We start from the raw sequence: 57671 nt of genomic DNA, 5'->3' as shown, positions 1-57671 counted from the left end.
AATCCTACGACACAATCAGCGGGATTAGTTTTTAAATGCGCTTGTACCCAATGGTAATAAGCTTGATTACGACTATGGTTAGTTAACCCTTTTTTAGGAACAATAATAATATCAAACCCTGCTGGTTTATCACCTTGCCAGTCTAATACATAAACACGAACTTGATGTCCACGAGCTTGGCAAGCAGTAGCAACTTGCAAAAAATCACGTTGTAAACCACCAAAAGGGAAAAATTTATAAATACAAAAAGCCAGTTGCATGCAGATTGTCTCAAATGATAAAACGTCATTATATACTTGTTGTTAACAAAGGTACAAAAATACGCTGATTCAATTAATATTTTTCACTAAATTCGTATAAATAGTGTATAAAAATCTAAAAATGCCTTAAGTTATCGCGATGTTATTTTCTATAAAACCGATAATCGATAAAGATAATTAAATTTACTTAAAAAATGAATGTGATACTATGTTCATCTTATTAGTGAAATATGAATGTTTATTACGATAAATTACAAATTATTAATATGTTGAAATGGGGTGGATAGTAATTGGTTGTTTATAAATTTAAGCAATCCCTGTTATTCCCTTGGATGAAGTTTAATTATGCAGCGTTCAGGGAATCACTATCACATTTGCGCGCCTTTTTTTGAACAAAAGACGTTGAACAAAATGAATGATGAATTAAATTATTGCTTAATTCAAGATATTAATAAAACAGATTTGAATAAATTTTTTGATGAAAAAATCAAAGTAATTTTGAATAAAACAATTCATTATTGTAATAAATTAAATTTTACAGTTGGACTTGTTTTATAAGTCGGTCTTGCTGATAGTGGATTATTTCTTTACTTTAGAAAATTATATTTTTTGATGTTTGATTTTTTTCTGAAATAGAAATGTCCAATATCAGCATTTTTTTTAATGCTCATGCCATCAGCTAATTAAGTCGGGCTGAACTAAAAGATAAGCATTTTTGTTTTTGTTACCATGTAATTGACATGTTAATTAAGGGCAGAAGATAATTTTTTTATTTTGCTTTTTAAATAAAGCAAACATTTCAAATTCACTAACTCTATTATCTGTCTTTATTACTTTCATAAATTGGTGTATATAAACTTGATTTCATAATTCAGCAATTGCATCAATATTAACACCCAATTCTTTGACAGTTTACGCGAAGTAAACCTATATGTTCTATCAATTCACTGTATCCTAATGGTTTACATCGACATTTTGTGGATAATTAATGTCAAAATATTCATTAATAAATTAATTAGTATCTGTTTAACTATATCAATGTTATTTTTTTATCGTTTAAATTGATAAGTATCACCAATCGCACTACCTTGAACACCAAATTGGCGTAAGTTGTTATCGACAGCATTCATGGATTGCCAATGATTCTCGCACCAATCAGGGGCGAGTAAAGTTGGTTTTCTGGCATTGGCTGAAATTCGATGATATAAAATATTAGCGGGAGTTTGTCGAATAATATCACCAGCAATATCCACATACTCCTCTAATGACAATACTGTTAAGCGTCCCGCTCGCCATGCTTTTGCCATAATACTGCCTTCAACAATATGCAAAGGATGCAGTTTTAGCCCATCAACACCACTTGTTAACACGCGATCAAGCGTAATTAAATTATCTTGCTTGTTCTCATTTGGTAAACCAATAATTAAATGGGTACATACCTTTATACCAAGTTTACGGGCTTTTTGTACCGTTTGGTGATAATCGTCAAATGTATGCCCACGATTAATATGATGTAATGTTTTATCATTAGCGGTTTGCAAACCAAGTTCTAGCCAAACTTCGTAACCTTGATCTTGATAATGAGCAAGTAAATCTAATGCTTCTTTAGGTACACAATCTGGGCGAGTACCAACACATAAGCCAACAATATCGGCACTGTTAAGCGCTTCTTGATACATCTTTTTAAGAATTTCAACTTCGGCATAAGTGCTGGTATAAGCTTGAAAATAGGCAAGATAACGCTTTGATTTTTTCATTTGATGCGCTTGAGTTGCAAGCTGGTCAGAAATAGATTTAACTTGGATAGATTCATCGATAATTGACGCAACATTACAAAAAGTGCAACCGCCAACACCAAGAGTACCATCACGATTTGGACAACTAAATCCACCATGTAACGTTAATTTATAGATCTTTTCTCCATAACGACGCTGCAAATCGGATCCAAACGTATTAACCACTAAATGTAATTGCATAACAAACCAAAATAAAAATTTTTTTTATTGTACGAAGATAACTAATGAACATCAAGAACTAACAAAGACTTACTTTAACCGTTCACTTTGTTGCGGTATGGATTTAATACATTAGTTATTATGTCTCTTGATAACGTATTACTGTGCATCGGATAATTGATCAGTTAACTAGATTAATTTTATATATTTTTATACTGAAACGTAGGCATAACCTGAAACTTTTTAACAAAAATTAGCAAAATCTTGCATAAAAGAAAAATCCCTGTGTGTACAGGGAACACTGGATCTGTGTCCACGTTTTCCGAGCCGTTACCGGTTTATCCCTGTGTATACAGGGAACATGTCTATGCTATTCAATAGGTCATTTATTAATTTCGGTTTATCCCTGTGTATACAGGGAACATGTAATAAATTCTTAAATGAAGTGGCAATTGCTCGGTTTATCCCTGTGTATACAGGGAACATGTCACGAAAAACTACAGCACCAGCACGCACCGCGGTTTATCCCTGTGTATACAGGGAACATTTATCACAGTAATTTTCACAGGTTATGCATGACGGTTTATCCCTGTGTATACAGGGAACATACCAATTATAACATATTGTTTTATAATTAAAATATTGACCGTCAAATTTCTACCGATTTTTTGGGATATTTTTCATCAAAATCATAATATATAACAATATGTTTTTATTAAATTAATTAAAATTAATGGAAGTTAAAATTAGATTCTACGGGATTCTACCGATAAATTTATATTTTTCATGTAGTTAAAAAATGGTCAGCAATAAAATATAGAATTGCGATTTTTGAATAGCAAAAAATGCTATGTAATATTAACACATCGACGGTTTATCCCTGTATATACAGGGAACACGATCTGGATCAATCAAATTCACATCTAACCAAACGGTTTATCCCTGTATATACAGGGAACACTCTAATTATAAATTTTTGTTTTATAATTAAAATAGGAGAATTAAAATTTTACCAACTTTTTGATTGTTTTTAAGCAAATTGTTTTGATTTAACAGGTATTTTTATTACTGGCTAATTAATGCTATAAAGTTGATGTTAGTGCATTACTCGCTAACGATAACCGTATTGATTATTATAATAATTTTAATTTAGCTTAAAAATGATAATTATTATTATTTGATATTGATAATTGTGATCATTAGCAATAAGATATCACCACATTATTACCAAAAGGTTAGAGGTATGCTATGCCTTGGGGTTTACGGAAGACCGTTGCTGTTCTATTTTTATCATTGTTTTCTTTATCATTTTGTTATGCCGATATTACCTTACCGACACCGCAAACGAAAGATGGAATGAGTCTGTTTGAAAGTCTAAAAAAACGCGCATCAACGCCAGGTGGTGGTTTCCCTGCAGGACAAGTAACGGATGATGAATTATCAACAGTACTTTGGGCTGCAAGTGGATTAAACCGTGGTAAGACAGGTTGGACAGTTCCAATGGCGAAAGGCAAAGCTCCTTATGTGCGTATTTACGTTGCAAGTGAAAAGGGGACTTTTTTATATGAGTGGGATGGTCATTACCTGCGTGAAATCAATAATCAAGATATCCGAGGTGATATTGGTCAGCAAAGCTTTACCAAACGTGCCACTTATTCATTAATCTTTGTGTCAGATGCAAATGCATTAACAGATATTAAACCAGACGAAGTCACAAACTTCAGTTATACCGCAGTTGGTGCTATGAGCCAAAACGTATATTTAGCAGCGGCCGCATTAAAATTAAGTGCTCGTTATATCCATTCCATTAAATCAGAAACAATAAGTCAAGAATTACAATTACCAAAAGACGATGTACCGTTAGGTATGATTTTGTTAGGAAAGTAAAAGGTAAAGGACATTATGAAAAAGTTTTTTACGCTAGCTTTACTACTCATTGCTAGCTTGGTTGCTTTCGCACCCTCATCTTATGCCAATGAAAAACAATACAAAAGCTGGAACGAAATTATTGATGAAATGGATGTTATCTTAAATGATGCCTATGATATCTATTTCATGAAAGACGCCGAACGAGCCAAAGCACGAGTCAATAATGCCTATTTTGGATTTTATGAAAAGCATGGCGTTGAACGTGCAGTAATGTCTTATATTTCAGGAAAACGCGGAACGGATACCGAGTATCAATTTGCTAAAATTAAGCGATTAATGACCAATGGCGCACCAAATAAAACCGTTCGTGCTGAAATTGATGTGATTTTAAAAATGTTACATGAAGATGCAAACGAATTGGATGGTAAAAAAGAGAGTGGTTTAAGTGTCTTTTTTGCATCATTTATTATTATTTTCCGTGAAGGTTTAGAAGCTATATTAGTGATTGCCGCCATTTCTGCCTATTTAGTGCGTACCAATAACAAACCAATGTTAAAAGTAGTATATATCAGCTCAATGGTAGCCATTTTAGCAAGCATTCTTGCAGCCATTGCCTTGCATACTGTTGTAGGTTTAAGTGGTGCTAATCAAGAAATTATGGAAGGTAGCGCGATGTTATTGGCGACTGTTGTCCTGTTGTTTGTCAGTAACTGGATGGTTTCAAAAGCTGAAGCCGAAGCTTGGAAAAACTATGTGGAAGATAAAGTTCAAACCGCAGTTACAACAGGCAGCAGTTTTGCTTTAGGATTTGCTGCATTTTTAGCTGTATTTAGAGAAGGGGCTGAAACCATTATCTTTTATCAAGCAATGTTAGCTGATGCCAAAGAACATATGGATATGGTGTGGTATGGTCTGGGTGTTGGAACGATCATTTTAACATTTATCTTTCTTGTCATTCGTTTTGGTGCAGTTAGATTACCACTTAAACCATTCTTTATTTGCACAAGTATGCTCATGTATTTAATGGCGATAGCTTTTGCTGGCGGTGGGGTAAAAGAGTTACAAGAAGCGGATATTATCCCTGTCACACCAGTTGATTTTATACACTCGGTTGAAATTTTAGGCATTTACCCAACCGTCGAAACATTGATACCGCAAGTAATTATGGTTCTTGTTGTAGTACTGTCTGTGATGTACTACAAAAAAGGTAAAAATAATAAAAAAGAGCAATAAATCAAAATCCACCTTGTTAAGGTCTTATGATTGAATGGTAAAGGTGGAAAAGTAACAGGCTATTTTTAGTTGCCCACATTTTGACTACGCAAAAGATGTACTAAAAAGCAATAGAGCTGTTACCAACAGGTAATAACAGGTAGTTAATCAAAAGTAGTTTAAAAGAGATCAATAAGATCGTTAAACCACTATTTAAATTGTAAAGGAGTTTTCAATGAAAAAATTAGTTATAGCTGTCGGTGTTTCATCAATACTTGCATTATCTTCATTTGCTCATGCAGCAGCACCAGCCCCAGGCGAACAAAAAGGTTTTGAAGAGTTTCCGATTGGTGACGAAGTGACAGTTGGTCCATTACATATTGGTGCAGTATATTTCCAACCTGTTGATATGGAGCCAGCTGGTATTGGTGGTTTACCAGCATCAAAATCGGATATGCATATTGAAGCGGATATTTCAGCTGCGGAAGGTAATAAATTAGGTTATGGAGTGGGCAGTTTTGTTCCTTATCTAACGGTAAAATATAAAATCCAAAAAGAGGGCAGCAATAAAGCTATCGAAGGTAACTTTATGCCTATGAGTGCCTCTGATGGTCCACATTATGGTAATAACATCAAACTTGAAGGTGCTGGTAAATATAAAGTAACCTTTATTATTGAAAACCCAGAGAAACAAGGTTATCTATTACATGTAGATAAAGAGACGGGTGTTGAAGGTCGTTTCTGGAGTAAACCTATTGAAGTTTCTTGGGACTTTGATTATATCCCTCGTGCATGGTAATTTTTTGCAAAAAAAGCAGTATAATGCTTTTTATAATTAGGATGATTTATGGCGAGTATTAGGCTCGCCAATTTATGTTGTAATAACCAGGCAAAGATTATGCTTCAATATCTTATCAAAATTACCGACAATACTTTTATTCCTGTAATCATGATTGCACTACTCAGTGCAGTAATTGCCAAATCAAATAGCTTTCATCATAAAAAAATTGTTTCCGTTGGTTTTCTATTAGGATTTATTGCAGCTTTAATTTATGCCATTTTAAAACGTAACACTGGATTTGCGGTGCGTGAATTTTATGATCTTGGTGTAATTATACCTTGGGTCATTATTGCGTTACCTTTATTAGTTTGCATTTGGATGCAAAAATCTTGGCATAAAACCTTGATTAAGGTTTTATCTATAATGTTATTTGTGCTGGCTAGTGGTTTAATTACGGCACAATGTTTACCGAATTTAATGCTCTATCCGTTCGAATTTGCTGTCGGAATGGAGTCGATTTTTAATAATGAATATTTGTTCAAATGGGTTGGGTATGGATTTGCTCTACTGGTTTGTGTCTTAATTGGTTTATTTACATATCGACTTTGTGGCAGGTTATCCAATAGGCTAGTTACAATAGTCACAACGCTTTCAATCATTATTTTTACCATTCAAAATGGTATTAATATCATGCAAATTTTAATCGTTAGACGGTTCATTGCTTCACAGAAATGGATGATGGAATTGGTGATTTTTATTTTAGGTCATGTCAATTTTTTCACATTTATTTTTATGGCAATCCTACTGCTGTTGACGATAGTGCTCTATATCAAATCAAAAACAACCTCGTTAGTGGGTAGCAATCCAGCTCAAATCCGTAAACTTAAATCGCAATTACTTCGAGACAGAAGAACTTCACTATTTTTGATGGCTGGCGTTGCTATTACGGCTTATACAGTGACACGCGCACGTTATATTTTTGAAAAAGGGGTAGAACTTACGCCAGCCGAACCGATTACAGCCAACGCAGACAATCTAATTGTTATCCCTCTTGATAATATCAATGATGGTAATTTGCATCGTTACGGCTACCAAGCAACCGATAGTACTTTAGTTCGTTTTATTGTGATTAAAAAAAGCGAAAATGCCTATGGTGTAGGCTTTGATGCTTGTGATATTTGTGGTGCAAGTGGGTATTACCAACGTGGTAATCAAGTCGTCTGTATTTTGTGTGATGTAGTAATGAACATTGCCACCATTGGTTTTGCTGGGGGTTGTAATCCAGTACCACTTAAATATGAAATTATTGACGGCAATATGGTGATTCTCCCTGCGCATCTTGAAGCCGAAAAAGGTCGTTTTAAATAAAGAGTATCCAAGGAATAGAGTATGTTTCGTAGAATGTTACTAAGCGTGTTAGTACGCCAAAAAAAGAAGCTCTTTTTAATCGCGCTCACTGTTGCCTTAGGTGTCTCATTAGCCACTGCCATGTTAAATGTCATGTTTGATGTTGGTGATAAAGTCAATCAAGAATTAAAAGCGTATGGAGCTAATCTAAATATTGTGCCTAAAAGTACTGCGTTAGTAAGTGAAATGTATCAGTTGGATAATAATGATAATCAACAAGCAGTGCAATACATCAAACAGGATGATCTCGTTAAAATTAAGATGATCTTTTGGGCATATAATATTGTCGATTTTGCGCCTTATCTTAATGCCCCAGCAATGTTAAATGATAAACCCATTACAATTGTCGGAACTTGGTTTAATAAACACCTTAAAATTCCGACTGGCGATGAGGTTGATACAGGTATGTTAGCCATGAAATCATGGTGGACAATTGAAGGCGATAAGATGACTGATGATAATCTGCAAGGCGTAATGGTCGGTGAATCAGTTGCGAAACAGTGGAATTTAAAATTAGGTGACAGTATTGAGGTTACATCTGTTCTAACGAAACAAAAAATCACGTTAACCGTGCACAATATTTTCCACAGTGGTGGCGCTGAAGATTCACAATTATTTGTATCCCTCCCAATTGCACAGCAGTTAGCTGATAAAAATGGACTGGTTGAACGTGTTGAAGTAAGTGCATTAACCACCCCTGAAAACGAATTGGCTCGTAAGGCCGCGCAAGATCCTAACAGCTTATCACGCACCGAGTGGGATACATGGTATTGCACTGCTTATATTAGTTCAATTGCTTATCAACTAGAAGAGTTAATGCCTGATGTTCGCGTTAAAGCCATTATGCAAGTGGCGGATTCAGAAGGTTCTATTTTACAAAAAACGCAGTTATTGATGCTATTGTTAACCGTTTTATCTTTAATTTGTTCCGCATTAGCTATTTCAAATTTAGTGACCGCAAATGTGATAGAACGCAGTACCGAAATTGGTTTACTTAAAGCACTCGGCGCAACGAATAGTGCTGTTGCCTTGCTCATTTTAACCGAAATCTTAATTATTGCCTTAATTGGCGGTATTTTGGGTTACTTTATTGGTCTTGGCTTTGCGCAGATTATTGGTCATACCGTATTCGGTTCGTTTGTCGAACCTAAAATGATTATTGTTCCTTTAGTATTAATAATGGTTACCTTAATTACATTTTTAGGTAGCTTACCTGCGCTGCGTATTATGATGTTTTTACGCCCTACTGATGTACTGCATGGTCGATAAGGGTAAAGGTAAATCTGATGATTAATAAAAATCGACGCTTTATTATTAAAACCATATTGAGTTCGCTCATTCGTCGTCGCTCTCGCATTATCATTGCACTTTTAGGCGTGGCGATTGGCGCAACGGTATTATTAGGCATGGTTACGCTCTGTTTTGACATTCCAAGACAGATGGGGCAGGAGTTTCGTTCTTATGGAGCGAATTTATTATTAATGCCCGCGAATAATCAGCCAACTATGTCAATGACTGATGTACAAAAAGCAGTAAGCTTATTACCACAAGACAAATTACTTGGTGTCACACCGTTTCGCTACGGCGCAGTGCGCGTTAATCAGCATCCTTATACCATTGTCGGTACTAACTTTAACCAAGTTACCAAAACAAGTCCTTATTGGCATATAGAAGGCAGTTTGCCACAAAAAACACATGAAGTGATGATTGGGACCGATATAGCTAACTTTGCCAATTTATACGTTGGCAGTGAAATATCCATTTCGGGTAAATCTAAACAAGATTCTCGTTTTGATGAAGAGTTAACTATTACCGGTATAGTTAAAACAGGTAGAGCTGAAGATAATTTTATTTTTGTCGATCTGCATGATTTAGAACAATTCTTTGAAGAGAGTGATCAAGCTGAAGTTGTTGAAGTCAGCATCACAGCATCACAAAATGAGTTAAAGGACTATATAGATACCATTAAAAGTCAATCAACCACAATCGAACCCCATTTAATTAAATGGGTGACACAATCAGAAACCTCAGTATTAGGTAAACTGTCATCACTCCTTTATTTAGTGACCCTTGTGGTTTTAGTGCTCACTATGATTTGCGTGGCAACTACCATGATGACGGTTGTAATGGAGCGCCGTAAAGAAATCGGTCTTAAAAAAGCCATTGGAGCTAATAATAAAAGTATCGCTAAAGAGTTTTTAGCCGAGGGATTAGTTCTTGGTATTACTGGAGGGATTATTGGGGTAATTTGTGGACTTATTTTTGCGCAGGTAATCAGTTCTAATGTTTTTGGTCGTTCAATTATTATTGAATTTTATTTGATACCAAGTACCATTTTAATATCAGCAATTGTGACGGTAATTGCCTGTTTAATTCCGGTTAAACGTGCATTAGATGTAGAGCCAGCATTAGTATTGCGTGGCGAATAGGATGTAAAGTATGAATATACTCGAAGTTAATAATGTATCTAAGATTTATGGTTCTCTTCATGCCTTATCAGATGTGAATTTAGTTGTAGAAGAGAGCAAATGGTTATCCATTATGGGACCATCGGGCAGTGGCAAAACGACCTTGATGAATATTATTGGTTGTATGGATAAACCATCTTTAGGTTCGGTCATTTTAGATGGACAAGATATTACCCAATTATCTCTACCCGAATTAACCGAAATCCGCCGTGATAAAATCGGTCTTATCTTTCAACAATTCCATTTAGTGTCTTATCTAACCGCACTCGAAAACGTAATGGTTGCACAATATTATCACAGCATGGTCGATGAAAAAGAAGCTATGCAAGCGCTGGAAAGGGTTGGACTTGCTGCCCGCGCTAAGCACTTGCCAAATCAGTTATCAGGCGGGGAACAGCAACGTGTATGCATTGCCCGCGCCTTAATCAATTATCCAAAATTAATTTTAGCCGATGAACCTACTGGTAATTTAGATGAAAATAATGAAGCAATGGTTATGAATTTACTGCATCAACTGCACGAAGAAGGGAGTACTATTATTGTTGTGACTCATTCACTTGAAGTATCAAAACATGCTCAAACAACCGTTGTACTTGAACATGGCAAGGTTGCCCGAGTAATTAATAATTAATATTTAAGGTTTTAAATTATGCAAAATCGTGTTGTTTCATCACTCATTTATATCATTATTGGCATATTATTTATTTTATTTCCTCTGTATATTTTACCCGTCTGCCCACATGAAACCGTTAACCTATCAACTGCAACAATGCAAGGTCAAGTAGAACATGTGCATACAGGTGTTGGTAAAATTATGAAATGCTTTTGGACAGGCCGAGCTGAAGTTGGCGTGGGCAGTTTGATTATTGCAATTGGCACCTTAATGCTATTTTGTCGTAAAATTTTTCTGCGAATGGGATTAAGTATGGCGATTGCTTGCATTTCATTATTTGCTTTGGCTATTCCGACCATTTTAATTGGCGTATGTGATAATCAAATGATGCGCTGCAATATGGGTGCTAAACCAGCGCTCGTCTTATTGTCATTGTTATTATTTATTATTGCGCTGGTGAATACTTTCTATCTTAATAAAGCGGCCAGAAGAAGCATATTTTAAAGATATACAATCTTTAATAAAAAATAGGATCTAAACATGCAAGAACAACCCATTACCATGGCTAATTTGGCTTGGCAAAACATTCAACGGCGGCCATTTCGGAGTTGTTGTTTGATTATCATTGTTATGTTGTTTTCTGCCACACTTTTTGGCGGTAGCGTGATTATGAAAAATCTCAGTTTGGGAATTTCTGGCATGGCTGATCGCCTTGGTGCGGATATTTTAGTTGTCCCATATGGTTACTAAAAAAATCTAGAAGTTGCCTTATTACGGGGTGAACCAAGTAGCTTTTATTTAAAAGTTGATTTGATTGATAAAATCAAAAATATTAAAGGAATACAAGCAATATCACCCCAACTTTTTATCGCTTCACTGAGCGCCGGTTGCTGTACATCAAAAGTGCAACTAATTGGTTTTGATCAGCAAAGCGATTTTGTGATCAAACCTTGGTTGCAATCGCAACTTACTGAGCCACTTACTGATAACCAAATTGTAGTTGGATCGAAAATTAGTTCAAATATTGGCGATGAGGTTATGTTTTTCAATCATCCTTTCAAAATAGCAGCCAAAATGGATAGTACGGGAATGGGCTTTGACACTTCGGTATTTATGACTATGCAAGCAGCACACACTTTAATGAAAGAAGCTGAATTAGTGCAAGGTGATGTCGATCATTTTGCGGATTATGCCTCTTCCATTTTCATAAAAGTCGATCCTGATTATCAGCCTAAAGATATTATTAATCAAATCATGCCCAAATACGCTATCGACTATCAACTTGATTTTGTTATGACTAAAGGTATGTTAAGTAATATTTCCAAATGGTTAAATGGCTTTTCGACCATTGTATATAGTTTATCGGCAATTTTTTGGGTATTAGCAATAGTGATTATTTTTGTCATCTTCTCGTCAAATTTAAATGAGCGTAAGCGCGAAATCAGTTTATTGCGTATCTTAGGGGCTTCACGTCGAGATTTAGTAAAAATGTTGCTGCGTGAATCTTTAATTATTAGTGCATTAGGTGGCTTAATGGGCATTTTATTAGCAGGTGTATTGCTCTATGCGTTTAGTTTATTAATCTGCCAAACCATTGGTTTACCATGCATTAATCTTTCAGTGATTGATGCGTTATGCTATGCAGTAGTGGTATTGGCATTAACCATAATTATTGGACCATTATCAAGTATCTATTCAGCTTTATCTATGACTAAGTTTGATACTTACAGCACGCTCAGAGAGGGTGAATAATGTTACTGAATGTTCGTAATTTGCGTAAAGATTACCAGCGTGGTCAACAAACCTTTGCAGCAGTAAATAATGTCAGTTTCAGTATGCAACCAGGTGATTTTAAATGCATTATGGGTAAATCAGGTAGCGGTAAAACGACGCTTTTGAATATGATTGCTGGTTTATTAACACCAACTCAGGGGAAAGTAACCTTTAATGATGTAAATCTATTTGAATTAGATGATCAGCAAGTATCAGCTTTTCGTAATCAGCATATTGGTTATATTCCTCAAGGTAGCAGTTTACTCCCTAATCTTACCGCGATTGATAATATTCGCTTACCTTATTACTTAACTAAGCGCCCAAATAAAAGTAGCTTCAGTTATGCGAAAAGTTTGTTGGAAAAGGCCAAAGTCAGTTATTTGCAAGATGTTTATCCATCCAATATGTCAGGAGGGGAAATGCGTCGTATTGCCATATTACGTGCATTAATTTGCCAGCCACAAATCATCATTGCAGATGAGCCTACCAGCGATCTCGACGAGGAGAGTTCTACTTATATTATGCAACTGCTAAAAGAAATTAACCAACAAGGCACTGCGTTATTGATTGTCACCCATAATAATGATGTAGCAAGTTATAGCCAAAATATCATGAAAATGTCTGCAGGGCGGTTTATTGATTAAATAAGTCAATGCTCACTTATATAATCTTAAGTGAATACTGACTTATTCATTTTGCCTCACTGGTTAAAGCAATAAGGGATTACAGCCCATTTCAATCATTATTTTATTAAGCTTTAACAGAGGCAATCCGACTAATGAATTAATATCATCTCCCTCTAACTTATCAAACAACGTTATGCCGAGTTCATCACATTTAAAACTGCCAGCACACTGTAGCGGCATCTCTTTAGCGATATAGGCATCGATTTCAGAACTACTGAGTTGCCGAAAGGTGACTTTGAAGGGTTCACAAAGAGTGGTAGATTGACCCGAGTGGGTATTAATAACTGTCATCCCTGTATAAAAATAGAATGTTTTGCCACTGCTATTGGCAAGTTGTTTGCGAGCATTTTCAACAGTATGTGGTTTGCAAACAATTTTTCCCTCTAGAACCCCTACCTGATCTGAGCCAATAATTAAACTGTCTGGGTATTTATCGACTAATGATTGCGCTTTCAGATTTGCTAAACGTACCACTAACTGCTCAGCAGACTCACCCGCAAGCGGTGTTTCGTCACAAATAGGCGGAACACATTCAAAAGGGATAGCGAATTTTTCAAGTACTTTTTTACGTGATAGCGATGTTGACGCTAAAATGATTCTCATATTGATTTATCTCTTAAAATCCAAGCGGAAGGATGAGCATTAAATCCGATATGTCCATAATAATCAACCGCACTTGGTGCAGCCAGTAAGGTTATCGAGCAATTTTCATGAGTATTCTTTTTTACTTCTTTAATTAATTGTTTACCAATACCTTGTTTTTGATAATCCTCATCTACAGCGAGATCAGCCAAATAAGTTATATATACAAAATCCGTTAAACAACGCGCTATACCAATTAATTTATCATTATGCCAAGCGGTTATAACTAAGTTAGCATTATCTAACATAGCTTTAAATCGTGTTGAATCGGTAAGAGGTCGGCGTTCACCTAGTGAACAGTGACGATAAAGGGCAATAGCTTGTTCAAGTTCTGGTTTGATGTCTGAACGGTAAATAATACTACTCATGGTGATCTCCGTCATGAAATGAGTAAAAAATGGTTTCATTTTTCTAAATTGGTTTTAGGATATTATAGTAAGCATCAACTAACTTAACTATTAAAAATAAATAAAGAGTAAATCCAAAATAAGTATCATAATAATCAAATGTCATGATTCTTAAACCATATGACTGTTAAACCGTATTGTCAAAGATCATTTATCAGATTTTATTTAGCGAGGGGGTAGTTTTATGTACAACAAAATTTTAGTACCGGTTGATGTGCTTGAAGATGAGTTAACCCAAAAAGTCATCCCACATGTTGAATGTTTGGCAAAATTATCAAATGCTGAGGTGATCTTCTTTCATACTTTGCCAGTAGCGTCAGCAATTGTGAATGCTTACTCATTTGGTTTTGATGAATTTAAAGATAAAGCAACTGTACAAACTGAACAATGGTTACATAAATTAATGGCTTCTATTAATTTACCTCAAGAAAAATTGTCGTTTTCTATTGCGTTTGGTAATCCAAGAGATGAAATTCTTCATATTGCGGAAGAATTAAAACCTGACCTAATAATATTAGGATCACGTCGCCCTAATATTACCACTCATTTACTAGGATCGAATGCGGCAGGTGTAGTCCGTAGTGCGCAAACTTCAGTTTTAGTCGTTCGATAGTTTCAACATTTATTCTTTAAACTATATCGAGGAGCGAATAACTCCTCGTAAGTAATTTATAATCTGATGCTCTTAGTAAATAACCTAAAAATCCATATCAATAACACCTATTATGAATTGTACAGGTTATTAATATCAATTTTATTATTAAAGTTCGTTCTAGGTTTTTTATACGTCATTAAAATTATAATTCATTGATTTATTACTATTAATATTTGTAAAGATAAAATGCAAAATACATTAATTACTCGGTTTGAGTATTAACTGAAAAAAGAGTGATTTTAATAATTATTTCCATGTTTATTTTATTTAGTTATTATTTTATTGATTAGAAGGAGTATGACAAAGAAGTGATTCTAAAATTGAAGATTATTTTAATGATAACTCCTGTGTTATTTTAAACGTTCATTTTGTTTTTCATGTAAGTAATAACATCAATAATAATTCCATAAAGTTATGTATGAACATAACTAAATGTCAGTGAGAACAATTGATAAACTAAATATTCGTGTTTAATTTTTTTCATATTCAATATTCGTATTCATATAAAACGGTGAGGAGAAAAAATGAAAGTCAAAAATATAGACCATTTTGTTATCACTACCCACAATATTGATAAAAGTATCGCATTTTATCAAGATCTTCTTGGTATGAAGCATGTTGAAAAAGATGGACGACATGCTTTTATTTTTGGTCATCAAAAAATTAATATTCACGCTAAAAAAGGCGAATTTCAACCCGCAGCATTACATCCAGAATATGGTAGCCAAGATTTTTGTTTAATTGTTGAAGAAGATGTTGAATCCATTAAAAAAGAAATCGAAAAAAAGGGTTATCCTATTGTAGAGGGTGTGGTAAAACGGCATGGCGCACAGGGAGATATCAATAGTTTATATCTCAGAGACCCAGATGGAAATTTGGTTGAGCTGGCCAATTATCGGAATAATTAAAAAATAAACATCGGCAAAATAAGAACTAACGTAGTTAGTATAAATTAGTTAAAGTTTAATTATTTTGCCAATTTATAATTGGCTAAGCATTAAAAATTACTTCCATAGTCGCTCGATAAATTACTTATCATTTATCAGCATCTGTTACTAAAAGTAAAATATACTGGCACTAGTTCGTTTATTTTTACAATTAATATTAATTTTTTAATCTTCCGACAATATTTTAAATCTAAAAAATTCTCCTTAAAAATTCATATATTGTTTTTTTTAAGGAGAATTCAGTCAAAATTTTACTTTTGGTTTATAAATTTTATTTTTGGTGTTGGACAATAAAACAGCAGTGAATTTGCTTATTACGTTTAAAGTCCAAGGATAACGTTTTATTGGTGATATCTTGATAAGTCAATCCAAGGTTTTGCATACCAATGTTATCCATTTTAAAACCCCGTTTATTGTTCGAAAACACAATGATGCCATTTGGTTTTAATAACCGTTTTAAATTCGCCATTATTTTTAAATGATCACGTTGAACATCAAAAGTATCACTCATCCTTTTAGAATTTGAAAATGTAGGTGGATCAATAAAGATTAGATCGAACTGATCATCACTATGTTCTAAATACAATAAACAATCAGCTTGAATTAAGCGATGCTGTCTACCTGTTAATCCATTTTGTTTTAAAGAATGCATTATAGTGAGTTACTTTTATTGCGGGAGATAAAGGATGATACTTTTTAGTTTTTGAAGATTTTTAAGTATAAAAACAGTAAATTTTGTAAAAAATATTCAGGAGTCTATACCGTCTTATTGCGGTATTTTATTGTAATCTTTTTATTACCTATTACCAATCGCTAACCACCCATCATGAGCAGTTTTTATTTTATGATTTGAGTAAATAACCTAAATCTATCTCAATACCAGTTATCATGATTTGTGCTTATTATAAACATTAATTTTGGCTTATTTATAAATCACTATATAAACTAATTTATTGATTAATATATTTTAATATAACTATCTATAAAGTAATAAACCCATTATTTAATTGGTTTAACTATTATCTGCGCTAAATAAAAAAGTAATTGACTCGTTCAAAAAAAATACTTATTTTATATGAAACAGATTATCATTTAGAAGTATCTATGTTTTTGGGAAAAATCAATTTTGCCATTACAAATTAAGGATTGTAGTATGAGCATAATGGAGCAACAGAGAGACAGTTTAACATCGCTTTCTGGGCGCTTATCATATATCTCAATTGATGTACTCAATGCGTTATCGAGCATTTCTGCCATATCAATTAAAGGTCAAGAGCGGTTAAATGAACCTTGGCAATATCAGATAAATTTCACCGGAAAAAATAAACAAATATTAATTGTATCCATTCTTAGCCAAGTCACCTTACTCCGTTATCACCTTACTCCATCACTGCTAAAAATAACACAAATCAGCTCATATAATCATATTTCTAAATCAAGAAAGTTTTACAGAATAATCACAGAATTTAGTTTGGTTCCATTCAGCGAAGATGAATCACGTTATCAGGTGAAACTTAAGCACCAAATAGCATTATTTGCAACCAATTATCTAAATACCATAACTATCGAATGTCCGAATTACAGTTATTCACTTTTGAAAAAGTGATATCAGAAAAGAAGAATAAGGAATTAAAATGGACAAAAATAATAATCGTCAAAGTGCAGTATTTAACACAGTACTCCGTTCAGATGAAAAAATGGCAAAAATGCATATTGAAAAAGAGCGTAAAGTTATACCAATTATTTTTTTGCCTGGCGTGATGGGAAGTAATTTAAAGGCAAAATCTGAAACAGGAAAAAATCAAAATACGAAAAAGATTTGGTGTTTAGATAGCGCTGCTTCAATGGCCAATTGGTTTTTTATGGGGGCCAAAGCAAGAAAAATAAAACTTAAGCCTGATAGAACCGAAGTAGATTTCCGTGGAAAGATTTCTGATGCTTCAGAAGCTGAGATTCAGTTATTTGGAGATCGTCGAGAAAGGGGATGGGGAAGCATTAGTTATTTGGGTTATGGCGAATTTTTGAAAATCTTTCAATCATACTTATATCAACCAAATGGCCAATTATCCAGTAAATTAACCAATCTGATTAATGATTTACCTTTTGTGTTAGACGAAGGTTCAAAAGAACAATTAATTTTTAAAGAAAATGAGATTGAAATCTGTAAAAATTACGATTTTCCGCTTTATGCAATGGGTTATAACTGGTTAGAATCTAATGCAGAAAGTGCAGAAAAACTAAAAACTTTAGTTGAAGAAACTATCCCAAAATTTTATAAAAAACGAGGCAGAGTTTGCGATAAAGTGATTTTAATTACCCATTCTATGGGAGGGTTGGTTGCGCGTTTTTATACGGAACTTCTGGGGGGACGTGATAAAGTATACGGTGTAATTAATGGCGTACAACCCTCGACAGGAGCCGCTGCCGCTTATACACGCATGAAACGAGGGAATGAAGATGATTGGATTATGGCAAACATATTAGGTAAAGATGCCGCCGAAATGACCGCAGTGTGTGCTCAAGCTCCTGGCCCATTACAATTGTTACCCAGCGGAGAATATAGAGCAAAAAGTTTAACGAGTGAAAAATATGTACCTGAATGGTTAACCATTACTACTCCTGATGGAAAATCAGAATCTTTTCCTAAAACAAATCCATATGATGATATTTACTTAAACAAAGAGCAATGGTGGTGTGCCTGTGAACCACATTTAATTAATCCATTAAATACAAGATATGATAAAACCACAATGCAAAAAGATTGGCAAGAATACGAAAAGCTAATTTGCATACAAGTGAAATCTTTTCATGAAAAAATAGCTGATAAGTTTCATCCCAATACCTATGTATTTTTTGGAATTGAAGAGAGTGGAAATACTATTCGTGAAGAGTTATTGACCTATGAAAGAGTGCATTGGCAAGGTAAGTTTATTGACAGTTCTTCAATATTTGCAGAACGACCGCCAAAGAACTATATTGGCGACAATAACCGATTAAATTTAAAAGAGTTGAATGAAGACAGAACCCTTAAAGCAAATGCTAATGAATCGAAGGATGATAATATTGCATCCTTAAGAAAAAGGAGTATTAAGATAAAATATACTTTAAAAGAAGCCAATGACGATGGCGATAGTACCGTGCCAAAAAGTTCTGGTGAGATTCCAATAGAAAAGATTCAAGTTCGTATGCATATACCAGTTAAACATGGATCTCCATATGATGAGGACATCTGTCAAGAGTTTGCTTTGCGCGCAATAGTAGCTATTATACAAAAGGTTAACAAAAATGAGCAACAAGCTAAAACTTAATGAAAAACATTATTTTTTAACTGCCATTTTATTAGTAATTATATTTTTTAGTTATCGTTATTTTAGCAAGGATATACTTATGGTAACCTCAACAAACGAACAGCAACAAAAAGTCGATGAACTACTCACTAACCTAGCCACCCGTTGTCTGGGAACCTATTTAATTGATTTACCGAAACAATTTAAAGCATCAAAAGCTAATTCGTTTGAATATGGTTATAATCAAAGCATTGATATCTCAACCAATCAGCAATATCTACCCCCTTTTAAACAAATGCTCGTCCGTCGTGAACAAGAGTTAAAAAATACTCAACCGATAGATCCAATTGATGGTAATTTTTTAAAAGCAATCTATCCATTGCCAGTTTCAAATAGTAATGAAATACAAGGTGTGATTTTTGAAAGGATGCAGCGTCGAGGAATTCCTGATGTTGCTCGAATTTTAGAAGGTTATCATTGGCAAAATGAAGTTACTTTCAAAATTGAGATGAAAGCTACCAATGGTTCTGCAAGTCGGTATGATGAGGATAGAAAAAAATATCCAGAGATCTACAATAACGATGTACCTGAAAAAATAGCGCAAATGCGAACATTGTTTGAACGTATGCGTGTTCGTGATGATTATACTATTCCAAACGAACCAGGTTTTTGTTTTATAAATGGCTTTATGCAAGGTGATGATTACAGACCAAAATACATTCAATTTACTTATCAATATGAAGATAGAGAAGATTTTTATTTTCATATCACATTTAATAATTATGCTGGAAGCGAGTCATTGTTTGATATTCCAGACAATTTTATTATTCAGGGTGAAGGGCAAAAAATTTATACAGGGACACGAGAAATTCATAATCTTCATTTAGAAGAAGTTATTGTTAAAAATAATGATTTTTATGATAGTAACGACAATGGATTAAAAAAAGAGAGATATATTTTTAATTTAGGCATTAATATGGAAGAGCCTGATAATAGAAATCCAAACTTAGAGATTCAAATGTACTATATCATCCCTCGTGATAGCCGTAATGCTTATAGTGAAGATCAGTTAATGATTATATGGCGTGAAATAACCAATAGTATCAGAATTAGAGAAAGTTCATTTACAAATGAATAAAATGAATTGTATGGTTGCTGTAGTAGTTAAACAATTAAAAATTGTTTTCGATGTCGCTTGATAAATTGCTCATCATTTATAAACGTCTATTACTAAAAGTAAAATAAACGGGTAATAATCCGTTTATTTTTACAATTAATATTATTTTTTAATTTGCCAACAATATTTTAAATCTAAAAAAATTCTCCTTAAAAATTCATATATATTTTTAAGGAGAATTCAGTCAAAATTTTACTTTTGGTTTATAAATTTTATTTTTGGTGTTGGACAATAAAACAGCAGTGAATTTGCTTATTACGTTTAAAGTCCAAAGATAACGTTTTATTGGTGATATCTTGATAAGTCAATCCAAGGTTTTGCATACCAATGTTATCCATTTTAAAACCCCGTTTATTGTTCGAAAACACAATGATGCCATTTGGTTTTAATAACCGTTTTAAATTCGCCATTATTTTTAAATGATCACGTTGAACATCAAAAGTATCACTCATCCTTTTAGAATTTGAAAATGTAGGTGGATCAATAAAGATTAGATCGAACTGATCATCACTTTGTTCTAAATACAATAAACAATCAGCTTGAATTAAACGATGCTGTCTACCTGTTAATCCGTTTTGTTTTAGATTACGATCGGCCCATTGTAAATAAGTGCGTGACATATCAACCGTCGTAGTTGACTTAGCACCACCTAGACCCGCATAAACCGTTGCACTACCGGTATAAGCAAATAGATTTAGAAAATCCTTACCCGCACTCATTTCACCAATCATTTTGCGCGCTAAACGATGATCTAAAAACAGCCCTGTATCTAAATAATCGGTCACATTTACCCAAAACTGAGTTTTGCGTTTATTAATGGCATACTCGTGCACCAAAAAATAATCCTGTTTTTGGCTCAATTTTTGATATTGCTGTTTGCCTTTTTGCTTTTCACGTGTTTTTAAAACTAATTGATCAGCAGTGAGTTCTAACACTGACATAGTGGCGTTAATAATATCAAATAGCCGTTGACGAGTTTTTTGTGGATCGATATTTTTAGGTGCTGCATATTCCTGTACGACTACTTTATCTTTATAACGATCGATAGCAACATTGTATTCAGGTAAATCGGCATCATAAAGGCGATAACACTCTAGCTGTTCTTGTGCAGCCCATTTTTCAAGTTTCTGCTTATTTTTTCGTAAACGATTAGCAAAATCAGCCGCTGGCAATATTGGTGTGCTGACTTGTTCAGTAGATCGTTGCGCAATAGTATAATTTTTTTGTACACAATCTAACGGACCATTCTTCGCTTTAAATTGTCTTTCTGCACGCATTTGTAAACAGTCTAACAATTGAGGTGCGCCACTAAATAACGAAAGTCGCCAGCCACCAAAGTATTGCTTAATTTGACGACCAAGCGCTGTGTGCAAGGCAACAAGAGCAGGCTCACTTTCTAATCTTTCGCCATAAGGTGGATTACTAATTATTGTACCTGTTACATCATTAGGCAGTGGATTGGTTAACTGCGTTACATCCTGTAATGCAAATGTAATCAAATCGCCTACACCCGCCTGAATGGCATTTTGTTTTGCTCGCTCTAACACAACGGTATTATTGTCGTAACCGATAAATGGTATATTCGGTTTGCTAATATTGTGTTTAGCGGCAAATAATAGTTCATTCCAAAGTATTGGATTAAAGCCTTTCCAAGCAAAGAATCCCCAATGTTTACGTAATAAACCCGGTGGAATTTTAGCAGCAATCATCGCTGCTTCGATTAGCAGTGTTCCCGAACCACACATAGGATCGATTAATGGCGTATCCATCTGCCAGCCTGAGCGCATAATAATTGCAGCAGCTAAGTTTTCTTTCAATGGCGCTTGTCCAGTTTGCTGACGATAACCACGTTGATGCAAACTATTACCACTTAAATCTAACGAAAGTGTTACACGGTTCTTATTTAAATAAGCATGAATACGAACATCAGGATCTTGCTTAGCCACATTAGGGCGCTCACTAGTATGACGAGAGAAGTGATCAACAATTGCATCTTTAATTTTGAGTGCGCCATATTGGCTATTACGGATGAAATCGTTTACACCAACAAAATTAATCACAAAGGAGTTATCAACTGCAAAAATATCTGGCCATTTAATATTAAAAACACACGAATAGAGATCTAAATCACTGTAAATATCAAACTCAGCAATTGGCAACAATATACGCGATGCCAGACGCGACCATAATAATGATTGATATAATGTCTTTTCATCCGCATCAAAAAAGACACCCCCTTGAGCAATTTTACAATCGACCGAACCTAACTCTTCTAACTCTTTTTTCAATAACTCTTCAAGCCCGCGTGACGTGCTGGCAAATAGTGTTTTCATGCATAATCCACTTAACAATAAAATTGAATGCATTATAGCGAGTTATTTTTATTGTGGGAAATAAAGGATAATCCTTTTTAGGTCTTAAGGATTTTTGAGTATAAAAACAGTAAATTTTGTAAAAATTATTCAGGAGTCTATACCATTTGCTTATGGTGTTTTGCTTTAATTTATTTCCACTGCTAATTGCCAACCGCTAACCCCTTTCCTAGTGAGTAATTTACAATTTGATGAACTTGGTAAATAACTTAGATCCATATCAATATGATCTATTATAAGTTGTCTTTATTCTCAACATTAATTTTAGAATGTTTATAAATAAGTTTATAGTCTAATTAATTGATTAATATATTTTAATATAACCATCTGAAAAATAAAAATCCGCATTAATAACTCAGTTTAATCATTATCTACAATTAATAAAAATTAATAAAAATTAATAAAAAAACAATTGACTAGTTCAAAAAAAATACTTACTTTACATAATTCAGATTATCGTTAATAGGCATCTGTGTTTTTGAAAAAGATCAATTTTGCTATTATAAATTAAGGATTGAAATATGGACACAATGGAGCAACTCGGCGATAGCTTAACTTTGCTTTCTGGGCACTTATCACACAATAACTATTCGTTGTCAGTTGATGGATCCGAAGCATTATCAAGCATTTCTGTTGTATCAATTAAAGGTCGAGAACGGTTAAATGAACCTTGGCGATATCAGATAGATTTCACAAGCAAAAATAAGAAAATTTCAATTGCATCCATGCTCAGCCAAACCGCCTCCCTGACTTTTCATCCTAACCAATCACCGCTACAAGTGACACAAATCAGCTCATTTGATCATGTTGCCAAAACAAGAAAGCTTTACGGGATAATCACAGAATTTAGTTTAGTCTCAATCAGCGAAGATGAAGCTCGTTATCGGGTGAAACTTGAACCCCGAATGGCATTACTTGCAAACCATCATCAAAGTGCCATTTTTCAGAATAAGAGTGTCATTGATGTGGTTAATGAAGTGTTGCGAAATCACAATTTTATCGGCATTGATTTTCGTTTTGAATTAAAAGAAACCTATCCTGTACGAGAATTTATTACGCAATGGCAAGAGAGTGATTTAAATTTTATACAGCGTTTGTTGGCAGATGTGGGTCTATACTTTTACTTTGAAACGCATCTAGAGCACCATTGTGAAGTGATGGTAATAAGTGATTATGAAAAAGGGTATGCTGATGGTGGTAGAATGACCATAAAGCAACCCAGCGGTCTCAATGATCGTCTTCGCTACAGTGTCTGGGATTTACAATTTAACAGTAAAACTAAGCCAAGTCAGGTCAGTGTTAACGATTATAACTATCGGATGTCCGACAGCAATCTTTACAGCAGTGACAACAGTCACTCAAAAGATATGACAATGCGGGGCGAAGACTATCGGTATGAAGAGCACTACAAAATTCAGGGTGATATACAGACAGTCGAAAGTGGTAATTGGTATGCGCGTATTCGGCATCAACACTATGTAAGCGAACAATTTATTCTAACGGGGCAATGTAATGCTTATGAGCTCACACCGGGACAGTTAGTGACTATAGAGGATTGCCCGATAGCCGAGATTAAAGATGGTGTGGTGATTGTTGCAACCGAATGTTATGGTGACCGAACTGAATCTTACCAAACCCGCTTTACTGCTATTCCTTATGATGCTCTTAAACCGTATCGACCAGCACCATTACCTTGGCCACAAGTGAGTGGCACCTTACCAGCCCGAGTAACCAGTAAAGATGATGATACGTACGGTTATATTGATACGCAGGGTCGTTACCGAATTAAATTCAATTTTGATTTAAAAAATTGGCAAAAAGGTGAGGAAAGTTTATGGGTCAGACTGGCAAAACCATATGCCGGCGATACGTATGGTTTTCACTTTCCTTTGATAGATTCAACAGAAGTTGCAGTTGCGTTCACCAATGGTAATCCAGACCGCCCGTATATAGCTCATGCCATGCACGACAGCAGTCATCCTGACCATGTTACGACAATCAATAAACACCGTAATGTGATACGCACGCCAGCGAATAATAAACTGCGAATGGACGATAAACGCGGTCAGGAGCATATAAAACTGGCAACAGAATATGGCAAAACCCAACTCAATTTGGGGCATTTGGTGGACAGTGAAAAAACGAAACGGGGAGAGGGTTTCGAACTGCGAACTGATGAGTGGGGTGCAGTGCGTGCTGCTAAAGGTATCTTTATTACTACCGACAAACAGTATCAAGCACAAGATTTACAACTTAATATGCAAGAGGCCAAAGCGCAGCTTGATAAAACATTAGATTTAGTCTCTGCCTTACAAGATGCTGTTAAACATGCTGAGGCTGAATTAGCCGATTTAGAAACACAAAAAAAATTGATAATCGAATCCATTGAAGAATTTAAACAACCCTCTATTTTGATGTCTTCACCAAAAGGGATCGCCCAAGTTACACCTGAAAGTGTGCAGATAGCTGCAGGTGAAAATATCATGTTGGCAAGTCATCAACATACTGATGTCAGTGTTTTAAGAAAATTTACCGTTGCAGCGGGTGAAATGATCAGTTTATTTGCTCAAAAAATGGGAATCAAGCTTATCGCTTCACATGGCAAAGTTGATATACAAGCACAACATGATGAAATGTCATTACTGGCGGAAAAAGATTTGTCAATAAGTAGTCAAAAAGGTCGTACTGTTATTTCAGCTCAAAAAGAACTTATTTTAACGTGTGGTGGTGCTTATATACGACTTGCTGATGGCTCAATAGATATTGCTGCGCCGGATAATGTCATTTGCCATTCAGCAACATGGCAAAAAACTGGTCCAGATAGTTTAAGCCAAATGTTAAATGTACGCCAAAATACAAATTATCATTTTAATTCACAATTATTATGGAAAAATGACAATACACCAGTAAAAAATCAGCGAGTTAAAATTATTCGTGCCGATGGGAGTGAAATTGATGCCATGACGGATGAAAATGGAAAATTGCCAAAACAGTTTGCCGATTTTATTGAACCAATAACAATTGTTCTTGGCCCCCAAAAAGACAGTTAACAATTGAACCAAACGGGATGATTTAACTCATCGCAATAATAGAAATAGATAAGGATATATGTTATGGGATGGAATATTCCTCAACCATTAACACACAGACAGATAAAAAAAACATCCTATTTATTATGGATCATAGGGCTGGTGTTGTTAGTCTTATTCAGTTTTGTACTAATGCTTCTGCTTTTTGATGATACTACTGATGATTCATTGATGTGGTTTTGTTCCATCATTCTACCAATAATACTCTGGTTAATTCTATTTGCGATTAATCTGTCAATGCGTTATTCGGATGCCGTTTATAATGAGGAAATAACAATGCTTAACAAGCAAGCTACCGAACAATGGCAAGCTTGGAGCAAGCAGCAATTACCGATTTTTGCCAGTCACGTCATCTGTGCAGAGCAAGATGGCGTTAAGGTTCTAACCGGTGATGTCAACAAAATTCCGCTTTATCCAGCAAAAGCGCGCCCGCTATTTAATGCTATCAAATCAACTCAACCTTATTGGTTTTTAGATGAAGTTATGCAGAATTTAGAGCAGCAAAGTCCCAACTATCGTCGGTACTTAACACACATTTATCTTCCTCAAAAATTAATGAAAGATGACGAATTACAAAATGCAATTTTTGAACGATGGGATTTATATCCTGAGCCAATAATGGATTATAACGAATGGGTAACCGAATTGTATCAACATTCAGATGATATCGAATTGTCATTAATCTTAACCTGTCAATATACCTCTTCGATGTATTCTAAGCACAGTCAATTTATTAGTGCATTATTGCTTGGTGATGAATCACTGATTTTAACTAAAAAATTAACGGCCAAATCGTGGTTAGGCAGATTATTGATATCGGAACAAGATTTATCAGCTGATCTAGAACAATTATTGACGTTAACTCAGCTTCCATCGGCCAATATAAAAGATATATGGATATCAGGGTTAGACAAAAAGAACCGTATTGCACTTGCGATAACAACCGACCAGCTTGCCATAGGTAATGGTAATGAGCAACTGCTCCATGATATTGATTTAACTTTTGCAAAGCCAAGCGATTTAACTCACTATTTTACTTTAGGACTCGCAAATGGTTGTATTGCTCATCATGGGGGAGAGCAATTAGCGGTTGTCGAATATGCACAGCATGTTTATTTACAATTAATTACTTCTCAAAAAATGACATCATAAATCAAAGAATAGAGATATAAAGTGGACAATAATTGCCAAAGTGCGATATTTAATACGAGACCACGTTCAAATGAGGACATGGTACAAATGCATATTGAAAAAAAGTGTAAAGTGATACCGATTATTTTACTGCCTGGCGTGATGGGAAGTAATTTAAAGTTAAAATCTGTAAACGGTGTTAACAGTTCGCGCAAAGTTTGGCGTATAGATACTCCGCTTAATATGATCAAATGGTTATTACCCATATTAGGTAATGCAAAGAGAAGGAAGAGGTTATTAGATCCTAAGAAAACAGAAGTAGATGATCGAGGTAAAGTAATTAATGCTGCTTCTAAAGAAATTTCATCCTTACAATCTTCGTATAATCTAAAAGTTCATGATGAGAAAAACAGCAGAGATTTAGACGAAGAAATTAAAAAAGCAATTTAAAATCACCCAACTTATTGATCCCACTGATGGTAATTTTTTAAAAGCAATTTATCCATTACCGAATACAGATAAAATACACGTCATTATACTTGAACGGATGCAAAGTGAAGGTGTTCCTGATATTGCATGTGTTTCAGAAGGTTACCGTTGGCAAGAATACATTATTCACGATACTGCTACTTTTTCATTCTTTGTTAAGATCAGCACTTAGTTAATCAATCAGCCTTTAATCTGTTTTTTTCATAAATAAATATCTTTTTAGCATTAATTCTTTAAGGAAAATAGTTAATATTTTGCTTATTAATAATTCTGACTGTCAGATCCGTAATGGCAATAATCAATGCAGAGCGTATCATTTGTTGATAACGATTTTGATAGATGGATGACTTTAATGTGTCGACAATGCCTGACTCTTTGGCTTTTTGATGGTGTGAATCCCAATTAGGCGGTAATACCATATCATGTAATAGACTAATCGGACCTAATATTTCATCGTCGAGATATGAGTATTTTTTATCGTCATGGTCAAGTTCATCTAAAATGGCAATTAATAGCTCGATATCTTCATACTCCTCGCGCGTTATGATACCTAGCGCATAAAGTAATTTTAAGCACACGGATGTATCATTGAGTGGGCCATTTTTACCAATTAGTGATGGTATGACAAATTTTATGGCGTGAGGCTCTTTACGAAATACTTTTATAATTAATTGATTAACACTGTGATTAATCATTTTTATAGCTTCAGCCAACAAGCTGTGTATATCAGCTTGCTGGTTAAGTTTTTCAAGTATTGTATCTTCTGCTAATATCGATTCTAGCATCGGCTAATTAATATTGATGATTTTGCATTGCAGTATAAAGTTGTTCAATCTGACTAACAATAGGATTATTGCTTTCAATACCAGAAATATCACAAAATGTTTGAACTACCCCTTTGTTGCTAATTTGTTGGGTTAGGTCGGAGGCTTGATCGTCGTCATCATTGCGATAATTTAGGGCTGCAGCAATGCCGATGAGCAAGTTACTATTCTTTAGTTCATACTCAAATGTGCCAAGTAACGGTTTCACCAATCGATCGCCAGATCCTAATTTGCGAATGGGTTGACGACCTACACGAGCCGTATCATCATGGAGATATGGATTTTCAAAGCGTGTGAGGATCTTTTCAATATAGGCTTGATGTTTAGCTGGGTCAAAATTGTAACGTTTTATCAGTACTTGACCGCTTTCCTGCATGGCTCCTTGTACAACTGCGCGAATGCTATCAACTAAAATAGCATCGCGGATGGTCGCAATGTTATTGTAAAATCCTAAATAAGCGGTAATGGCATGACCTGTGTTTAAGGTAAATAATTTACGTTCGACAAATGCCATTAAGTTATCAACTGGCTCCATACCTTTGATTTGTGGAATATCGCCAATAAATTGATTTTTATCGACAATCCATTCGGAAAATGTTTCAACTGTAACTTCTAATATATCCCCTGTTTTAGAGGTTGCCGGTGGTACGATGCGGTCAACGGCTGAATCAACAAAGCCTATATGACTGTTCATCCATTGGTGGAGTTCATGAGGTATATATTTAAATATTTCTTGTTTAAATTGGCTGGTTCCTCGCACCATGTTTTCACAAGCGATGATGTTAAGAGGGGCGTTGTTGGCTTGCTGATGCCTTGCAATTAATCCCTTTGCCATATTTTCAGCAATGCGAGCTAAAATTTGTGGTCCTACTGCGGTAGTCACTAAATCGACTTTCGCAATATAGTCACTTACTTCGTTTGATGAGCTATTAATAGCGTCAACATTGTGGACGATTTCGGTGGTTGATTGTTCGCCCACTACATTAACTGGGTACTGGTGACGTTTGGCGATTTCGTTAATCACTTGCTCGTTAACATCAGCAAACGTTACATGAACACCTGCATCTGATAATAGTTTACCGATAAATCCGCGCCCAATGTTACCAGCGCCAAAATGTAATGCTTGCATTTTTTTACCTTTAATTTTTATTGAATGTAATTAATTAAACAACTTTCCCGCAGTAGAGCGGGGAAGTCATTGTGATGTAATATTTAACTTAATATTGCTAACACTTCATCAAAGCGGGTTGTGCTCGATAGTTTGGCAATAACGTTTGGATCATCCAATGCGTTAGTTAATTTGGCTATCACATCTAAATGTTCGTTATTGCGAGCAGCAATTCCGATAACGATTTTGGCTTTGTCATCCGTTTCTTCACCAAATTCTACCCCTGCTGGATATTGGCAAAAGACAATACCTGTATTTATTACACTTTCTTTGGCTTCAATCGTGCCATGAGGTACAGCAATGGATTCACCAAGATAGGTTGATGTTAACCTTTCGCGTTCGAGCATTGCTTCAATATACACGGGTTTAACATAGCCGTTATCCACTAATTTTTGTCCAGCAAAACGGATTGCTTCTTCTTTGTTTTGAGCCGTTAATCCTAAAAAGATGTCCTTTTCTGTTAATTTAAATAACGGTTGGTTACTATCTGTTGATGTTGCAATATTACTATTATTCGTATTGCTAACGCCTTGTGCTGCAACCAATTCGTTCACAAGTTGGCTATATAAATCACTATCTAAGAAATTAGTTAATGAGATGTGATGGGCATTTGGTGCATATTGTTTGGCTCGTTGAGTTAAATCTTTATGAGTAATAACAATATCAGCATCGGAAGTTAGATTGTTAATTGCAAGATTGATAACATTAATATCTAGGTTGGCATCTTGTACTTTTTTACGCAACACACCCGCCCCCATTGCACTCGATCCCATTCCTGCATCGCACGCGACAACAATTTTTGTTACGTTACCAAGATTAAACGTTTCTGTTTTTAATCCTTTGGATTCGTCTTTCATTGCTATAACATCTGATTGCGCATCTTCAAAACTTTTATCTGCATTTTTAGTTGTTTTTAATAATACTACTGAGACAAGGAATGATACCGTTGCTGCGGCAATAACTGAGATACTTACACCAAGCATTGAAGCTTTAGGAGTCACCGCTAATATGGCAATAATTGAACCAGGTGAAGCGGGTGAACTTAGGCCAGAACCAAAAAGGGTAAGTGTAAATACTCCCGTCATCCCACCTAAAATCATGGCAATAATTAAACGAGGATTCATTAACACATATGGGAAATAAATTTCGTGAATACCACCAAAGAAGTGAATGATTGCCGCGCCACTTGCTGAACCTTTTGCCGCACCTTTACCAAAAAACATATAGGCAAGTAATAATCCCAAGCCTGGTCCAGGATTCGCTTCAATTAAAAAGAAAATGGATTGTGCATGCTCGGCTGCTTGTTGAATACCAAGTGGTGAAAATATACCATGGTTAATTGCATTATTTAGAAATAAGATTTTTGCTGGTTCAACAATAATAGAGGTAAGTGGTAATAAATTATGTTGTACCATAAAGTCAACGCCACTCGCCAGTACACTAGATGCGACAACTACTGAAGGTCCAATGGCAAAGAATGACAGTAAAGCAAGGAGCATACCGATAATACCTGCTGAAAAATTATTTACTAACATTTCAAAGCCACTTTTGATTTTACCGTCTACGGCTTTATCAAATTGTTTAATCATCCAGCCGCCTAATGGGCCAACAATCATTGCGCCTAAGAACATTGGAATTGATGCACCAACAACCACACCCATGGTTGTTATGGCACCAACAACGCCTCCGCGTTCGCCATGAACTAATTTACCGCCACTGTATCCAATTAATAATGGTAATAAATACGTAATCATTGGGGCAACAAGTTTGGCAACATTTTCATTAGGATACCAACCTGTTGGAATAAAAATTGCGGTAATAAATCCCCAAGCAATAAAAGCCCCGATATTAGGCATCACCATATTACTTAAGAATCGCCCAAAGTTTTGGACCTTTAATTTAATGTTTGATGTTGTCATAAAATTAATCTTTCCTTGTTGATTGATATAATCATGATGCTGTTATTGTAGAGGTATTTATTAACCAGATTCATCTAAAAAAATTAGTAAATGTGACTTTCATCACACTTCAAAAGGTGGGGTATTTTATGATTTTGTGATTTAGATCACACTTATAAAGCAGTTAAATGCGTTTAGGGAAGTTTGGCATAAGTTTTATGCTAATGGTTTTTGATGTTTGTTTGATTTTAATGGATGATAATTCATAATAATTAAACTATTATCGGCTTAATTTGCTTTTGATTGTAATTTTCTTTATTGATGGTTAATCAAAAATTGCTTGTGCTAATTTCAAATTGTTTTTTTGAGGTATGCAACGGGCATTTGTCATTTATATTATTTTTTAATACTTCTTTAAATTGTGCTTCTTCTTTTTTGCAGAAATATAATTTATTTAAGTAACAATAAAGATTCTAACAATCCCCAATAGCTGTAAATTTAAGAAAAAATAACAGACTAACGAAATAATTATTGCTACGAGTATTAATAAACCTTTAATGGACTAATGATTAGTTTTCATTAATTATTTTTCTAATGTCTCATTAATTTTTTTATATAACAAATTGATTTATAATTTATTTTATTTAAAATAAAGGTTAATTATATTTTTTAAAATAATTTATTTTTAATGGGCAAAAAATATTGACTCATCTATATAATAAAAAATTTTTTATGCTTAAACTAAAAACATTGCAGTATGATCTGTTTTATTGCTTTTTGTACAAAAAAAAACAGATCATTAAATAATTCGATGACTGAATAAAGTCTTTTGGATTGGTGATTATAAAAAACTATTTTTTAATTTTAGCAAAGCTTTTAATAGTAAAAATTCCTAATGAATAACTTAATTTAGGTTAGTGGTTCACAATATTTTTTATTTACTACCAAATCTCTTAATTTATTTTTATCAGTAAAATGTCGGCTGATATTTTTATATAAATCCTCAAAATTATCATTTCCTTTTTCATCTTGATAATAAAAAGGTTTAATGCTGACACAGTTTTCATGTTCAAATATTGTTTGCAGTAAAACACGGTCAGAAGTCGCACAAGAGTGTCCCCATATATAGACTTGATACTTATTTTGTTCTAAAAAATCTAATAATTTTTGATAATTGTCTGTATCCAAATAATGTAATGATTTTAAATATTTTAAATATCGATTGTCATTTTTATCTTCAAGTTCTTTATATGAACTATCTAATTCGTCACCATAACCAAAGATAATTTTACTAGCAGAATCTTCTAGTCTGCCATGTATTTGAACATGTTTTTCTTCAACGTTTACTGAACTTTGGGCTATATATTTCTCTATCGTATTGGTATAATTAAAACTCAGAAACATATGTTCTTTTATCACAATAGGCTGTTGACCAATTCGATCTCTAAATTGAGTAGATAATTCGTCGTCATTTACCGGTTGCATAAGATGTTTGGCAATTTTTGATAAAATTTTAGTCTCTTGCTTAGATACAACCGATGTCATATAATAAATAAAACAATCAATTATATTTTCAAATTCTTTATTTAGTTTATCTATTTTATCTAATATTTTTTCTTCTCTATAAAATTCCTCAACATCAAGCAAAGTTTGATAAAACTCATGTTCAATGCCACCCCAGTTTTTATTAAAATTATAATTATAAAATATTTTTTCAAAAAGCTTGTTTTTTGTGAATAATAAGGATTCATCACATTGTTTTAAACAAGGTTTATTGTCAATTTGATTTAGTGTATAATAATTATAAACTGAACTGCTGATATAGTATAAATCAGACAAAACATTATTAGACGATTTACTAGATTTAATTAATTCAAGAATTTTTGCTACATTATCTTCAGCTTTTTTGTTTTCATCAGAGGGATAATGATCGTTTATTTGATCCGTTGGATGTTTAATATTATCTATAAATGATAAATTGTTATCTAATCTGTCATGAAATTCTTTATCAAATAATTCATCAAAAGTTTTTATTTCGTCAGTGTTTTGTTGAAGATGGGCAAATAGATTCCTTAAATTTTGAATTGCTATTTGAACGGATTTTATAAAATCATAAGAAATTAATCCTTTTTTAATAAAAATATTTTCACTTAATTTATTGTCTTCATAATCGTTGTATAAATTTAAAAATTCGGAAACATAATAATCAATAAAATCATTAAAGGATGTTTTCAATCCATGTGCCAAATCAAACCCATTTCCAATTAATATTAATCTATTCATTTCTACTTCACTCATTTCTTCCTTTCCTTTCAACAAAACATCCCAATAAGAATATTATTTTATATCTGTTTTAACAAAAATAAATCTAATTTTTATACAGAATAAAAATTAGATTTATTAAGTTAACCAATTTTTGTTTGAAAGAATTAGCAAGTTATTGGTAAGTGAATTCTGACAGTTTTATCAACAAAAGAGGGTTATTATTCATAGTTTTTAATGAGTGAATTTGAGAACGTGAGTTTTAATTTGATATCAAAACTATAAACTAAGTTCTCAAATTTTATTTAGCAAATTTACTCAACCGTTACCGATTTTGCTAGATTTCTTGGTTGGTCGACGTCTGTGCCTTTGATTAATGCAACATGGTAAGCCAATAATTGGGTTGGTACCGTGTAGTAGATTGGCGCAGTGATCTGTTCAATATGAGGTAAATTGATGATATGCATGGTGTCGTCGCTGACAAAGCCTGCATCTTGCTCAGCAAATACATAAAGTTGACCACCACGGGCGCGGACTTCTTCAATGTTGGATTTTAGTTTTTCCAACATTTCGTTAGTAGGAGCCATAACGATTACTGGCATATCTGCATCAATTAATGCTAAAGGGCCGTGCTTGAGTTCACCAGCAGCATAGGCTTCGGCATGAATGTATGAGATTTCTTTTAGTTTTAGTGATGCTTCCATGGCGATTGGGTATTGATCGCCTCGTCCTAAGAATAGGGTGTGATGCTTATTAACAAAATCGCTTGCTAGTTTTTTAATTTGCGGTTCACACATTAATACTTGTTCAATACGATTTGGTAAGGTCTGTAAGGCGTGCATAATGGCTTGCTCGGTGCTTTCTGCCATATCATTTAGGCGTCCTAATTTAGCAACTAATAACAGCAATACCGTTAATTGAGTCGTAAATGCTTTTGTGGATGCAACGCCTATTTCTACCCCAGCTTTAGTTAATAGTACTAATTCAGCTTCACGTACAAGGGTTGAGGCTGCCACATTACAAACCGCGAGTGTACTTAGGTAGTTGTTTTCTTTCGCTAGCCTTAGCGCAGCTAAAGTGTCAGCAGTTTCGCCTGATTGCGATAAAGTGATAAATAGGCTGTTTTTTCGACGTGCTGGGTTGCGATAGCGGAATTCTGAAGCTATTTCGACATCACAAGGAATACCTGCTAATGCCTCGAACCAATAGCGAGCAACCATACCCGCATTATAGGCGGTGCCACATGCGACAATTTGTATATGTTCAACCTGTTTTAAAATATTTTCGGCATGGTCTCCTAATTCAGATAAATCCACTTTACCGTGTGCCATGCGACCTTCAAGGGTATTTTTTATGGCATTAGGTTGTTCGTATATCTCTTTTTGCATATAGTGGTTGTAACCTGCTTTGCTACCCGCATCGTATCTGGCATCGGATTCAATACGAGGACGGGTGACTTGCTGATAATTCTTATCTAAAATTGTGATTGTATCATGACTAATGAGGGCAATATCACCTTCTTCTAAAAAGATAAATTGACGTGTAACCGGTAGTAATGCAAGTTGATCTGAGGCAATGAAATTTTCGCCCATACCACAACCAATGACTAATGGGCTACCTGAACGCGCAGCGACTAATATATCAGGATTACGAGTGTCCATTATCACCGTACCATAAGCTCCACGTAGTTGTGGTATAGCTTTTTGTACAGCTTCAAATAATGAGCAATCTTCAGTGGCAATGATGTCATGAATTAGATGAGCAATAACTTCAGTATCGGTTTCAGAACGGAACTGGTAACCTTTAGCAATAAGTTGTTCTCGTAACGGTTCAAAGTTTTCAATAATACCGTTATGCACCACAGTAATAAATCCAGAAACATGTGGATGGGCATTATGTTCGGCTGGTTCACCATGTGTTGCCCAGCGGGTGTGAGCAATACCGATTGAACCTTTCAGTGGGTGCGCTTCCACAGCATCTTTCAGGGTTTGAACTTTGCCAACGCGACGAACGCGTTGCAGTTCGCCTTCTGGTGATATAATGGCAAGCCCCGCAGAATCATAACCGCGATACTCTAATCGTTTTAAACCCTCTAATAATATTTCAGCAATTTCACGTTTGGTCACAGCACCAACAATACCACACATAATTTATCCCTCGTTGTTTACTTTGGTTGGACGTTTCCAACCACTAAATTGCTTTTGTCTAACTCTGCTTACGACTAAGTCGTTATCATTAACATTGTTGGTAACAGTGGTACCTGCCGCGATGGTTGCACCTTTACCAACTTTAACAGGGGCAATGAGCTGGGTATCTGAACCCACAAATACATCATCTTCAATAATCGTTTTAAATTTATTGGCACCATCGTAATTACAGGTAATAGTGCCGGCTCCAATATTGACATTGCTACCGATTTCACTATCGCCAAGATAACTTAAGTGTCCTGCTTTGGTTGCTTTACCTAAGTGCGCTTTTTTAAGTTCAACAAAATTGCCAACGTGTACTTGTTCGTCAAGTTCTGAACCCGGTCTTAATCGTGCGAAAGGCCCGATGGTACATTGCTGTGCAATGGTTGAATGTTCAATTATGCTGTATGGGCTTATAATTGAATCATCATCAATGCAGCAATCTTTTAAGATACAACCTGCACCAATAATAACGTTGTTGCCCAGCTTTACATCACCTTCAATAATGACGTTACAATCAATTACCACATCTTTGCCATGAGTCAATGTGCCACGTAAATCAAAACGGTTTGGATCAAGTAGTGTGACCCCGGCTAGTAATAAGTTTTGTATTTGTTGATGTTGATAGTGTCGTTCTAATGTGGCTAACTGTAATCGATTATTCACACCTTCAACTTCGAATTGTTTTATTGGGTGAGAGGTTAATATCTCGTAACCGTCCTGATAAGCAAAAGCAATAACATCAGTCAAATAATACTCTTTTTGGGCGTTATCATTGGTTAAGCGTGCTAGCCAGTTTTTTAACAGTTTGCCTGTCACCAACATAATGCCAGTATTGACTTCATTAATTTTTTGCTGCTCTGGCGAAGCATCTTTTTGCTCAACAATCGCAATAACCTTGCCATCTTTTCGCTCAATACGCCCATAACCAGTAGGGTCATCAAGTATAACGGTCAGTAACGCAATACCTTGTTTGGGTTTACTCGCAATTAAATTTTTTAGGGTTGGTAGTGATATAAGTGGAGTATCACCATATAAAATTAAGATATCTTCGTCATCTTCAATATAGGGAATAGCTTGTTGTACTGCATGCCCAGTACCAAGCTGCTGAGCTTGATAAACCAATTGTACAGGTTGATCTTTAAGCGCATTTTCAAGCTGTTGTTTACCATGACCATAAACAATATTGATGCGATTGGTGTTAAGTTGTTTAACTGTATCAATTACATGTTGAAGCATCGGTTTCGCGCCGATTTTATGTAAAACTTTAGGAAGGTTGGAATACATCCGCGTGCCTTTTCCTGCCGCCAAAATAATTGCACTAAGTTTTGGGGTTGAAATTGCCATATTTATTTCCGCTCAGGTTAAATTAGCATAATACTATAATCAAAGTTTTTTATTAAATCATCCACAATTTATTAATTTTTATCATAAAAAAAGTTAGATGTAGTTTTATTATTATCTCTTTTAATTGTGAAATTAGATTCTAAAAAATATTATCAATATAGATTCAAGACTTAAGTCGAGATTTCAATTTCGATAAAAAATAGAGGCAATATTTAGATGACTAATAAAAAAGCAATGGAGGTTGTTTCCATTAAGATCTATCCAAAGTTATATAAAAAACGATAAGGACGATAAGAAAGTTATTATAACTTATCTAAAATGCTTGGCTAACGCTCAAACAACCGATAACCTCAATCCATGTATCAATTGAAAATTGTTCCAATCTATATTCTACTTTTTAAACAAAAAAGATAATAAATTCCCAAAAAGGGGAATCAAGTTAGTCGTACTTACTGAGTTGTGATGATATAACTACAGATAAAATACTGATTAATTTTCAATGTTTATATATAATAGTTTACGCTTGCAATCCTTATAATCAGTTAACCACTATCAAATGAATTAAAAAGAGGCAGGTATAAACCCTTTAAAAGGAAATTTAAAAAATGAAAGTTTTATTACTCTATACTACTCACGAAAAGCAAACATTTAAAATTATGCAGCGCATCGAAAATCAACTAGCCAGTAAATGTGATTGTGATGTGATTGAGCTTTTACCTAGTACTAATATCGATCTTACCAAGTACCAAGCCGTTTTGTTGGGTTGTTCTATTCGTTATGGATTTTATAGTAAAGTAATGAAAAAATTTATTGATGATAATTATCAGCAATTAAATAAAATGAGATCAGGCTTTTTTGGTGTGAATGTTGTAGCCAGAAAGCCGCATAAAAATACCCCTGAAACGAATTCATATACAAGAAAATTCTTAGCTAAAATTTCATGGCAACCAACCATTAAAGCCGTTTTTGCTGGAGCCCTTTATTATCCAAAATATAATTGGTTTGACCGTAATATGGTTCGTTTCATTATGTGGTTAGGTAAAGGTGATACAGATGTGACTAAACCTATCATTGAATATACTGATTGGGCTAAAGTCGATCAATTTGCAGCACTATTTTATACTCAAACGTGTAGTTAACCTGAAACTTCTTGTCAAAATAGATTATTATTTTTCTGACTTTATCAAATGATAATGCTCTTTTAAATAAACTTTGTGATATAGATCAACATTTGGGCTAAAAAGGTGTACAATATCGCGCCTAAAGAATCTATCTCCTAATTGGGATTTTAATTGTGATTGAAAATTTAAGAAATATTGCCATTATTGCGCACGTTGACCATGGTAAAACAACTTTGGTTGATAAATTATTAAAACAGTCAGGTACGCTAGATAATCTGCGTGGTGACGACAACGAACGTATAATGGATTCTAATGCGCTTGAAAAAGAGCGTGGTATTACTATTTTAGCTAAAAATACAGCAATTGACTGGAACGATTATCGTATCAATATCGTTGATACCCCAGGCCATGCTGATTTTGGTGGTGAAGTTGAACGTGTTATGTCAATGGTCGACTCAGTATTACTGTTAGTTGATGCGATGGATGGACCAATGCCTCAAACCCGTTTTGTAACGCAAAAAGCGTTTGCTTATGGTTTAAAACCAATTGTGGTTATTAATAAAGTTGACCGTCCGGGCGCTCGTCCTGATTGGGTTGTTGATCAAGTATTCGATCTGTTTGTAAATTTAGGTGCAACTGACGAACAGCTCGATTTCCCTATTGTTTATGCTTCTGCATTAATGGGGATCGCTGGTTTAGATCATGAAGATATGGCTGAAGATATGACGCCATTATTTGAAGCAATCGTTAAACATGTTGAGCCACCAAAAGTTGATTTAGATGGACCATTCCAAATGCAAATTTCTCAACTTGATTACAATAATTATGTTGGGGTAATTGGTATTGGTCGAATCAAACGTGGTCGCGTAAAACCAAATCAACAAGTAACTATTGTTGATAGTGAAGGTAATAAACGTACTGGTAAAGTTGGGCAAGTACTAGGTCATTTAGGCTTACAACGTTATGAAGCAGAAGTTGCCGAAGCGGGCGATATTATTGCGTTAACTGGTCTTGGTGAATTAGGTATTTCTGACACGATTTGTGATAACAGTTGTGTTGAAGCGCTACCTCCATTAACCGTTGATGAACCAACTGTTACGATGTTCTTTAATGTTAATAGCTCGCCGTTTGCAGGTAAAGAAGGTAAATTTGTAACTTCTCGCCAAATCCTTGAGCGCTTGAAGAAAGAGCTTGTACATAATGTGGCACTTCGAGTTGAAGAAACACCAGATCCTGATGCATTTAGAGTGTCTGGTCGTGGTGAATTACACTTATCAGTGTTAATTGAAAATATGCGCCGTGAAGGTTATGAACTTGGGGTTTCTCGTCCTAAAGTAATCTTCAAAGAGATCGACGGTAAAAGACAAGAACCATTTGAACAAGTAACTCTTGATATTGAAGAACAACATCAAGGTTCTGTGATGGAAGCACTTGGTTTACGTAAAGGTGATCTAACCAATATGTTACCTGATGGTAAAGGTCGTGTGCGTTTAGATTATGTCATTCCAAGCCGTGGTCTTATCGGTTTTAGAACTGAATTTATGACGATGACATCTGGTACTGGTTTGCTTTATTCTACCTTTAGTCATTATGACGATGTACGCCCAGGCGAAATTGGTCAACGAATTAATGGTGTTATGATTTCAAACGGTACGGGTAAAGCACTAGCTTATGCGCTTTATAGCTTGCAAGATCGTGGTAAATTATTCTTAGGTCATGGTGCTGAAGTTTATGAAGGTCAAATTATTGGTATTCATACACGTTCAAATGATTTAACCGTTAACTGTTTAACAGGTAAGAAATTAACTAATATGCGTGCATCAGGTACTGATGAAGCAACAACACTTTCACCACCAGTTAAAATGTCATTGGAACAAGCGTTAGAATTTATTGATGATGATGAATTAGTTGAAGTAACACCACTGTCTATCCGTTTACGTAAACGTCATTTAACTGAGAATGATCGTAAACGTGCGTTTAGAAACAATAATAAAGACTAACCTTGGTGAATAATCTGTAATGAATCAATAACAGGTTATAATTACTGAATAAAAAACCTCGCTATTTAGCGAGGTTTTTTTTTGCTTTAACTCTGGCAATCGCATCAGCAATAGATTGTTTACGATCTTGTTGACTCGTTTGGTTACTGTGATTAACAGCCATTGTGCGCGGAAATAGTATGGTTGGTGGCACAAGTTGATTGTAATTTAATCGTTGCTGTTTTTTCTCAGTGAGTTGTAATTCTTCATTTTCACTTAGCGCTGTACCTAAGGTACTTAATGTAATACAGTCTGTTGGGCAAGTATTGATGCAATTACTGCACGAAGTACATAACTGCGGTAATATGGTGTGTAATACTTGTTTACTGCCGACAATGGCATCGGTCGGGCAAACGCGAATACATTTGCCACAGCCAATACAATTTTCTTCATCAATAAAAGCTTTATATTGTTGTTTGGTTTGCATAATAACTTCTTGCATTAACTTAAACCTACAATATTACCATCCTTGTCAATATCAATTTGTCGATAAGCTGGATTAGTACCAAGTCCCGGCATCGTCATAACATTACCAGCATAAACGCGAATAAATCCAGCACCAGCAGAAATCGCTAAATGACTGATATCAACATCAAAATCAGTTGGTACATTTTTTAAATTCGCATCAGCACTGATTGACATGGGGGTTTTGGCAATACAAAGAGGTAGATGATCCAGTTTTAATGCTTCAATCTCTTTGATATTTTCGAGCGCCTTTTCAGAAAGATTCGCTTTGTTGGCACCATATTTTTTTACCATTGTTTGAATTTTATCGATTAAAGGCATGTTATCTGGATAAGGTAGCTTAATTTCACTTGGCATATCACACGCTTTAATAACATGGTGTGCCAGTTTTTCAGCACCTTTACCGCCTTGGGTAAATACTTCACTAACTTCACAAGCAAACGCACCATGTTCAATGGCATATTTTTGTAAGAAAGCAAGTTCTTCATCACTATCATGAGGAAAACGGTTGATAGCAACAATCACCTGTAAACCATAACTTTTCGCATTGTTAATATGCCATGCTAAGTTAGCGGCACCAATTTCGAGTAGTTCGACATTCGATTCTGATATCTCTTTTGGAATGGCTTGTCCTGGTTTAATGTTATATTTACCACTGTTTGATTTAAGGCTGCGTACGGTTGCAACTAACACCACACAAGATGCTTTGATACCTGCTTGACGATATTTGATATTGAAGAATTTTTCCATACCCATATCCGATCCAAATCCAGCTTCAGTAATAACATAATCAGCAAGTTGCAAAGCAATGCGATCAGCAATCACAGAAGAGTTACCATGGGCAATATTAGCAAAAGGTCCGGCATGAATTAATACAGGGGTATGTTCGACGGTTTGCATTAAATTCGGATTGATGGCATTTTTTAATAGTACCGTCATTGCACCAGCAACTTCAAGTTGTTCTGCGGTAATAGGTTCACCTTGAGTATTATAGGCTAAAATAATTCGACCAATACGAGCACGCATGTCATGTAAATCAGACGCTAATGCTAAAATTGCCATCAGTTCTGATGCAGCAGTAATTTCAAAACCATCACGGCGTTCAATACCATTTACACCACCACCAACGCCAACATTGATATGACGTAATGCACGATCATTATGATCGATAACACGTTTCCAAACAATACGATTAACATCAATATTTAAACGTTGTAAACCCGTTTGTGCAGTAAACTCATCGCCCAAACGTTCTTCATGATAAAGGCGTGCATCTAATGCAGCTGATGCCAAATCATGAGCCGCAGTGATAGCGTGAATATCACCAGTTAAATGTAAATTTAACGTTTCCATAGGTAAAACTTCGGCCTGACCACCACCGGCAGCACCACCTTTTACACCAAACACCGGACCTAAACTTGGTTGACGAATACAGGCTATGGCTGTTTTACCAATGTAATTTAATCCTTCACTCAGTCCAATTGTATTAACGGTTTTACCTTCACCAAGAGGGGTTGGGGTAATGGCGGTAACTAATATCAATTTACCTTTTGGTTTGTTTTGATTTGATTTAAGAATAGATAAATCGATTTTTGCGACATGTTTACCATAAGGTAAAACGTATTGTTCAGGAATATTATATTGCTCTGCAATTTCAGTAATTGGACGTAAGGACATAGTAATTCTCATTTAATTATAATTTTGAAGTATCAGTATAAATAATTTAAATTGCCGAATAAAGCGACAATTTTATCTTTGTCGATTTTCGGCACAATTCTTAATTATATTGTTATAATAATGCAATACATTCAATCAAAGGAAAATTGTTAAATGAATTGGTTTTCACAGTATGCTCTCTTCTTGGCAGAAACAGCAACAGTGGTAATTGCTATTTTGTCTATTCTTATTTTTATATTAAGTCAACGTCGCAAATTATCAACCGTTGCGGGACGTTTATCTGTTAAAGACATTAGTCAGGAATATGAGCAAATTAAAGATGATATATTGATGTCGAGCATGGATGAACTTGAAGCTAAGCAATATACGAAAGATCTTAAAAAACAGAAAAAATTTGAGAAAAAGCAGGCAAAATTAGCCATCAAACAAAAACAGAAACAGAAACAGGATAAAAATAGTAACCAAGTTGCTGGTGCAAACATTGATGATAACTCTAACACACAAACAAAGATTGCAACCGCCAATGGTGTCAAACCTAAGCTGTTTGTTTTATCATTTAACGGTAGTATGGATGCACATGAGGTTGAAGAGTTACGTCAAGAGATCACAGCCATTCTTGCTATTATCAAACCAGAAGATCAAGTCGTCATTAAACTAGAAAGCCCTGGTGGTGTTGTTCACGGTTATGGATTAGCGGCTTCACAATTATTACGTTTTAGAACGCGCAATATTCCTTTTACTGCTGTCGTTGACAAAGTGGCTGCAAGTGGCGGTTATATGATGGCGTGTACCGCCAATAAAATTGTTGCTGCGCCGTTTGCTATTGTAGGCTCAATTGGTGTAGTTGCTCAAATTCCAAACTTTAACCGCTTACTTAAAAAACATGATGTCGATATCGAACTACAAACAGCCGGTGAATATAAACGTACATTGACGATGTTTGGTGAAAACACAGATGAAGGACGTCAGAAATTTAAGCAAGAATTAGAAGAGACTCATCTATTATTCAAAGATTTTGTTAAAGAGTATCGTCCTAATGTTGATATTGAGCAAGTGGCAACAGGTGAACACTGGTTTGCAGCCCAAGCAAAAGATAAAGGCTTAGTGGACGAAATCAGCACCAGTGATGATTTTATTTTATCGCATCTTGATACACATAAAATTATCTCAGTCAGTTTCCAACGTAAACAAAAGCTGTCTGAAAGAATCTCTAAAAATGTGGTCAAAAATGTTGAAAGATTATTGTTTAGACAAGGAAATGGGCTTTAATAGCCCTTTTCTTTATTCTGTAAAATTGAGATGTTTATTCATTAAATATAAGTAAATATTCCAGCTTTGATAACGGCTTACTTAAACTTCACTAATAAAAAATATTACCGACCATTATCCTTTTTATCTATTTTATCTATTCATTCAAAATTCTGGATAGGAATGGGATTTTTTATTGCCAAAAAAGCTTAAATAACATACTATTACCAAAAAATAAAAAGGATTAAGGATAATGATGGTATGAAAAAGGTTTTTTGTTATTTATTTCTTATATTAAGTGTTGTTTCATTTTCTTCATCTGCAATAAAAAAAGAAAAATATAATCCAGCAGATAAAGATATTTTTGTTTTTGATCAATATTCTGCTGATGCTATTAACCTAAAGAAATACAGTGGGTTATATTCTGAACCAAATTCACGTTCACTATTTTATCCTTCTTACAAAAAATATAACGGAATGGAAGGTTATTTGGACAAAGAGGTCAAAGTTGGAAATAAAATTTACTTTAAGATAGTTTTGAAAAATGGAGAAGTTCTTTATCTTAATGATCTCAATTCTTATGATCAGATAGTGAGTATAAAAAATTATCAAAAGCGATTAGATGAGATTGAGAAGCTAAAAGAAATTAAATTTCCCAATATAGACGATTTATATGTGGCTAAGGTAGAAACAGATCCAAAATTGAAAGATATTTATATCATCACGTTTTCAAATGGTCTAAGATTACACATCGCTAATCTTAATGGGCTTTTTTCCCTATCAGAAAAAATAACTAATCCAGATGATTTACATCAATTCCTTGATATTATTAGTACTGATAATATCAATTTTACCTATAATTCTCAAAATAATCTCATTAAGATCGAGTTCAAAAGCGAACCTTTGAGTATAGAAACCTTTATTTTTAAAGAAAAATTATATACGACAACCGTTACTGCCATATTTAGCGGCAAGGAACGATTATTCATTGATAATTTTAAAATATTACAAAACGATAATATATATGAGCCATCAAGTGATTTAACTTTCAAAAGTAAAAGTGGCACCACTGTATATGAGTGGACTAAATTTATTCTAAATAATCAATTTGTATCTTATATTAATTCACTTAATGATAAAAATGATGTGAAAGTGAGATTTTATGGTTCACGAAAAAATGTGGAAAAGAAGATAGATTCAAAAACTATTGTTAAAATCAAGAAACTATCAACATTAAATGCTCTGTTAGTTAAGTATTTCAAATCGGGTCTAGAATAATCATTTATGCAATAATTGTTTATTCAATTATTTAAAAATAACCCGCTTCTGCGGGTTTTTTATTGTTTATTACACTTAAATTCAAATTTGAATAATTATTTTAACTATTCATAAAAAATAATTATTAAAGAAATAAAATATTTTGTTCTATTTACCGCCCCTATAAATTAGTCATCCTTTTATTTAAAATTTTGGTAATCGATAGGTATCTCAATGAATGTTGCCTATTTTTAAGTTTAATATCTCTTCGTATTTATTCATCTCATTTTTTCTAAGGACTTCGTTACTTTCTAGCAATAACATTAATCGTTAAAATTAACTTTCTATTCTTTGCATTGAAGTTTAATATATAGTCATATTCATATATTCCCGTGAATATCGTTCCATTCCTTTATTTATCTTTTCTATAAATCATTAATCATAGCGCTTGAGGACAATTATTATGTTTCAATGGCTTTTTAACTGGATTTTAGATGGACTCAAACACTCACCAGAAATACTTTTGTTTTTATCATTAAGTTTAGGGTATTTAATCGGTGGTATTCGGATTGGTAAATTTCAACTAGGTGGCGTAGCAGGATCGTTATTAGTTGCTGTCGCTTTAAGTGTTTTTGGCGTCACTGTTGATGCTGGCGTTAAAGCCGTTCTTTTCGCTCTGTTTATTTATGCAGTTGGATTTGAAAGTGGTCCACAATTTTTCCGTTCATTAGGAGTTAAAACACTTCGTGAAATCTTTTTAGCACTTTTTATTGCGGTTGCAGGTCTAATTACTGTAGTTGTGCTAGCCAAAGTATTTCATTTAGATAAAGGACTTGCAGCAGGTTTAGCCGCAGGTGGTTTAACGCAATCAGCCATTATGGGTACAGCGTCTGATGCATTAAGTCAATTAGGCGTTAGTCCTGAAGAACTTAGCCGATTACAAGGTAATGTTACCATTGGTTATGCGGTAACTTATATTTTTGGTTCACTCGGTGCGATCATCATCTGTGTTAATATTTTACCAAAAATAATGGGGCGAGATATTGGTGATGATGCTATTAAAGCTCAAGCCGAACAGCTTCATGGATCGCTATTATTAGGTGCTAACCAAAATTTTGCTTTATCTGATATCAGTGGTCGGTTATATCGTGTCACTAATAAGATTAATCAAAGCGTGTCTGATATTGAAAAAACAGTTAATGGTATTAGTATTGAACGTATCAAACGTGGCAATAAAATTTTAGAAGCATCACCTGATACCTTAATAAAAGCTAAGGATATCATTTTGGTGGTCGGTCACCGTGATGCCATGATACAGGCCAATGATCTTCTTGGTTCGGAAGTGGATTCTGCTTCAGGTATGGATGTTGTAATGAATACACAAGATGTTGAAATGCGTAATTCTCGTTATGTCGGTCAAAGTTTATCACAAGTGTTATCATCTGACGAAGTAATGCAATTAAAACATGGCATCTATCTTGTCGCTATCCATCGTGATGGACAAACACTGCCTCTTAATAACGATTTCCATTTCAAACTAGGTGATGTAATCACCATTTATGGTACCGATAGTGATCTTCGTCGTGTGATTGATAAAATCGGTGCACCAATCACAAAAAGCGAAAAAACAGACTGGATATTTCATGGTTTAGGTTTGGTGGTTGGTCTGATAATTGGTTTAATTGTTATCCGTGTTAGTGATATTCCAATTACCTTAGGTGCTGGTGGTGGGGCATTGCTTTCAGGTTTATTATTCGGTTGGTTCCGTTCACTTCATCAAACTATTGGTAATATTCCAACCGGTGCGGTGCAATTATTAAAAGATTTTGGTTTAGCTGGCTTTGTTGCGGTAGTAGGGTTAAGTTCTGGCCTGCAAGCTATTAATACTATTCGCGAACAAGGATTGTCATTGTTCTTAATAGGTGTTGTGGTCACAGTGTTACCAATGTTACTCGCAATTTACTTTGGTAAATATATTCTTGGTTACAAAAATGCTGCTGTATTTGCTGGTGCTCTAGCTGGAGCTCGTAGCGCTAATCCTGCTTTTGGTGAAGTTCTTAACAAAGCGGGTAACTCTACACCAACAAACTCTTTTGCTATCACGTATGCTTTGGCTAATGTCTTCCTGACTTTATTAGGACCATTGGTTGTGGCCTTTGTTTAATTACAATCTTACTTTAAGGATACAGAATATGAAGAACCAAACACAATATGCTAAGTATGCTAATTTAAGTCCCTTTGAGTTAAAAGATAACTTAATTAAACTGGCACAAAGCCATGCTGATCGAGCCATGTTAAATGCAGGTCGAGGTAACCCTAACTTTTTAGCTATTTGGCCAAGACAAGCTTTTTTCCAATTAGGGATCTTTGCAACGCAAGAATCTGAAATGTCTTATTCATATTTAAATGAGGGGGTTGGCGGATTTCCAATTAAAGCGGGATTAACAGGGCGCTTTGAACATTTTATTCGTCAAAATTATAATAAAGAAGGCGTCTCGTTTTTAGGTAAAGCATTTTCTTATATTCGTGATCAACTTGGGCTTGATGAAAATGCTTTTTTACAAGAGATGGTTGAAGGCATTTTAGGTTGTAACTATCCTGTTCCTGATAGAATGCTCCGTTTTAGCGAAGAAGTGGTAAAATCTTATGTTCTACAGCAGATGGGCGCCCAATACCTTGATCGAAATGATCTTGACTTGTTTGCTGTTGAAGGCGGTACCGCCGCTATGGCATATATCTTTAATTCTATGAAAGAAAACAATTTAATCCAAAAAGGGGATAAAATTGCCATTGGTGCTCCGATCTTTACGCCTTATCTCGAAATCCCAGAACTTAACGATTATCAATTGGTTGAGGTGTTGATCAACTCTGATCCGGATGCTAATTGGCAGTATCCAGAGTCAGAATTGCGTAAACTTGAAGATTCCTCTATAAAAGCATTCTTTTTAGTCAACCCTTCCAATCCACCATCCGTAAAAATAGATGATAAAGGATTAAAAATCATTGCTGATATTGTTAAAAAACGCCCAGATCTTATTATATTAACCGATGACGTTTATGGTACCTTTGCTGATGATTTTCAATCTTTATTTGCTATTTGCCCTAAAAATACCATTTTAGTCTATTCATTTTCTAAATATTTTGGGGCTACAGGTTGGCGTTTGGGTGTTATTGCTACAACGAAAGATAATGTTTTAGATAGAAAAATTAAAGCATTGCCTAGCAAAACTAAGCAAGTCTTAAATAAACGTTATAGCTCAATTGTAACTGAACCAGAAAATCTTAAATTTATTGATCGTTTAGTTGCAGATAGCCGAGCTGTTGCGTTAAATCACACAGCTGGGCTTTCAACACCACAACAAGTGCAGATGGTTTTATTTGCATTATGTGAAATGATTGATACAGATCAAAGTTACAAAGCTGCATTAAAATCATTAATCCGTCGTCGCGCTGCGTCTCTTTATCAACATTTAGGCCTTAAACACACTGTGGATAAAAATAGTGTTGATTATTATACTTTAATTGATCTTGAACATATTTGTCGTGAATTATATGACGATAAATTTGCTAAATGGATCTTAAAAAATAAAAATCCGTCTGAAATGTTATTTAGAATAGCTGATGAAGCTGGGGTAGTTTTATTGCCAGGTAAAGGTTTTGCTGTGCAACATCCTTCTGCTCGTGCATCTTTAGCGAATTTAAATGAATATCAATATGCAGCGATTGGCTTGTCAATGCGTAAACTTGCACAAGAGTATTATGATGAGTACAAAAGTAAAGCAAAGAAAAAATAGTTAATCATTTAATTTATTAATCTGATTACTTATAAAACCCTAGTTTATCTGGGGTTTTTTTATTCCAATTGATTAGTTAGTATAAATCTTATTTATTTAAATTGACTAAAAACAAATTAATTTAATATTGTTTTTTAATTCTAATTAGTTATTTGACAGCTTATTTTTTAATCTATAAGATTGCAAATGAAAATCATTATCAACTTTAGTGTGTTCGGATGAAAAAAATAACTGCAAAATTTAGTCTATTTAGTTTGTGCCTTATGAGTTGTTATAGTTCTATTGTTCTAGCTGAAAGTAATATCAAAGATATCAAGGAAGATAGTGAAAAAGATAAATTGGACACGATCACTGTTATTGGTGAAGGGGTACAACGTAGTGAATTACAAACGAGTTCAAGTTTAAGTGTTATAATCAATAAGGATATCGAAAGACGTCCCGATCTTTACTCTTTAACAACTGTACTTAAACAAACTTCCAATATATTAGAAACCGGATTAGGTAATCAATTACCCACAATTCGAGGTGTTGAGGGCTCATCAGCTCATGGTGCAATATCTTTTTTAGCGGGTGCACGCCCTAGAGTTAATGTACAAGTTGATGGTGATAATTCTAATTATAATGAATTAGCGTTCGCAACTAAATCGCTATGGGATATCAAGCAAGTCGAAGTTTATCGTGGACCACAAAGTTATGCTCAAGGACGTAATTCTATAGCTGGCGCTATTGTTATGCAAAGTAATGATCCCATCAATAAATTTGAAGCGGCAGCAAAAACGGATTATGGTAATCAAAATAAACGTCAATTTGCTGCCATGCTGTCTGGTCCATTAGTTGATGAGCAATTACTCTTTCGTTTTACGGTTGATGATCAAGGTCGTAAATCTTATGAACATTTAGCAAATTATCATCCAGCAGGTGATTCAAGGAAATTTAAAACCACCACAACTAAGGCTAAATTACTTTGGTTACCTTCATCTTTGCCAGATTTTTATAGCCGTTTAACCTTTAAACATATAGATTCACGAAATCCTCAGGGTGAGTTTAAGCCTACAACAGATTATGATACCTATCGCTCTGTATTCAAAATTCGGACTTCAAGCACAATTTGGGATGCAGGTTATCAATTTAATGATACATGGGAATTTGAAAATAAAGTTGTTTATTCAAATTATATTCATGACCGTTTTTCTCTGCCTTCTGGAGCACCATCAAGAGTTGAGGGGCACAAATGGCAAGTTCAGCCAATTTTAAGATACAACAATGGTACATACAAAGGTTTATTGGGTCTATTTTATTTTCAGTCACCACAAGATGACAGTATTTTATTAGGGGTCCGCAACCGTTATCATGACGTTACTAAAACTAAAGCGGTTTTAGGAGAGTTTACCTTTAAACCAATTGATGTTATCGAAGTTAATCTATCAGCTCGTTATGAGCAAGAAAAACATACCCGCAAAGGTGGTAGCTTATTTCTTTTAAATTATGATAATAAAACAAATGTTTTCTTACCGAAATTTGATATTGCTTATCTAATCAGTGATGATCAGCGTATTGGCGCTAAAATTGCTCGTGGTTATAATCCAGGAGGGGCTGGAATTACATTTACTTATCCTTTTTCAACATACAGTTATGGTACTGAATATCTTTGGAACTATGAACTTTATCACCGCTGGCTTTCAGACGATAAACGCTTAAAAATTAATACCAATATTTTCTATAACGACTATAAAGATATGCAAATTGAGTATTCTCATCCACTCGGTATCACTATTGCTAATGCCGATAAAGCTATAACTTATGGTGCTGAATTTAATGTTGAGTGGCAGGCAACACAAAATTTAAATTTAACAACCGGTTTGGGCTTACTTAAAACCAAAATAAAAAAATACAGTGATAGTAAAAGTTATAACGGTAATAAGTTAACACGTGCTCCTGGTTATACATTTAACTTAGGCGGTTATTATAACCTACCATATGGATTGGAAACCGGATTAAATGCATCGTTTGTGGATAGTTATTTCACTGATGCATCAAATAATAAAACATCTAAAATTGATAGTTATTATCAAGCAAATGCTTATTTAGCTTATAACTTCAAACAAGGTCGAATTATGCTTTATGCTGATAATGTTTTCAATTCTCATGACAAAATAAGCCTTATGTCTTCATCTTCTCGTTATAGTACTTATCAGCAACCACGACAAGTAGGTATTTCTGCGCAAATAAACTATTGATAAATTAGTTAAATATTATATTTATGAACGATTTAAATTTGTTTTAGTTTCACAAAACAGATTGTTTTAAATTTACCGAATCATGAGTGGTAATGGGTTATTAAAATATATTTTTACTATTAAAGAATGATATTAATTAATATGTTAGTACCGAAAAGTTAGTGCTTCAAAAGGAAAAATGAATAAATGAATGACAAAGCAACAATTAAATTGCCCAAAAATGTTTGGTTATTATTTGTAAGCCTTTATATTACAGAATATGTGGGTACTGGTTTTTTAACCATCGCCTTAGCATTAATCTTAAGGAAAGATGGCATGGAGTTAAACCAATTAAGTTTGATTCCTTTAATGATGTTACCAATAGGGTTGAAAATTTTATGGGCACCTATTGTTGATAAATATTTAAAAGGACGATTATCACATTATCGTAATTGGTTAATCATCTCTTTAACCTTTATGTTAATTTGTCTGATGAATATCGCTTTCCTAGATCCTATTAAACAATTTTACATCATTCTACCCATTATCTTTATTTTTTCGATAATGACAGCTACTCAAGAATTAGCCATATCCGGATTGGCCTGTAATATTTTTTTAGCCGAGCAGCGTTATCTTATTTCAAGTATCAAGACAAGTGGTTCAATGATCGGTAATATTTTAGGTGGCGGTGTGATATTGCTACTTTATGCTTATATTGGTTGGATATGGTGCTTATTATTGATTACTGTTTTAGTGGGTTTTACATTAATTCAACTTTTCTTTTTTGAAGAGTACCGTTACAGCCAAAATCAGCCTATTGCCGAAAGTAATGATCCTCAATATTGGAAAAATCTGATTACCATTTGGAAAGGTAAAATAAATTGGTTAATTATCTTAATACTTATGCCGTTTAGTTTCCTCCCCGCTTATAATCTATTATCGCCAATACTTGTTGATGATGGTTGGGCGTTGCCAGATATTGCTATTTTATTAAAAGTATTTGGTTCAATTGTAAGCTTAGTGGCAGTTGTGTTAATTTCAAAAATCCTAAAACGTTTAACAAGAAAACAGAGTCTAGTCTATTCGTTGCTTTGTCATGCTTTTTGTTTACTATCATTTATACCAATTTCGTTAGGATATGTGAATGTATTTAGTGTCTATTTAGCCTGTTTTCTTTATTTCTTTAGTTTACCTTTAATGTCGATAGCGATTACTGCCATTATCATGGACAATTCGGATAGCTCACAAGCTCGTTCCACTGCTTGGAATGCCCAATTGGCACCAAGTTATTTTTGTGGATTTGCGGTAATATCATTAAGTTATTATCTTGCACAAAATTTTGGTTATTTTCCTGTTGTCATTGGTTCAATAGCACTTGCATTTTTTAATGGGGTTTATGCAAGTAAAGTGATAAAAAATTAAAACAATAATAGATTGTTTAATCATCATTTTTCAAAAAAGCCCCGGCTAGCGGGGCAGATGATGTACTGTTCACTGCTTTTGTAACAACTTATATCCCTAAAAAGGTTGAGTTTTATTTGCTCATTGGAAGTTAAACTGGCTGTTTTAATTGTTACCGAATCAAAACAGCCAATTAGACCGTTTAACGTCATGCCTAAGACGTTCATCAAAACGGCAGTATGTTCAACAAATTTATTCGATAATAAATTATAATAAAAGTTGTATCTAGGATTATTAAAAAATAATGTTTTTTTTAGTTGCCTTAAAAGTAAATTTTTATCATTACTTCTTTTTATATGAACCAATCTAAGTGTTTTTTATTTTCCATTCATTATCAATGATAAACTTACTATTTAACGAATAACTCAAGAATTATCAAACATAATAAAGATTAATATCTATTAATCAAAAAGTTACAGATATAATAAAAAGCTTTGAAAGTCTAAAATTAACAGCATATAAATGTCAAGCAGGTTTGTATACTGTTGGATATGACCATACTAAAAATTTTAAAGATAAAGATATAATCAGTAATTCTCAGACTAATTTTTTGTACAAGATATCAATCTTATTGAGCAGTCAATTAGTCAATTGATTAAAGTAGAACTGAATCAATATGATGTGTTATTTTCTTGTGTCTATAATGTAGGTGTTTTAACATTTAATCAATGGAAATTGTTGGCAAAATTGAATGTGGATAATCATATTGGTGCTTCAAATGAGTTCGAACGTTGGAATAAAAATATATTTGATGACATCAAACAATTTTCTAGTGATTTCACAAATCGCAGGAAAGTAGAAAAGAGCCTATTAAATAAATAATTGGATAGAAAAAAATAAATAAAATTATTGATATTTTTGTTTTTTTTTGGGGCTGACGCCATTTTATATGTATATCGGAAAAGTTCGTAATTTACTAATGATGGTCTTCGTCAAAACGGTTTGACCAAAAAAGAAACAGATAAAAATTCAAAAAATCTTCAGCAAATACCAAAATCAACTTTAACTTGCTAATTCATTTAAAATTAATGGCCCACAGTTATTGTGGGCTTTTTTCTTACTGATGAATGGTTAAAAAAATTCAATCTCTTCATTGATTTACCAGTAAAAAAACTCCCATTTTCCCTCATTTTAATTTCTTTTAAATATAATGAACTCTAGTTCTTATAAAAATAATTATATTGTTTATAAAGAAGCTACAGTTTCATTACTATAAATTCATTTCTCTATAATTTAACTCTATAATAAATATTAATTAAAAGGTGATTCATTTTGCCATTTAAATTTATTTTTTATGAATCATCTCTTACATAAAGAATAATTCTATCCACTTTTTTTTTATAATATTAGTTATAATATCAACCTTACAATTATTTATTAATTTCTTTAAATAATGATTGTTTTTTATAATGTTATTATTCTTAGTATTAGAGAAAACATATTATAATCAAATTTTAGTTCTGGTTTTAAAAGTTTATTGTTGCAATACGAATTAAGGCAAAATATGGGTCTAAGTTGAAATTGTAAGCATTATGCGGTATTGAAAAGTTTTTTTCATACGTTAAAAAACATATTATTCATGATAGTAATATAAAATAAGGGCATGAGCCGATAAAGTATAATTTGAATATATTGAAATCTATAATAATCGTATTCGTCGTTATCCAGTTAATGGCTGGATATCGTCGTTGCAATATGAAAAACAGTATCATTTAAACAACATTATAGAGGTGAGTACTGTTTAGTAGTTTTGCTAGAACCATCCATTTGCATTTGTCCCTGATATACAGTGCGTTTTTAATAACGAAACAGTATAGACTCCGGAATATTTTTTACAGAATTTATTGTGTTAAAATCATATTGTTATATTTATCTAAATTTAATTATTTAATATTCCCTATATTCTATTCATTCTCTTAGTAATCGTTTTAAAAATATTTTTTACTGTTGTACTGACAGTTATTTGTGTCAAAAAGTTTCAGGTCATGGCTATATCTGAGTAAAAATGATTTTTTAGTTACAAATCTTAGTAAAAATTCTGTGCAAAATACTCAATAAAAAATCTGCAAAAGCCAAATTCTACTAATCCTTTTTTGATCATGTTTAGGCGACAATTTGTTATCTATATTTTGATGATATTATTAGTAATATCAGTCAGTTATCTATCTAACTTGAATTTAAAAATTTTTTTAAAAAAAGGTTGCAAAATACCCTAAACAGTGTATTTTATATTATTTTTTAGATTATTTTTAAATCTGACTGATTTTAACTCCTTACTGACTATTGGCAATTTTTATAATAATAATTAACCGGTCAGATAAAAATAATAATAATAAATAGTTCAATAAAACATTGTGTTATTTGCAGGGGACATGAAATATATAGAGGATAACATGGAGAAAGGATTAGCTAATCAGGTGAATCAATTGGGCAATGGTTTAAGTCAGGGCTTAAGGCAAGGTTTAGTTAATGGGGTCAGTCATAATCGCTATACGTTAAATATTGATGGTTTGCCTGCTGAGGTTTCAATCTTACAAGTCGAGGGTAATGAGCAACTTAACCAGCCTTGGCACTATACGATTATTTTCACCAGCTCGGATAAACAACTTTCTGTTGAGTCATTTCTTAACCAAAATGCCCGTTTGAGTTTTAATCCTGCTAATTCTGGCAGTTTAAGCGACTTTGCAACTCAAGGACTTAATGCACTTAATTCCTTAACTTCGGCTAATCCATTAGATGCATTAAAACACTCTGAGCCATTAAAACAGTTAGATAAACTTAAACAATCCAATCCACTCGATTCACTTAATTCTTTAACCCAATTTAATCCGCTTAATCCGTTAAATTCACTATTATCTCAAGGCGGCTCACGCACTCTTTATGGTGTGATTACCCAGTTCAGTCAATTATCAGTCAGTAACGATGAGGCTCGTTATCAGGTTGTCTTGTCTTCACAATTAGCAAAACTTTCATTAAGTCATAATTGTGCTATTTTTCAGAATCAAAGCGTTATCAGTGTGGTTGAAGAGGTCTTGCGTGGTCATGGTTATACAGGGATTGATTATCGTTTAGCACTTAAAGAGCAATATCCGGAGCGTGAGTTTATCACCCAGTGGCAGGAGAGTGACCTTGAATTTATTCAAAGACTGCTTGCTGATGTGGGGGTCTATTTCCGATTTGAAACGCATGGTGAACACAACTGTGATGTAATGGTCATCAGTGATTATGAGCAAGGTTATCAGCAGGTAGCTGATATTGTGTACAAACAACCGAGCGGCACACTGGATAACAGCGTTGAAAGTGTCTGGGATATGACCTTACACAGTCAGATGGTGGAATCTTCGGTACAAGTACAGGATTATAACTACCGCGATGCGCAGGCGAATTTACTGGGAGAAGTTAACAGCCAACTAAAAGATAACACCACTTATGGTACTGATTACCGTTATGATGAGCACTATAAAGGGTTAAATAGCAATGGTGACAGCAATAATGGAATTAATAGTAACACCAACAATAATAATGATGGCAATGATAATGAAAACAGTGGTGATATCGATACCGACGACGGTCAAAGCAGTAACGGCAATAGTAATGACAACGACAATAATAACGATAAAACTAACACTAATAATAACAATAACAACAGCAGTGATACTAACCGTAATCAAGCTAACACGGGTAATAGTGTTGAAAGTGGAGAATGGTATGCCCGTATTCGCCATGAACACGCCATTAGCCGTCAAATTGTTATCCGGGGTAAAAGCAATCAGGCCAATTTAGCTCCGGGTCAACATATCCGCATCAAAGGCAGTACGATAGCTGGAATAGATGAGGGGGTAATGATATTAACGGTGCAAGGACAGGGAAACCGCAGTGAGGCTTATGAACTGAGTTTTACCGCCATACCTTACCAGCCATTAAAACCTTACCGCCCGGAGCCGATTCCTTTTCCGACTATTGACGGCACTTTACCGGCACGGGTAACCAGTCCGAATAATGACACCTATGGTTATATTGATACACAAGGGCGCTATCGGGTTAAATTTAACTTTGATTTAAAAGAGTGGCGAAACGGTGAAGAAAGTTTATGGTTAAGACTGGCTAAACCGTATGCGGGCAGTACCTATGGTTTTCACTTTCCACTGATTGACGGCACAGAAGTTGCGGTTGCGTTTACTAACGGTAATCCGGACCGACCTTATATCGCACATGCGATGCATGACAGTGGCCACCCTGACCATGTGACCACCATAAACAAACACCGAAATGTAATTCGTACCCCTGCTAACAACAAACTGCGGATGGATGATAAGCGCGGACAAGAGCACATTAAGTTAGCGACCGAATACGGTAAAACCCAGCTTAACATCGGGCATTTAGTTGACCAAAACAAAGAGCAGCGTGGTGAGGGATTTGAACTGCGCACCGATGAGTGGGGAGCGATTGCTGCCAATAAAGGTTTATATCTGACCAGTCAGACCGAGCCTAAGGCACAGGGTAAACAACTGGATATGCAAGGTGCCATTACTCAGCTTGAAAATGCGTTATCAATTGCTAAAGCACTGCAAAATGCAGCAACCTCATCTGAAGCCCATGGCGCAGATACCGACAGTCAAGAGCAACTTAAAGCGACATTAACCCAATTAGCCCAAAGTGGTATTATTGCTTATGCACAAGAGGGCATCGCTTTAACCAGTCCGGAAAACATTCAACTGTCCACTTCAAACAGTGTTTCAATGACCAGTGAAAACCAAACTGACATTAATGCGTTAAAAAACATTACCGTCTCATCCGGTGAATCCATCGTTCTGTTTGCCCATAAATCAGGAATGAAAGTCTTTGCCAACCAAGGTGATGTTGAGGTGCAGGCGCAAAATGCCAACCTGAATATGGCTGCCAAGCAAGATATTAAAATAGACAGTGTCGATGGTGAGCTGACGATTACCGCAAGTGAAGAGCTGACGTTAATGTGTGGCGGTTCATACATCAAAATTAGCAGTGCAGGGATAGAGCTGGGCACGGCGGATAATGTTTATATAAAAAGTAATGCATTACAAAAAATGGGGGTAGATTATCTAAATTTACCATCTCCAAATCTACCTGCTCCGTTTGTTGATGAAACTGGGCAGCTTAAAATTTTTTATCATGACAGTAATCTAAATCCTATTCCTAGAGCGAATTATCGCGTTGAATTTGAAGATGGTTCTGTTCGAGAGGGTATTTTAGATGATAATGGAGAGGTCTTACTTGAAAATACACCTACTGGTTATGCTAATGTCTTTTTTGGTTACAGTACTGATGATCCTATTTTTCCGGATGTGGAATATGATGCGAAAGATTATTCAAAAGCTAGCGTAATTGAGCAATTGCAAGAACATATTAATATAACACCTGAAGAATTAGATGCCTTTATCGATTGTTACGTAGAATATACAGAAGAATACCTAGAAATCGCAGAACAAAATAACGAATAGAAAAAAGA

At 34.4% G+C, this 57671-nt stretch carries 41 protein-coding genes, 2 pseudogenes and 1 CRISPR repeat array (1 of these 44 running past the window's edge); of the genes and pseudogenes, 29 read left to right on the top strand and 14 right to left on the bottom strand.

What is annotated here, in order from left to right; genetic code table 11:
- Positions 1-260: the 5' end (the start) of a glycosyltransferase family 4 protein gene (locus A9G17_RS04200; protein WP_065737639.1), read on the bottom strand. It extends 862 nt beyond the left edge of the window; only the first 260 of its 1122 coding nucleotides appear in the window; its start codon is at positions 258-260; its stop codon lies off the left edge, out of view.
- A gap of 1049 nt (positions 261-1309) precedes the next feature.
- Positions 1310-2236 (bottom strand): tRNA modification radical SAM protein MnmL/YtqA, encoded by a 927-nt coding sequence (locus A9G17_RS04190; protein WP_065737637.1) that lies wholly within the window; start codon positions 2234-2236, stop codon positions 1310-1312.
- Between the two features lie 313 nt (positions 2237-2549).
- Positions 2550-2823: direct repeats of the CRISPR family, unit length 29 nt; unit sequence CGGTTTATCCCTGTGTATACAGGGAACAT.
- Between the two features lie 640 nt (positions 2824-3463).
- On the opposite strand from A9G17_RS04190, the gene A9G17_RS04185 reads away from it, so the two are divergent.
- The 11 genes from A9G17_RS04185 (at position 3464) to A9G17_RS04140 (ending at position 12982) form a co-directional block, all read left to right on the top strand.
- Positions 3464-4102, top strand: coding sequence for a nitroreductase family protein (locus A9G17_RS04185; protein WP_065737636.1), 639 nt, complete (start codon positions 3464-3466; stop codon positions 4100-4102).
- A gap of 15 nt (positions 4103-4117) precedes the next feature.
- Complete coding sequence (locus tag A9G17_RS04180; RefSeq protein WP_065737635.1) at positions 4118-5317, top strand: FTR1 family iron permease; 1200 nt, start codon at positions 4118-4120, stop codon at positions 5315-5317.
- A 214-nt stretch (positions 5318-5531) separates the two neighbouring features.
- On the top strand, positions 5532-6095 hold the full coding sequence (locus tag A9G17_RS04175; protein WP_039129983.1) for an iron transporter: 564 nt from the start codon (positions 5532-5534) through the stop codon (positions 6093-6095).
- A 99-nt stretch (positions 6096-6194) separates the two neighbouring features.
- Positions 6195-7445, top strand: coding sequence for a Fe-S-containing protein (locus tag A9G17_RS04170; protein WP_176714253.1), 1251 nt, complete (start codon positions 6195-6197; stop codon positions 7443-7445).
- A 21-nt stretch (positions 7446-7466) separates the two neighbouring features.
- On the top strand, positions 7467-8753 hold the full coding sequence (locus A9G17_RS04165; protein ID WP_065737633.1) for an ABC transporter permease: 1287 nt from the start codon (positions 7467-7469) through the stop codon (positions 8751-8753).
- A 17-nt stretch (positions 8754-8770) separates the two neighbouring features.
- Complete coding sequence (locus A9G17_RS04160; protein WP_065737632.1) at positions 8771-9913, top strand: ABC transporter permease; 1143 nt, start codon at positions 8771-8773, stop codon at positions 9911-9913.
- A gap of 10 nt (positions 9914-9923) precedes the next feature.
- A complete protein-coding gene (locus tag A9G17_RS04155) occupies positions 9924-10583 on the top strand; it encodes an ABC transporter ATP-binding protein (RefSeq protein WP_039130581.1) in 660 nt (219 codons plus the stop codon).
- 18 nt (positions 10584-10601) lie between these two features.
- Positions 10602-11069 (top strand): DUF4418 family protein, encoded by a 468-nt coding sequence (locus A9G17_RS04150; protein WP_065737631.1) that lies wholly within the window; start codon positions 10602-10604, stop codon positions 11067-11069.
- A gap of 36 nt (positions 11070-11105) precedes the next feature.
- Entirely contained in the window at positions 11106-11315 is a 210-nt protein-coding gene (locus tag A9G17_RS12840; protein ID WP_081301675.1) for a hypothetical protein, read from the top strand.
- 60 nt (positions 11316-11375) lie between these two features.
- Complete coding sequence (locus A9G17_RS04145; protein ID WP_081301674.1) at positions 11376-12317, top strand: ABC transporter permease; 942 nt, start codon at positions 11376-11378, stop codon at positions 12315-12317.
- Positions 12317-12982 (top strand): ABC transporter ATP-binding protein, encoded by a 666-nt coding sequence (locus tag A9G17_RS04140; protein ID WP_065737630.1) that lies wholly within the window; start codon positions 12317-12319, stop codon positions 12980-12982. Before A9G17_RS04145 ends, A9G17_RS04140 begins: the two co-directional genes overlap by 1 nt.
- Positions 12983-13045: 63 nt before the next feature.
- Here the strand turns inward: A9G17_RS04140 and A9G17_RS04135 are convergent, their stop codons facing one another.
- Together A9G17_RS04135 and A9G17_RS04130 are read right to left on the bottom strand one after the other, a co-directional pair.
- A complete protein-coding gene (locus A9G17_RS04135; protein WP_065737629.1) occupies positions 13046-13627 on the bottom strand; it encodes a Maf family protein in 582 nt (193 codons plus the stop codon).
- On the bottom strand, positions 13624-14034 hold the full coding sequence (locus A9G17_RS04130) for a GNAT family N-acetyltransferase (protein WP_065737628.1): 411 nt from the start codon (positions 14032-14034) through the stop codon (positions 13624-13626). Before A9G17_RS04130 ends, A9G17_RS04135 begins: the two co-directional genes overlap by 4 nt.
- A 223-nt stretch (positions 14035-14257) precedes the next feature.
- Here A9G17_RS04130 and A9G17_RS04125 point away from each other — a divergent pair, with 223 nt between their 5' ends.
- Positions 14258-14686 carry a universal stress protein gene (locus tag A9G17_RS04125; RefSeq protein WP_065737627.1) on the top strand — a complete coding sequence of 143 codons (429 nt, stop codon included), beginning with the start codon at positions 14258-14260 and terminating at the stop codon, positions 14684-14686.
- Between the two features lie 566 nt (positions 14687-15252).
- Positions 15253-15636 carry a VOC family protein gene (locus A9G17_RS04120; protein ID WP_065737626.1) on the top strand — a complete coding sequence of 128 codons (384 nt, stop codon included), beginning with the start codon at positions 15253-15255 and terminating at the stop codon, positions 15634-15636.
- A gap of 310 nt (positions 15637-15946) precedes the next feature.
- Here the strand turns inward: A9G17_RS04120 and rlmL are convergent.
- Positions 15947-16321: pseudogene (gene rlmL, locus A9G17_RS04115) on the bottom strand (bifunctional 23S rRNA (guanine(2069)-N(7))-methyltransferase RlmK/23S rRNA (guanine(2445)-N(2))-methyltransferase RlmL); the annotation flags it as partial.
- 507 nt (positions 16322-16828) lie between these two features.
- On the opposite strand from rlmL, the gene A9G17_RS04110 reads away from it, so the two are divergent.
- The 3 genes from A9G17_RS04110 (at position 16829) to A9G17_RS04100 (ending at position 20100) form a co-directional block, all read left to right on the top strand.
- Entirely contained in the window at positions 16829-17281 is a 453-nt protein-coding gene (locus A9G17_RS04110; protein WP_065737624.1) for a hypothetical protein, read from the top strand.
- Positions 17282-17309: 28 nt separating this feature from the next.
- The gene (locus tag A9G17_RS04105) at positions 17310-18983 is read left to right on the top strand and encodes a lipase family alpha/beta hydrolase (RefSeq protein ID WP_081301673.1); all 1674 of its coding nucleotides are present in this window, start codon (positions 17310-17312) and stop codon (positions 18981-18983) included.
- 79 nt (positions 18984-19062) lie between these two features.
- Complete coding sequence (locus tag A9G17_RS04100) at positions 19063-20100, top strand: T6SS immunity protein Tli4 family protein (protein WP_141677561.1); 1038 nt, start codon at positions 19063-19065, stop codon at positions 20098-20100.
- Between the two features lie 251 nt (positions 20101-20351).
- On the opposite strand, the gene rlmKL is transcribed toward A9G17_RS04100, so the two are convergent.
- Positions 20352-22472, bottom strand: a complete 2121-nt coding sequence (rlmKL, locus tag A9G17_RS04095) for a bifunctional 23S rRNA (guanine(2069)-N(7))-methyltransferase RlmK/23S rRNA (guanine(2445)-N(2))-methyltransferase RlmL (protein ID WP_065737622.1) — start codon at positions 22470-22472, stop codon at positions 20352-20354.
- 560 nt (positions 22473-23032) lie between these two features.
- Here rlmKL and A9G17_RS04090 point away from each other — a divergent pair.
- The 3 genes from A9G17_RS04090 (at position 23033) to A9G17_RS04080 (ending at position 27181) form a co-directional block, all read left to right on the top strand.
- Positions 23033-25561 carry a type VI secretion system Vgr family protein gene (locus A9G17_RS04090; protein ID WP_081301672.1) on the top strand — a complete coding sequence of 843 codons (2529 nt, stop codon included), beginning with the start codon at positions 23033-23035 and terminating at the stop codon, positions 25559-25561.
- Between the two features lie 63 nt (positions 25562-25624).
- Complete coding sequence (locus A9G17_RS04085) at positions 25625-26752, top strand: hypothetical protein (protein WP_065737621.1); 1128 nt, start codon at positions 25625-25627, stop codon at positions 26750-26752.
- A gap of 78 nt (positions 26753-26830) precedes the next feature.
- Positions 26831-27181 (top strand): hypothetical protein, encoded by a 351-nt coding sequence (locus A9G17_RS04080; protein WP_065737620.1) that lies wholly within the window; start codon positions 26831-26833, stop codon positions 27179-27181.
- 272 nt (positions 27182-27453) lie between these two features.
- Here A9G17_RS04080 and A9G17_RS04075 read toward each other — a convergent pair whose 3' ends face one another.
- From A9G17_RS04075 to glmU, 6 genes are all read right to left on the bottom strand, one after another.
- Positions 27454-28005 (bottom strand): MltR family transcriptional regulator, encoded by a 552-nt coding sequence (locus A9G17_RS04075; RefSeq protein WP_065737619.1) that lies wholly within the window; start codon positions 28003-28005, stop codon positions 27454-27456.
- A 7-nt stretch (positions 28006-28012) separates the two neighbouring features.
- Positions 28013-29173, bottom strand: coding sequence for a mannitol-1-phosphate 5-dehydrogenase (locus A9G17_RS04070; RefSeq protein ID WP_065737618.1), 1161 nt, complete (start codon positions 29171-29173; stop codon positions 28013-28015).
- 83 nt (positions 29174-29256) lie between these two features.
- The gene (locus tag A9G17_RS04065; protein WP_065737617.1) at positions 29257-31131 is read right to left on the bottom strand and encodes a PTS mannitol transporter subunit IICBA; all 1875 of its coding nucleotides are present in this window, start codon (positions 31129-31131) and stop codon (positions 29257-29259) included.
- An 888-nt stretch (positions 31132-32019) separates the two neighbouring features.
- Positions 32020-33393: an AbiH family protein gene (locus A9G17_RS12835; RefSeq protein ID WP_081301787.1), complete on the bottom strand. Its 1374-nt coding sequence runs from the start codon at positions 33391-33393 to the stop codon at positions 32020-32022.
- Between the two features lie 293 nt (positions 33394-33686).
- The gene (glmS, locus tag A9G17_RS04055) at positions 33687-35519 is read right to left on the bottom strand and encodes a glutamine--fructose-6-phosphate transaminase (isomerizing) (protein ID WP_065737616.1); all 1833 of its coding nucleotides are present in this window, start codon (positions 35517-35519) and stop codon (positions 33687-33689) included.
- A gap of 3 nt (positions 35520-35522) precedes the next feature.
- Positions 35523-36902, bottom strand: a complete 1380-nt coding sequence (gene glmU / locus A9G17_RS04050; protein ID WP_065739078.1) for a bifunctional UDP-N-acetylglucosamine diphosphorylase/glucosamine-1-phosphate N-acetyltransferase GlmU — start codon at positions 36900-36902, stop codon at positions 35523-35525.
- 611 nt (positions 36903-37513) lie between these two features.
- On the opposite strand from glmU, the gene hemG reads away from it, so the two are divergent.
- Positions 37514-38047: a menaquinone-dependent protoporphyrinogen IX dehydrogenase gene (gene hemG, locus A9G17_RS04045; RefSeq protein WP_065737615.1), complete on the top strand. Its 534-nt coding sequence runs from the start codon at positions 37514-37516 to the stop codon at positions 38045-38047.
- A 155-nt stretch (positions 38048-38202) separates the two neighbouring features.
- Entirely contained in the window at positions 38203-40029 is a 1827-nt protein-coding gene (typA, locus tag A9G17_RS04040) for a translational GTPase TypA (RefSeq protein ID WP_025314826.1), read from the top strand.
- A gap of 61 nt (positions 40030-40090) precedes the next feature.
- On the opposite strand, the gene A9G17_RS04035 is transcribed toward typA, so the two are convergent.
- Together A9G17_RS04035 and A9G17_RS04030 are read right to left on the bottom strand one after the other, a co-directional pair.
- Entirely contained in the window at positions 40091-40510 is a 420-nt protein-coding gene (locus A9G17_RS04035; RefSeq protein ID WP_025314827.1) for an RnfABCDGE type electron transport complex subunit B, read from the bottom strand.
- Positions 40510-42210 carry a formate--tetrahydrofolate ligase gene (locus A9G17_RS04030; RefSeq protein WP_218059753.1) on the bottom strand — a complete coding sequence of 567 codons (1701 nt, stop codon included), beginning with the start codon at positions 42208-42210 and terminating at the stop codon, positions 40510-40512. Before A9G17_RS04030 ends, A9G17_RS04035 begins: the two co-directional genes overlap by 1 nt.
- Positions 42211-42363: 153 nt before the next feature.
- Between A9G17_RS04030 and sohB the strand changes: the two genes are divergently transcribed.
- From sohB to A9G17_RS03990, 8 genes and pseudogenes are all read left to right on the top strand, one after another.
- Positions 42364-43479: a protease SohB gene (gene sohB / locus A9G17_RS04025; protein WP_065737613.1), complete on the top strand. Its 1116-nt coding sequence runs from the start codon at positions 42364-42366 to the stop codon at positions 43477-43479.
- Positions 43480-43719: 240 nt separating this feature from the next.
- Entirely contained in the window at positions 43720-44736 is a 1017-nt protein-coding gene (locus tag A9G17_RS04020) for a hypothetical protein (RefSeq protein WP_065737612.1), read from the top strand.
- A gap of 442 nt (positions 44737-45178) precedes the next feature.
- Positions 45179-46879, top strand: coding sequence for an aspartate-alanine antiporter (gene aspT, locus A9G17_RS04015; RefSeq protein WP_065737611.1), 1701 nt, complete (start codon positions 45179-45181; stop codon positions 46877-46879).
- 28 nt (positions 46880-46907) lie between these two features.
- Positions 46908-48509, top strand: a complete 1602-nt coding sequence (locus A9G17_RS04010; protein ID WP_065737610.1) for a bifunctional aspartate transaminase/aspartate 4-decarboxylase — start codon at positions 46908-46910, stop codon at positions 48507-48509.
- Positions 48510-48727: 218 nt separating this feature from the next.
- A complete protein-coding gene (locus A9G17_RS04005; RefSeq protein WP_065737609.1) occupies positions 48728-50746 on the top strand; it encodes a TonB-dependent receptor in 2019 nt (672 codons plus the stop codon).
- A 186-nt stretch (positions 50747-50932) separates the two neighbouring features.
- Entirely contained in the window at positions 50933-52147 is a 1215-nt protein-coding gene (locus A9G17_RS04000) for an MFS transporter (protein WP_065737608.1), read from the top strand.
- 514 nt (positions 52148-52661) lie between these two features.
- Positions 52662-53008 (top strand): annotated as a pseudogene (locus tag A9G17_RS13395) (glycoside hydrolase family protein).
- Between the two features lie 1571 nt (positions 53009-54579).
- A complete protein-coding gene (locus A9G17_RS03990; protein WP_065737606.1) occupies positions 54580-57663 on the top strand; it encodes a type VI secretion system Vgr family protein in 3084 nt (1027 codons plus the stop codon).
- Positions 57664-57671 lie beyond the last annotated feature (8 nt).

This window comes from Gilliamella sp. wkB7, from assembly GCF_001693435.1.
Lineage (GTDB): Bacteria > Pseudomonadota > Gammaproteobacteria > Enterobacterales > Orbaceae > Gilliamella > Gilliamella apicola_N.
Note: the sequence above shows the minus strand (reverse complement) of the source record. Positions and strands in the feature narration are given on the sequence as shown.

What these genes read in the sequence shown, in the direction of transcription:
- A9G17_RS04070 (WP_065737618.1), bottom strand. Translation starts at nt 29,173, where the DNA reads ATGCAAGCATTACATTTTGGCGCTGGTAACATTGGGCGCGGATTTATC.
- A9G17_RS04010 (WP_065737610.1), top strand. Translation starts at nt 46,908, where the DNA reads ATGAAGAACCAAACACAATATGCTAAGTATGCTAATTTAAGTCCCTTT.
- A9G17_RS04170 (WP_176714253.1), top strand. Translation starts at nt 6,195, where the DNA reads ATGCTTCAATATCTTATCAAAATTACCGACAATACTTTTATTCCTGTA.
- A9G17_RS12840 (WP_081301675.1), top strand. Translation starts at nt 11,106, where the DNA reads ATGCAAGAACAACCCATTACCATGGCTAATTTGGCTTGGCAAAACATT.
- A9G17_RS04150 (WP_065737631.1), top strand. Translation starts at nt 10,602, where the DNA reads ATGCAAAATCGTGTTGTTTCATCACTCATTTATATCATTATTGGCATA.
- A9G17_RS12835 (WP_081301787.1), bottom strand. Translation starts at nt 33,393, where the DNA reads ATGAATAGATTAATATTAATTGGAAATGGGTTTGATTTGGCACATGGA.
- A9G17_RS04155 (WP_039130581.1), top strand. Translation starts at nt 9,924, where the DNA reads ATGAATATACTCGAAGTTAATAATGTATCTAAGATTTATGGTTCTCTT.
- A9G17_RS04110 (WP_065737624.1), top strand. Translation starts at nt 16,829, where the DNA reads ATGAGCATAATGGAGCAACAGAGAGACAGTTTAACATCGCTTTCTGGG.
- A9G17_RS04080 (WP_065737620.1), top strand. Translation starts at nt 26,831, where the DNA reads ATGGTACAAATGCATATTGAAAAAAAGTGTAAAGTGATACCGATTATT.
- A9G17_RS04090 (WP_081301672.1), top strand. Translation starts at nt 23,033, where the DNA reads ATGGACACAATGGAGCAACTCGGCGATAGCTTAACTTTGCTTTCTGGG.
- glmS (WP_065737616.1), bottom strand. Translation starts at nt 35,519, where the DNA reads ATGTGTGGTATTGTTGGTGCTGTGACCAAACGTGAAATTGCTGAAATA.
- A9G17_RS04130 (WP_065737628.1), bottom strand. Translation starts at nt 14,034, where the DNA reads ATGAGTAGTATTATTTACCGTTCAGACATCAAACCAGAACTTGAACAA.
- rlmKL (WP_065737622.1), bottom strand. Translation starts at nt 22,472, where the DNA reads ATGAAAACACTATTTGCCAGCACGTCACGCGGGCTTGAAGAGTTATTG.
- A9G17_RS04160 (WP_065737632.1), top strand. Translation starts at nt 8,771, where the DNA reads ATGATTAATAAAAATCGACGCTTTATTATTAAAACCATATTGAGTTCG.
- A9G17_RS04065 (WP_065737617.1), bottom strand. Translation starts at nt 31,131, where the DNA reads ATGACAACATCAAACATTAAATTAAAGGTCCAAAACTTTGGGCGATTC.
- A9G17_RS04135 (WP_065737629.1), bottom strand. Translation starts at nt 13,627, where the DNA reads ATGAGAATCATTTTAGCGTCAACATCGCTATCACGTAAAAAAGTACTT.
- A9G17_RS04120 (WP_065737626.1), top strand. Translation starts at nt 15,253, where the DNA reads ATGAAAGTCAAAAATATAGACCATTTTGTTATCACTACCCACAATATT.
- A9G17_RS04035 (WP_025314827.1), bottom strand. Translation starts at nt 40,510, where the DNA reads ATGCAAGAAGTTATTATGCAAACCAAACAACAATATAAAGCTTTTATT.
- A9G17_RS04190 (WP_065737637.1), bottom strand. Translation starts at nt 2,236, where the DNA reads ATGCAATTACATTTAGTGGTTAATACGTTTGGATCCGATTTGCAGCGT.
- A9G17_RS04180 (WP_065737635.1), top strand. Translation starts at nt 4,118, where the DNA reads ATGAAAAAGTTTTTTACGCTAGCTTTACTACTCATTGCTAGCTTGGTT.
- A9G17_RS04005 (WP_065737609.1), top strand. Translation starts at nt 48,728, where the DNA reads ATGAAAAAAATAACTGCAAAATTTAGTCTATTTAGTTTGTGCCTTATG.
- A9G17_RS04175 (WP_039129983.1), top strand. Translation starts at nt 5,532, where the DNA reads ATGAAAAAATTAGTTATAGCTGTCGGTGTTTCATCAATACTTGCATTA.
- A9G17_RS04125 (WP_065737627.1), top strand. Translation starts at nt 14,258, where the DNA reads ATGTACAACAAAATTTTAGTACCGGTTGATGTGCTTGAAGATGAGTTA.
- A9G17_RS04105 (WP_081301673.1), top strand. Translation starts at nt 17,310, where the DNA reads ATGGACAAAAATAATAATCGTCAAAGTGCAGTATTTAACACAGTACTC.
- A9G17_RS04075 (WP_065737619.1), bottom strand. Translation starts at nt 28,005, where the DNA reads ATGCTAGAATCGATATTAGCAGAAGATACAATACTTGAAAAACTTAAC.
- A9G17_RS04085 (WP_065737621.1), top strand. Translation starts at nt 25,625, where the DNA reads ATGGGATGGAATATTCCTCAACCATTAACACACAGACAGATAAAAAAA.
- A9G17_RS04185 (WP_065737636.1), top strand. Translation starts at nt 3,464, where the DNA reads ATGCCTTGGGGTTTACGGAAGACCGTTGCTGTTCTATTTTTATCATTG.
- A9G17_RS04100 (WP_141677561.1), top strand. Translation starts at nt 19,063, where the DNA reads ATGGTAACCTCAACAAACGAACAGCAACAAAAAGTCGATGAACTACTC.
- A9G17_RS04140 (WP_065737630.1), top strand. Translation starts at nt 12,317, where the DNA reads ATGTTACTGAATGTTCGTAATTTGCGTAAAGATTACCAGCGTGGTCAA.
- sohB (WP_065737613.1), top strand. Translation starts at nt 42,364, where the DNA reads ATGAATTGGTTTTCACAGTATGCTCTCTTCTTGGCAGAAACAGCAACA.
- A9G17_RS04030 (WP_218059753.1), bottom strand. Translation starts at nt 42,210, where the DNA reads ATGTCCTTACGTCCAATTACTGAAATTGCAGAGCAATATAATATTCCT.
- hemG (WP_065737615.1), top strand. Translation starts at nt 37,514, where the DNA reads ATGAAAGTTTTATTACTCTATACTACTCACGAAAAGCAAACATTTAAA.
- A9G17_RS04000 (WP_065737608.1), top strand. Translation starts at nt 50,933, where the DNA reads ATGAATGACAAAGCAACAATTAAATTGCCCAAAAATGTTTGGTTATTA.
- A9G17_RS04165 (WP_065737633.1), top strand. Translation starts at nt 7,467, where the DNA reads ATGTTTCGTAGAATGTTACTAAGCGTGTTAGTACGCCAAAAAAAGAAG.
- A9G17_RS03990 (WP_065737606.1), top strand. Translation starts at nt 54,580, where the DNA reads ATGGAGAAAGGATTAGCTAATCAGGTGAATCAATTGGGCAATGGTTTA.
- A9G17_RS04020 (WP_065737612.1), top strand. Translation starts at nt 43,720, where the DNA reads ATGAAAAAGGTTTTTTGTTATTTATTTCTTATATTAAGTGTTGTTTCA.
- aspT (WP_065737611.1), top strand. Translation starts at nt 45,179, where the DNA reads ATGTTTCAATGGCTTTTTAACTGGATTTTAGATGGACTCAAACACTCA.